Source organism: Leptospira chreensis (genome assembly GCF_016919165.1).
Lineage (GTDB): Bacteria > Spirochaetota > Leptospiria > Leptospirales > Leptospiraceae > Leptospira_A > Leptospira_A chreensis.
In genome coordinates this window covers 1-57671 of sequence record NZ_JAFFPS010000070.1, presented here as the reverse complement: position 1 = coordinate 57671, position 57671 = coordinate 1, and the positions used below count along the sequence as shown (strand labels likewise).

General features: G+C 37.7%; 33 protein-coding genes and 1 pseudogene (1 of these 34 running past the window's edge). 22 read left to right on the top strand and 12 right to left on the bottom strand.

Annotated features, from left to right (window positions below; all coding sequences use genetic code 11):
- On the bottom strand, positions 1-394 hold the 5' portion of the coding sequence (locus JWG41_RS18255) for a hypothetical protein (protein WP_205271245.1). The gene continues 248 nt to the left of window position 1, outside the view; the window shows 394 of its 642 coding nt (coding positions 1-394); the start codon lies at positions 392-394; the stop codon falls past the left edge of the window.
- Between the two features lie 77 nt (positions 395-471).
- Between JWG41_RS18255 and JWG41_RS18250 the strand changes: the two genes are divergently transcribed.
- Genes JWG41_RS18250 through JWG41_RS18220 form a run of 7 tightly spaced genes read left to right on the top strand, consistent with a single transcriptional unit; the run spans position 472 to position 11597 of the window.
- Complete coding sequence (locus JWG41_RS18250; protein ID WP_205271244.1) at positions 472-1044, top strand: tetratricopeptide repeat protein; 573 nt, start codon at positions 472-474, stop codon at positions 1042-1044.
- Entirely contained in the window at positions 1037-1672 is a 636-nt protein-coding gene (locus JWG41_RS18245; RefSeq protein WP_205271243.1) for a hypothetical protein, read from the top strand. Before JWG41_RS18250 ends, JWG41_RS18245 begins: the two co-directional genes overlap by 8 nt.
- Before the next feature lie 4 nt (positions 1673-1676).
- A complete protein-coding gene (locus JWG41_RS18240; RefSeq protein ID WP_205271242.1) occupies positions 1677-2282 on the top strand; it encodes a tetratricopeptide repeat protein in 606 nt (201 codons plus the stop codon).
- Positions 2283-2286: 4 nt separating this feature from the next.
- A complete protein-coding gene (locus tag JWG41_RS18235; RefSeq protein ID WP_205271241.1) occupies positions 2287-3858 on the top strand; it encodes an Ig-like domain-containing domain in 1572 nt (523 codons plus the stop codon).
- Positions 3858-5408: an Ig-like domain-containing domain gene (locus JWG41_RS18230; RefSeq protein ID WP_205271240.1), complete on the top strand. Its 1551-nt coding sequence runs from the start codon at positions 3858-3860 to the stop codon at positions 5406-5408. The genes JWG41_RS18235 and JWG41_RS18230 overlap by 1 nt, the downstream gene beginning before the upstream one ends.
- Position 5409: 1 nt before the next feature.
- Positions 5410-8547 (top strand): efflux RND transporter permease subunit, encoded by a 3138-nt coding sequence (locus JWG41_RS18225; RefSeq protein ID WP_205271239.1) that lies wholly within the window; start codon positions 5410-5412, stop codon positions 8545-8547.
- A gap of 2 nt (positions 8548-8549) precedes the next feature.
- The gene (locus tag JWG41_RS18220; protein WP_205271238.1) at positions 8550-11597 is read left to right on the top strand and encodes an efflux RND transporter permease subunit; all 3048 of its coding nucleotides are present in this window, start codon (positions 8550-8552) and stop codon (positions 11595-11597) included.
- A 305-nt stretch (positions 11598-11902) separates the two neighbouring features.
- Here the strand turns inward: JWG41_RS18220 and JWG41_RS18215 are convergent, their stop codons facing one another.
- From JWG41_RS18215 to JWG41_RS18165, 10 genes are all read right to left on the bottom strand, one after another.
- Entirely contained in the window at positions 11903-12529 is a 627-nt protein-coding gene (locus JWG41_RS18215; protein ID WP_232374100.1) for a hypothetical protein, read from the bottom strand.
- Positions 12526-14745: a hypothetical protein gene (locus tag JWG41_RS18210; protein WP_205271237.1), complete on the bottom strand. Its 2220-nt coding sequence runs from the start codon at positions 14743-14745 to the stop codon at positions 12526-12528. The genes JWG41_RS18215 and JWG41_RS18210 overlap by 4 nt, the downstream gene beginning before the upstream one ends.
- 518 nt (positions 14746-15263) lie before the next feature.
- Positions 15264-15656 carry a tetratricopeptide repeat protein gene (locus JWG41_RS18205; RefSeq protein WP_205271236.1) on the bottom strand — a complete coding sequence of 131 codons (393 nt, stop codon included), beginning with the start codon at positions 15654-15656 and terminating at the stop codon, positions 15264-15266.
- A 375-nt stretch (positions 15657-16031) separates the two neighbouring features.
- Positions 16032-16490 (bottom strand): hypothetical protein, encoded by a 459-nt coding sequence (locus tag JWG41_RS18195; protein WP_205271234.1) that lies wholly within the window; start codon positions 16488-16490, stop codon positions 16032-16034.
- 181 nt (positions 16491-16671) lie between these two features.
- On the bottom strand, positions 16672-17016 hold the full coding sequence (locus JWG41_RS18190; protein ID WP_205271233.1) for a hypothetical protein: 345 nt from the start codon (positions 17014-17016) through the stop codon (positions 16672-16674).
- Position 17017: 1 nt separating this feature from the next.
- Entirely contained in the window at positions 17018-27868 is a 10851-nt protein-coding gene (locus JWG41_RS18185) for a hypothetical protein (protein ID WP_205271232.1), read from the bottom strand.
- Between the two features lie 11 nt (positions 27869-27879).
- Positions 27880-28434, bottom strand: coding sequence for a hypothetical protein (locus tag JWG41_RS18180; RefSeq protein ID WP_205271231.1), 555 nt, complete (start codon positions 28432-28434; stop codon positions 27880-27882).
- Between the two features lie 68 nt (positions 28435-28502).
- Positions 28503-29237 carry a hypothetical protein gene (locus tag JWG41_RS18175; RefSeq protein ID WP_205271230.1) on the bottom strand — a complete coding sequence of 245 codons (735 nt, stop codon included), beginning with the start codon at positions 29235-29237 and terminating at the stop codon, positions 28503-28505.
- 138 nt (positions 29238-29375) lie between these two features.
- Positions 29376-30233, bottom strand: a complete 858-nt coding sequence (locus tag JWG41_RS18170) for a ParB N-terminal domain-containing protein (RefSeq protein ID WP_205271229.1) — start codon at positions 30231-30233, stop codon at positions 29376-29378.
- Positions 30230-30964 (bottom strand): ParA family protein, encoded by a 735-nt coding sequence (locus JWG41_RS18165; RefSeq protein ID WP_205271228.1) that lies wholly within the window; start codon positions 30962-30964, stop codon positions 30230-30232. Before JWG41_RS18165 ends, JWG41_RS18170 begins: the two co-directional genes overlap by 4 nt.
- Before the next feature lie 325 nt (positions 30965-31289).
- Here JWG41_RS18165 and JWG41_RS18160 point away from each other — a divergent pair, with 325 nt between their 5' ends.
- From JWG41_RS18160 to JWG41_RS18135, 6 genes are all read left to right on the top strand, one after another.
- Positions 31290-32489 carry a hypothetical protein gene (locus tag JWG41_RS18160; protein ID WP_205271227.1) on the top strand — a complete coding sequence of 400 codons (1200 nt, stop codon included), beginning with the start codon at positions 31290-31292 and terminating at the stop codon, positions 32487-32489.
- Positions 32486-33067, top strand: coding sequence for a hypothetical protein (locus tag JWG41_RS18155; protein ID WP_205271226.1), 582 nt, complete (start codon positions 32486-32488; stop codon positions 33065-33067). Before JWG41_RS18160 ends, JWG41_RS18155 begins: the two co-directional genes overlap by 4 nt.
- 209 nt (positions 33068-33276) lie before the next feature.
- The gene (locus tag JWG41_RS18150; RefSeq protein ID WP_205271225.1) at positions 33277-33771 is read left to right on the top strand and encodes a hypothetical protein; all 495 of its coding nucleotides are present in this window, start codon (positions 33277-33279) and stop codon (positions 33769-33771) included.
- A gap of 209 nt (positions 33772-33980) precedes the next feature.
- A complete protein-coding gene (locus JWG41_RS18145; RefSeq protein ID WP_205271224.1) occupies positions 33981-34178 on the top strand; it encodes a hypothetical protein in 198 nt (65 codons plus the stop codon).
- Positions 34179-34828: 650 nt separating this feature from the next.
- Positions 34829-35383: a helix-turn-helix domain-containing protein gene (locus JWG41_RS18140; protein ID WP_205271223.1), complete on the top strand. Its 555-nt coding sequence runs from the start codon at positions 34829-34831 to the stop codon at positions 35381-35383.
- A 155-nt stretch (positions 35384-35538) separates the two neighbouring features.
- Positions 35539-36318, top strand: coding sequence for an ArdC-like ssDNA-binding domain-containing protein (locus JWG41_RS18135; RefSeq protein ID WP_232374099.1), 780 nt, complete (start codon positions 35539-35541; stop codon positions 36316-36318).
- 99 nt (positions 36319-36417) lie between these two features.
- Here the strand turns inward: JWG41_RS18135 and JWG41_RS18130 are convergent, their stop codons facing one another.
- Positions 36418-37254, bottom strand: a complete 837-nt coding sequence (locus JWG41_RS18130) for a hypothetical protein (RefSeq protein ID WP_205271222.1) — start codon at positions 37252-37254, stop codon at positions 36418-36420.
- A gap of 405 nt (positions 37255-37659) precedes the next feature.
- On the opposite strand from JWG41_RS18130, the gene JWG41_RS18125 reads away from it, so the two are divergent.
- The 9 genes and pseudogenes from JWG41_RS18125 (at position 37660) to JWG41_RS18090 (ending at position 57340) form a co-directional block, all read left to right on the top strand.
- A complete protein-coding gene (locus JWG41_RS18125; protein WP_205271221.1) occupies positions 37660-38073 on the top strand; it encodes a hypothetical protein in 414 nt (137 codons plus the stop codon).
- A 20-nt stretch (positions 38074-38093) separates the two neighbouring features.
- Positions 38094-41090, top strand: a complete 2997-nt coding sequence (locus JWG41_RS18120; RefSeq protein WP_205271220.1) for a helicase-related protein — start codon at positions 38094-38096, stop codon at positions 41088-41090.
- Positions 41090-45856: a hypothetical protein gene (locus JWG41_RS18115; protein ID WP_205271219.1), complete on the top strand. Its 4767-nt coding sequence runs from the start codon at positions 41090-41092 to the stop codon at positions 45854-45856. The genes JWG41_RS18120 and JWG41_RS18115 overlap by 1 nt, the downstream gene beginning before the upstream one ends.
- A gap of 2 nt (positions 45857-45858) precedes the next feature.
- Complete coding sequence (locus tag JWG41_RS18110) at positions 45859-46824, top strand: DnaJ domain-containing protein (RefSeq protein ID WP_205271218.1); 966 nt, start codon at positions 45859-45861, stop codon at positions 46822-46824.
- A gap of 292 nt (positions 46825-47116) precedes the next feature.
- On the top strand, positions 47117-47287 hold the full coding sequence (locus tag JWG41_RS18105) for a hypothetical protein (protein WP_205271217.1): 171 nt from the start codon (positions 47117-47119) through the stop codon (positions 47285-47287).
- Between the two features lie 22 nt (positions 47288-47309).
- Positions 47310-48941 carry a DUF262 domain-containing protein gene (locus JWG41_RS18100; protein ID WP_205271216.1) on the top strand — a complete coding sequence of 544 codons (1632 nt, stop codon included), beginning with the start codon at positions 47310-47312 and terminating at the stop codon, positions 48939-48941.
- A pseudogene (locus JWG41_RS21305) lies at positions 48942-49745 on the top strand (DEAD/DEAH box helicase); the annotation flags it as partial.
- 1074 nt (positions 49746-50819) lie between these two features.
- The gene (locus JWG41_RS18095; protein ID WP_232374098.1) at positions 50820-55274 is read left to right on the top strand and encodes a DUF1998 domain-containing protein; all 4455 of its coding nucleotides are present in this window, start codon (positions 50820-50822) and stop codon (positions 55272-55274) included.
- The gene (locus tag JWG41_RS18090) at positions 55271-57340 is read left to right on the top strand and encodes a UvrD-helicase domain-containing protein (RefSeq protein WP_205271214.1); all 2070 of its coding nucleotides are present in this window, start codon (positions 55271-55273) and stop codon (positions 57338-57340) included. The genes JWG41_RS18095 and JWG41_RS18090 overlap by 4 nt, the downstream gene beginning before the upstream one ends.
- The last annotated feature ends 331 nt before the right edge of the window (positions 57341-57671 follow it).

Below are 57671 nucleotides of genomic sequence, written 5' to 3'. Positions count from 1 at the left end.
CTTTATCTGCTAAAATGTATTTCCTGATAGGAGACAAAGTAACTGGAGTTGAATTTGGTTCAAAATTTGCTGCTGAGCTATCGCTATTCAGAAAAGTAGCAACTCTGATTACATCTAACCCGTCCTCTTTTAGTGAGAAATGTAAGTTATCGGTTACGTTTGTGGCAGAAATGTTTAATGAGACTAAATTCTTCGATGTTAAATCTATTAGTGCAATTTTTCCTTTAGGGAGCTTTTCCTTCAGGTCAACCGCCGACTGTATGTCTGTTCTTAATAATTGTTTAATAAATTTACCGGTACTACAGTTGAAGGTGTGGAACAATATTACAAAAAACAGGATTAATTGATTCGGTCGCATCTCTTTCGTTAACCTTTCTGCAGAATCACCTATCAATTGCAAGTTCTAATTTTTTTGGTATGCAAAATTAACATGGGTTGGAGAAATGATGATTGCAATGTTAGGAATTCTCGATGTTAAAGTTTAAAAAATCGTTTAGATATTTCATTTTGTTCACTTTCCTTCAGCTTTGTTTTTGTGGAGTTCTAAATACACAGGGGAATATGGATTCGGACCAATATAAAGCTCAAGAAGAGAACGTTAAAGGATTAAAAGCCTTATCAGAAGGTAAATGGGAAGATGCAGAAAAAAATTTCAGAGCATCTTCTGATTTAAATCCAAGCTCGCCAGAATACGCAGGTAATGTGGGCATTGCGATGATTAATCAAGGCAAAGGAAAAGATTCTGTCGCATATTTTATCAAATCAATTGAAATAGATCCAGATTATGCAAAAGGATATTATAATTTAGGCGTTTGCTATCAGAATTTAGCAGATTACAAACAATCAGTCAAAAACTATGAAAAGGCACTATTTTTAGTGCCAACCATGGTCGAAGCTAGGTTTAACCTCGGTATGGTCTATGGGTTCTTGGGGGAAAAATCTAAGGCAAAATCGAATTATGAAGAATTTATTAGGCTTGCGCCAAAAGTAACATTTCAAAGGCAAATTACAGATGCAAAAAATAAAATCAAGGAACTTGAATAGTTCCTTACTACTAACATTCGTTTTCTGTTTAGCCTTTATATTCAATTGTAACAGCGATATTGAAAAACTTATTGAAGAGGATATGGAGAAACGAGAAGGTTCGCCTGAAATCGTTACTATTGATGGTAAATTCCTTTCAGCAAAAGCATTCCGAGAGGCATTAATTGCAGATAGGAAGACATTTGAACATAAATTTAACCCTGCTACACCAGAGGAAGTGGAACAATATCTATCAAATTACATTGAAGAATCAATTTTACTTCAAAGAGCTCTTGCTGATGTAGATTTTAATTCTAATGAGGCCAAGGATTATATGGCTAGATCAGTAAGAAAGGCTGCTATATCCTATTGGTTAGATAAAAAATCTGGTGCCCTGAATCTAGTTGAAAACTCTGATAAAATTCAGGTAGATAATGATATTTTAGAAAAGTTCAAACAAAGTAAATCTAATGCTTCAAAATTAAAGTCCGTAACAATGGATGAGCTTCAGCGAGAAGCCAAAATCATCAAACTGAATAAGCTAATGGAAGCTGCAACTATAAAAAAGAGATTAATTGCAGGTAAAGCAAAACGAGATGCAAAGGTTCAAATTGTTCCTAAAGAGGTATATTCTTCTGTTACAAGATAAAAAAATGAAATATTCTAATATTCAAATTTTGTTCGTTTATTTTTTGCTTATGACTAGTGTTTTATTTTGTAAATCAGAAGAAAGTGCAAATGAACATTTCCAAATCGGCAAAAAAGAATTTTTGGATAAAAATTTAGAAAAGGCAAAGTTAGAATTTCAAACCTCAGTGGATGAAAACCCTGACTTGATTTCTGCTTATATCATGCTAGGAAAAACTTTGTATTATATGGGAGATTTTAACGGATCTCTAGAGATTTTGAAAAAAGCTAAAGGAAAATTTCCTGAAAATCCTTCTATTGATTTTTGGATTTCAAAAAATTACTTAGTTGTTGAAAGCGATTTAACAAAAGCAAAAGAACATTTGTTGAATATTTTAGAATTGGACAATTTACATTTCGAAGCGTATTATCATTTAGCAAAAATTAGCGAAAGAGAAGGCAATATTAAGGAAGCCTTATTATATTACAATAAGGCAAAAATGATAAAAAAATCATTTGATAAGATACACAAAGATCTAGGGAATCTCTACCTAAAAGCAGGTATGATTGAAAGGGCAAACGAAGAGCTGGCCAAAGTAGAAAACTCAGTTACTAAAACAGCAAAAAAGTGATGTTATGAAATCCTTATCCTTCTTACTAATCTTAACCTTTTGTATTTCATGTAATGAACAATTGAAAGATTTAGCAGATAAGGCCTACTTATTGGGATTGAGTGATCCATCGGATTTTGAACGGCCAAATGTCTTAACTATTTCTCCATTTACAGGATCAAAAGAAGTACCGTTAGATTCGACTATTTCTCTATTATTTTCTAGACCAATGAATAGAAATGCAACCGAACTTGCTATTTCCATTTCCTCGAACGGAGGGAACGTAACCTCAGCATTTAACTGGCGATCAGATTATCTTTTAGATTTGAATTTTAAGCTTGGGTTAACTATAGGGAAAAGATATGAGATTAAAATCAATCGCTCCATAGCGAAAGACTTAAAGAATAACACTTTAACCAAAGATTATGTGTCTGATTTTTATACGATTGGATTTGTAGATCCGCCGGAAGTCATTAATGCAGAACCTGTCATAAGTAATTCACTGATTGAAAATTGGCCACTCAATCAAGATATTATATTATACTTTTCGCAATCGATGGATGAAGCTGAAACATCCGCTGCGACAACTATTTCAGGTGGCCCCGCAGTATTTGTTAAAGAGTGGTCAGGAAATTCAACAATATTAAGACTTAGACTTCAATCACCGCTGCAAACATCAACAAGCTATACGGTTAGAGTATCAAGTTCGGCTAAAAGTAGGTTAGGTGTTCCAATTAAGAAGGAATTTTCTAATTCATTTTACACTGGTACTATTGCAACTGCCTTAACTTTTCAAGTTACCCCTTTCCCATTAAGTCCTGCATGGCCTGTAGTGAGTCCGTCTCCGGTTTTGAGTGAATTTATTGATGTATCAAAGTTTGATAGTTTTCGTTTTACATTCAACAGACCTATGAAACAGGAGACCGTGGAACGTGCTATTTCATTTTCTCCCTCTATTTCGGGAAAGTATAGATGGTCTACAGGACAAATTCTAGAATTTACTCCAAATTCTCCTCTCAATCAAGATTCTAGATATAGATTGAATTTTTCGTCAACAGCACAAGATTCCAATGCTATTCCGTTAGGAAATAGTTATATCATCGATTTTATCACTAACAATTCCAATGATAGCCTTCCCATTACAATCAATAGTGTCACTGGTTATAGTGTATCTGCTACTTGTGTACCAACAATAGATTCAAATCCAAACGCTGTCTCCTTTCCATTTGACCAAAATAAGATTTATTCTGTTTCAATTACCTCCACAGATTGTTCGCTCATGGATTACATGTTCGAAATTTCTTTTAACACTGCTGGAGGTTGTGCACTTAAAACAAATGGGGACGGTGATATATTCAACCAAGTATCGTTTAGCTATTTTTCAGGTGGCCCAGGTGGAGGCTCACCTTTAGTTTACTACAAAGACTATGCTCCGCCTGCTTTTTGTTCTACGCCTGGTGTATATAAAATCGGAATTAAATCAATTTTTCCAAACGTTCAATACAAAAAAACCATTCTTGGTGGATCCGCTGGCCTAAGAGATATTAATGAAAACTATCTCCAAACGAGTGAATCTTTTTTATTCCAGAGACTTTAATGAAACAATTAGCCATTTTATTTTGCTCTTTAATGATCTCTTGTAGTCAGTTACTCGAAAATGGGAAAGGACCGTTCTCAGTTTTTCCAGCGTTGGATCTTCTTCCTAACTCTCAAGCGCCGGTGGTTTTATCCGCAGCACCGTTAAACGAACAAAATGCCGTCTCTCCTTATAGTGAAATTTCAATCTTATTCTCGAAAGATATGAACAAGACGGTTACAGAAGGAAGTTTTACATTACGGAATGGATCTATCAGTGTAGATGGATTGTTTTCCTGGATCGATAAAATGATGGTATTTAAGCCTAAGGCTATTCTGAGCCAGGCTGGGCAATATAGGTATACTTTATTAGGATCGAAAGCTGAAAGTTCAGAAGGTGTTAACTTAATTAGGGACTATTCTTCAAATTTTTATGTGAATGAAGATTCGCAACAACCAGAACTTGTTTCAACCATTCCATCAAATGGTGCGGTGGGAATTCAAACAAATACAACTATCCAATTAACTTTTTCAAAAGCAATGAAGCTTTCGTCTATATTGACTAATATAAGCAGTTCTCCTCAAATCAGTTTCGATTTTCCAGCAGCAACTTTAAGTGGTGACGGTACAACCGTGACACTAATTCTACTTACTCCGTTAGCATTTGGTACAAACTATACACTTACTATACCTGCCTCCATTCAAGATTCCTCAGGTAATACTTTGATCAAAAGTTATCAATTGAATTTTACTGTTGGAAATGATTTCGTAAAACCAAACTTTACTGAAATTTCATCTACAACCGTTACCAATTTTGTAGCTACCGAATATATAACGGTCGCTGGATTTGAAAAAGACGATTCATTTTTTATACAATTCGACGAACCAATTTTGCCTTCTTCAATCAATGATGCAATTTCCTTTACTCCTTCTGTGACTTATACAATTCAAGATGTTTCAGCAAATAGTACTCGGTTTAGAATTACTCCATCCTCGGTATTAGATATAGATACAGTATATCAAATGAAAGTTTCTGATCAAATTCGAGATATTCAGAATAATACCTTAACAAAGGCTTATGTTTATAATATTAAAATCAATGGACCACGAAGTCGTCCTCTTTGGGTAAGAGGCATTTATTTAGATCAACCGAACACTATACAACTAAACACTAGCATTATTTCAAGTATTAACAGTGATGGTGGTGTTGGTCCAAATTACAATTTAGAAACAGGCACCAATGGGTTTTACATTTATTTTTGTAGAGGTGAAACCTTAGCAACATGTGATATAACATCATCACCTAGAGACCTAAGTCTACAACTTTCAAGCATAGATTTTGATGTCAGGTATGATTTTGGCCCAAATATTGGCTCCCCCTATTTAAATTTACCAGTAGATGTATCCCCTTTACCAACTGACAGATTCTTGATGCGCACAAGACTATTCAGTTTTGCTCCAAATCCTTCAACATATATATTCACTGTCAAAGGTGGAAAACAAGGTGTTATAGATCAGTATGGTAATTATATGAAACAAGACTTTAACTTTCGATTTAGATTAAATCCGTAAGATGGTACAGTATTTTATAACCAGACGAGTTACTACTGGCGTTGGGTTTTTGCTGATTCTCTTGTTTGGAACGATAGCGACCCTCAAACTAAAAATAGACCTCCTTCCTAATATTTCGTTTCCAACATTAACTATAGTTACACTTTATCCCAATGCATCGCCTGGTGAGATCGAAACGCTAATATCTAAACCCATTGAAGAAATTGTCGCATCGGTTCCGGGCACTGATCGAATCTCTTCTGATTCAGTTGAAGGTGCATCTATTGTTTATATCCGATTCCGATGGGGAACAAACATGGATCAGGCAATGATTCAAACTCGAGAAAAAGTAGATTTAGTAAAAGGGAATTTACCGCAAGATACCAAAAAATCTATAGTTCTCCGTTTTGATCCAAATGAATCCCCAATTTTAAGACTTGCAGCAATTCCAAAAGGGAAATCGTTGAAAGATATTCGTTTTTTTTTACAAAAGACTATCTTCCCTTATCTTGAACGATCTGAAGGTGTTGCTGCTGTTTCACTTTCTGGCGGGCTTCAAAGACAAATTCAAGTAGTAGTAGATAGAGATCGCTTACAAGCATACGGCATAGGTATTGATACTGTTATCGATCAAATATCAGCTGCAAACCTCAATTTTCCTGCAGGAAATATCAGACAAAATGATAAAGAGATTTTAATTCGTACAGACGGTGCGTTTAAATCATTAGATCAAATAAATGATACACTCATTGGATTAACGGAACAAGGCGTACCAATTTATCTAAAATCGATCGCAGAAATAAAAGATGGTACCAAAGAGAGGACAAGTATCACCAAACTGAATTCGTCTGAAAGTATATCTATTTCAATCAAAAAAGAATCTGGTAAAAATACCGTTTCCATTGTTTCGAACCTAGTTAGTTTAATTGAAGAATTGAACGAAAAGTTTAATAATGAAGTTCATTTTGAAATAGTTGAAGATCAATCTATTTTCATTAAAGAAGCCGTTACTTCAGTAATTCTGTCAGGGCTTTTTGCAGCTGTCATTTGTTATTTTATCTTATACTTGTTTTATCAGAACTGGAGAGAACCAATCATTGTAGTTTCTGCAATTCCATTGTCTTCTTTATTAACACTCATATTCATGTATTTTCTAAATATCACAGTAAATACAATGTCTATGGGTGGGCTCGCATTAGGAGTCGGAATGGTAGTAGACTCATCAGCTGTTGTACTAGAATCAATAAGAACCAAAATGAAAGAAATGCACAATTTTATTGATGCAGGAATTTCGGGGGTTCATGAAGTCTATGGTTCTTTAATTGCTTCTACTGTCACAAGTTGCGTCGTTTTTTTACCTGTATTATTCGTCGATGGAATTGCTGGAGCAATATTTAGTGATTTTGCATTAACAATCACATTATCACTTGTTTCCTCTTTCATCGTTTCAACCACATTGATTCCAACTTTAACCCAATTGGATTTTTTCAATGTTATCCCAAATAAAAAATCCGATAAGAGCAAGTTCTTACTACTCGTCGAACGCTTTGAAAATCTAATACTTTTTTTCCTAAATCTATTTTATAAGAGAAAATCTTTTTCTTATCTGTTACTTATAGGATTTACACTGCTGACTTTTTTTTTATTCCTCCTTTTACCAAAGGAAATGATGCCGGAGCTTGATCAGGGAAGTTTTACTATTAAAATAAAAGCACCAGAGGGCACTACTCTGCTTCAGACAGAAGCAATTTGTAATAAATTGGACCAACTCATTCAAGAAACCAATGATACTAAAAATATTCTACAGCAAATAGGATATGAAGATAAAGACCTTGTGGTAAATCCAAAATCAGATTTCGGATTAAATAGAGCAGAAATTTTTGTTCAACTCAAAGATGGTGTTAGCTTTGAGGATCATCAAGAAAAAATCCAAAATAGATTAACTCAGATTAGTAAATCTTCTAACTCTGAAATTTCTTTGATTCCAACAAAAACAATATTAGCCTCTTTATTATCTTCAGATGGATTTGATTTTAACTTAGAAATATCAGGTCAAAATTGGATTAAAATTAGAGAAGTGACTTCAAAAATTGAGGAGACGCTAAAAAAAAATCCAATTATAAATAGTTATAAATCTTCTTTGGGCCAAAAAACAAAAGAAGTTCGAGTCATTCTGGATAGAAACAAAATGGCATTTTTCGGTCTAACCGTTGAAAAAATTGCAACAAATATGAAATCTTTCGTGAAAGGAGATTTTGCTTCTAAATTTAGAGAGAATGATTATGAATTTGAAATCTTAGTCAGGTCAAGACTTGAAGATCGTTATGACAAAGATTCGATTTTAGAAATACCAATTGAAACACCCTCTGGGAAAATGATTAAGTTTTCTTCATTTGCTCACTTAGAAGATGCTGAAATTGATAGAAAAATATTCAGAAAGGATGGTTCCCGGACGGCTACTTTGTCGTTATCTACTTCCGATAGCGATAAAGAAGGATTAGAAGGTCAGATAAAAAATACAATCAGCGAATATGAACAAAATAGGGACGTATCTGTTTTGGAAGGAGATTCGCATCGAGAAATGCAAAAGTCTTTCTTTGCTTTATCATACGCAGCAATTTTTGCAATTATTTTAGTTTATATGACTATGGCATCGCAATTTGAAAATCTGGTTCAACCTTTTATCATCCTTTCATCAATCATAATAACAATCTTTGGTTCTTTTTTGTTTTTATTTCTCTTTGGTCAGAGTCTGAATATCATTTCTTCAATGGGAATCGTTTTGCTCGCAGGCTTGGTTGTTAACAATGGGATTATACTTGTTGATACTTATCGGTTGACTAATAGTGCAAATTCATTAACAGGAATTGAACTACTAAAATCTGGAATCAAAAAACGACTTTTTACAATTTTGAATACAACAGCAACGACAATGTTAGGTATGATTCCAGCAATTATTACTTTTGGGAACCCTTCCCCTCAAGCTCCATTGGCTGTGGCCGTAATTGGCGGATTATTCTTTTCCACGATTTTTTCACTGGTTGTCATCCCAATTCTCTATGATTCCAGTATACGAAAAAATCTACCAAAAGTTTCTTCATTAATTCCTTTTGAAGTCAACCAAGTTAAAAAAAAGAAAAAAATATCCAAAGATAAATAATCGTGGATTTATTAAAAACACTATTCCAAAGACCGATCACAGTCTACATGTTTGCAACCTCAATGATACTACTAGGTATCGTGAGTGTATATCGTTTGCCGATATCGTTAATGCCTTCGGTTGAAAATCCTGCCATCACAATCATAACAAGATATCCGGGAATATCTCCTTCAAAGATTGAAGAGATATTAACTAAACCAATTGAAGAACAAATTTCAAGCGTTGGAAACATTCAGTCTATTTATTCGTCCTCGGAAGAAGGTGAAAGTAGAATCAATGTTACCTTTGGAACTTCCGAAAACGTTGCAAAAAAATCATTGGATGTTAGGGCAAGAATTGATTTAATCCGAGGAAGTTTTCCTCGCGAAGTTGAAGAGCCAACAATCACTCGATTCGATCCAACAGATCGCCCAATCTTTATTGTAAAACTTGAGTCGTCCAAACTTTCGTTAAAAGAATTGAGAACCTTTGCAGAAAACAAACTGAAGAAAAAATTCGAACGTGTGGATGGGATTAGTGAAATCAATATTGGAGGGGGATTTGAAAGAGAAATCTCTGTAAAAGTTGATAAAGAAAAACTGGGATTCCATAAACTTAGAATTTCAGAAATTATGGACTCTTTGGATAAGGCTAATATCAATTTGCCAGTGGGTCAAATCAGAGAAAGTGATCGATTAGTGAATGTAAAACTTGTCGGTAGATATACTTCCATTGGCGATATCCCGGAAACCGTTATTAAAGTTCCAAGCCAAGACAAAATACTTAGGCTAAAAGACTTAGCCATCGTCAATGATGGTTTTAGGGACAGAGAGAATATTTCTAGAGAAAATGGTAAAGAGATAGTCGCTATCTTTATTCAAAAAGCTGGTGATGCCAATTCCCTAGAAGTTTGTATGGAACTGAGAAAATTAGTTTCTCAAGTCCAATCTCCTGGAATTCAAATCAATATAAACTATGATCAATCGATTGCCATACAAGATGCTATAGATCGTGTGATGCAGACAGCAATTTACGGAGGCTTAATCGCCATTGCTGTTTTATTTCTCTTTATTAGAAGCATTTATGCTGTTTGCCTTATCTCCTTATCAATACCCATTTCAATCATTATCACCTTTGCCATCATGAAATTCTATAAAGTAGGAATTGATGTGATGAGTTTATCTGGTTTGGCACTTGGTGTTGGAATGATAGTCGATTCATCCATTATCATAGTGGAAAGTTCTTTCCTCAAATTTCAAAAAAATGGGTTTACTAAGGATATCCATTTTGAGTCCGCATATAGTGTCTCATCCGAATTATTTGCATCAGTATTAACCAATATTGCTGTTTTTTTGCCTTTTTTATTTGCCTCAAAGGAAACCAATCAACTCTACGGAGGTTTAGCAATTACAGTATCGGGGACTTTGGTAATCTCACTACTTGTTTCGATTGTTTTAGTTCCTGTTTTAGCAAGTACTGTTTTTCTTAAAAACAAAGATCAATTTAAAGATCAGGAAATTTGGAGAGTAAATGCAAAAATAAAATTTCCCTCACCGAACTGGCAGATCATATCTTTCTTCAAGAAACTTAGTTTTACGTTTATACAAGAGAATTATAGGAATTCATTGCTCTACATTCTTGAAAATCCAAAGAAACTTTATATATCTTATGCGGTTTTACTTTTTTTCGGAGTCTTTTCTATCATTTTTCTTAAGCAAGAGTATATGGATCCTTCTGATACTGGAGAGATACGTGCGAGTGTTGAATTAGAAACAGGAATCCATTTGGATGCAACTAACAAGAAGATTCTAGAACTTGAGAAACTTTTTGCACAACAAGATGCCATTGCAAAGGTCACGAGTAAAGTAGAAAAATGGCATGCTGACGTGAACATTACATTAAAGCCCGAATATATTTCGGAGACAGTTAACGTGATCGAGAATTTGAAAACGGAGTCAGAAAGTATCCCTGGTATTTTTGTTTTCTTTTCAGAGGCAGGTCCGGGAGCTGATGCAAAAGAATTGGATGTTGAATTTATCGGAGATGATTCAAAGACACTGCAAGACATTGCAAAAGAAGCAGCGAAAATAGTGGGAGGTATAGACGGAATCCAACAAGTGGCTCTCCGGTTTCGGGAGGGAAAAGATGAAATTGTGTTGAATTTTGACAGGAAAAAGGCAGGTTCCAACCGATTGAGTTCTTCTGATGTTGCCAATGCAATGAAGACTTCGCTTACTGGATCCATTCCGACAAAGTTTTTAGAAGATGACCGAGAAGTAGATATTAAAGTCAGATTTGATGAAAAAGATAGGATGGACTTAGCGCAAGTTTTAAGTACTACCTTCCCTACCTCGAATAAGTCCATGGTCTTTTTGTCTTCGATTATTGAATTAGAAGAACGAAAAGGAGAAACACGAATTTATAGAAAAAATAAACGAAAGGTTGCCACCATCTCTGCCAAATTGGGAAAGCTGGATACAGGAACTGCTGTCCAAAGAATCTCTAACAAATTATCAAATTTACAATTACCATCAAATTATTACTTTGAGTTTGGTGAGTCCTATAAAAAACTTCAGAAAAACCAATTTGAAATGATCTTTTTATTTTCTCTTTCGGGGATCATTATCTATTTATTGTTAGCAACTCTCTTTGAGTCATTTTATTATCCATTACTCATTATTTTCTGTGTACCCTCTGGAATTTTTGCATCATTAGCATTTTTATTTTTTACTAGAATGACCTTAAATATATCTGTTTACATCGGACTCATCATGTTGACTGGAATTGCAGTAAACAACGCAATCATTTTGGTTGATTCCGTGATTAAAGATAGTTCTCACCAAAACTTCAAAACAAAAGTAATCAATTGTTCGCTTGATCGCTTGCGACCAATTTTAATAACTACTATGACCACAGTTTTAGGACTGCTACCAACGGCAATTAGCACTGGCTCTGGCAGCCAACTTTGGAGACCACTAGGGATTACTGTAGTCATCGGTTTGACTGTGTCTTCTTTGTTTACATTGTATTTGATTCCGACTATGTTATTGTATAAAAAGAAAACGGTTTAAGTGAAAAACTAATGCTCTACTTGGCCACGCCTCCGCGGGAAACACCTCTCATGGTTAAGAGAAGAAACTAGATGAAACTTTATTACCGTGTGGCTGGGTCCTCGGATTTGTTTGGTGACGGTTGCTTTAATCTATAAAGCTCTGATTTTTGATAAAAATCTTCTATTCTGAACAAGAAATCGATGGTTCTCCCGTTAAATTTTGAATTCAAAGTCATTCCTTCCTAAATCCAGCGTCTAACTTAAGGAAGATTTTTGTTTACTATCATAGTTTTGCGAGACTCAGATAATGATGCCGAAAATATGCTAATACACTGGAACTGGATCCCAATACCGACATTGAACCTGCTCATTTTGTCGATACTTTTTTCTATCCCTTCTCTGAGCCCAATAACAATCCCCATCGACAACGCTTTCGGGCCAGTATTCGCTTTTTTTCCAATGTTTTTTATCTTTAATATTGGAAAACTTTCCTGGTACCCAGGGACTGCTTCTATTAGTTTCTTCTTTAATTATATGATCTACAATATATTGTTGTACAATTCCATCTTTATCAAAAAATATATGAAAATTTAGATAATCTATACCCACATATCCACCATTCGGTAAAGGTGCAGTTACATAATTTACATAACCGATAATTTTTTTCATTTCAAACTTACGTCCCAGGATTTCTTTATTGATTGGGTTTCTAAATGTCATTCTTGACCAAGGTTTGGGATAGATTTCAAGCAGTTCTTGTTCTGTTGTCTTTCCAATCACAGGTAATTTGCTTGGATCAAATTGGAATTTCTCTGGCCCGTCGATTATATCGTCGGCAAAATCAGGATCATTTTTAGATAATATCCCACATGATATTAATCCTAGTATTATAAGAATCGATATTAATTTTACCAAAAAGGCATATTGTTTCATTTCTTTCTGTATTTTCATCTATTACTTCCTCCACTTAAGTAATCCCTCAAAGCAGCATCATAATTATTTATAAAGTTATGACCCCATATTCCACTTATTTTTGTCTTATACCCATTTAATTTAGCAGAAGCATTCCTTCCGATTCGATTCAGCACCCCTATATATGGTGTTCCCATTAAATAGGGAACTGGGTCTAAATGATTCTCATAAAACACTGCAGACGCCAATCCACTTGGAATATTCTGTCCGCCAATAGGGCCTCCAAATGTCACCCAATTAATACTATTAATTTCTGCTTTAGCATCTTTTGCAGCGATCAGTGCATTCCCAGAAATAACAGACCCTTGACTATGTGCCATCAATGTCCCCACTTTACCGGCCTTAATCAATTCAGTTAACACCTTTTGCGATGCTTCTGTATCTACCGATGCTAAACCTGTAACAGAATTTGCTAGATCCGCTACCAAACCATTCGATTTATTATAGACAAGATATACATCGCCTCCTGTCTCACCTTGAATCGTTTTAATATTATTTATGGCATCCATCGGATTGTTTTTTATCCCGTTTACAAACACCGTTGATGAGTCACTTACCTCGTTTATACTTACAACGGACATTTTGCCATCCTTACCTAACTTTATAATACTTGAATCATTTACCTCTTTTCCATTTATACTCAAGTATTGTATTTCTTCTGTATCGTATCCTAAGTAATCTTTTACAAAACCTACTTTGAGTTTATTGGGGCCATCAGCCACTTGGTAATCATATTTTCTTCCTACTACATGAATTCCACCAGTTTCTTTTTCTTGTATTCTGTCAGGAATCTTTTCCATATTACTTGGATTTAGATCTAATAAATTATTTTTTCCGCCAGATTTCGTCGGAACTACACCAAAAATGTCGCCTAATAAAGTACCTACTCCTCGACCAAAGACATACCCAAGACCACTTCCAACCCCTGCTCCTTGGTTTTTGTTTCCTTCCCTTTGCTTTGCCTCTGATTCCAATGCATCAAATTCAGCAGCGTTTAATGGGAGCCCTTTTGCTTTTTTCCCCTTGGCTCTCTCCAAATCGCTCTTGTCTTTGTGTAATAAATCAAACTCCGCTTGATCTACTTCTTGATCAGATGAAAATCCTTTGCCCTTCAATTTATTGCGGAATCTCTCGCTGTTAAATCTTAACTCTAAACTACTCTGGAATCCTCCTCCAGTACTCCATCCCACTTCACCTTCATAGCCCATGAGTCCACCTGACGCAGTTGGATCATTACTACCTTCTTCTATATTGACTAGAAACCCATTCCCTAACAGACTATCTGTTGTCAGTCCAGTATAGAGTGTTCCTCCGTTACCCACTGCCGAGTTATAACCAAACCCTGCACTCCGCCCTACTTGACCATCTGCTGTTTCTCGGTAACCCACGTTGGCAGCTAATCCTCGTCTGTCGCCTCCATCTGCCATGTGGAAACTTGCTCCCACTCCCCAGGCGCCGCTCTCATGCACGTTCATGTTAAGGCTTACATTATCACTTAGCTTGATCCCAGCGTTAAAACCAAAGCCTCCTTTTTCGGAAAATCCAATGCCTGCACTTAGTGGTGTGCCAGATAACTGGCCTCCTACATTAAAGCCAAAGCCTTGTTCCTTTGTATAACTACCTCCAATTGACAACCCTGGAGGACCAAGGAGTGATGCTGCGGCACTTCCCGCTGCTAATATTCCACCGGCTACGCCTCCCGCTTGGTATCCCTGATGACCTTTATAGGCTACATAACCTCCAACCACTGCTGCTGATGCTATAAATACAGCCGATCCAGCTCCTACACTCATCATAGGAGCAAGCGCTACCGCTGCTGCTCCGCCCGTTACTATCGATGCTGCCACTGCAGCTATCACTGTCACTACGGCTTCTATCTTACCTTCCCTATCTGCTTTCTTCTTTGCCTTTCTCTGTTGTTCTTTCCCAACTACCTGATCTAAGAAATCCAAGGTGTCCTTCTGCGTTAATATTTCCCAGAACTCATCATGGTTGTGTTTCCCAAATTCTCCCTCGGATACTTCACCTACTAAGAAGTGATCCTTGATGTTGAAAGATACCGGAGGGTCTTCGGGATCTCCACTGCTCGCCTGGCTCTGCGCGGCCATCACCATACGGTAGTTACTGAACTGGCTCGCTTGTTCATACGTTACCTTACGACTCGGATCATAGATCGTCTTGAATTCCTTCTCCATGGACGTTCGCTATTCCCCATTCCTGCCAGCAAAACTTCCTATTTAGACTGGCGAGCTTTGGCCATCCCTGGCCACGCCTCCGTGGGGAACACCTCTCTTGGTTAAGAAAAGAAACTAGATGAAACTTTATTACTGTGAGGCTAGACGCCTCGAATCTGTTTAGTGGAGATTGCTTAATAGATTAAACGATCCCGCTCTCCTTCGACGGGACGCTCGGTCGATCGGTGCCGCGGGAATTGGTTTGTGGATGAAGTTTAAAAAATGTTGATGTGTTGGAGAAAGATTAATAGTCCAAATTAAGTTATAGGATTATGTAATACGGATATTGTATCTCTTCCCTAAAAAAAGGATCCTCATGTTCTCGTTATCGATAAATCACTGGCTATTAATATATATCTTTTTGTTCTGAACAAAAAGTCAGTGATTTCCTTCTTATTTTTTCTCCAGAGTCATCCTTTAAATACAACCAGCATCCAACTTTACGAATGATGTGTTCAGAATTATAGTTTTGATGAGACTCAGACTAATAGTTTTTTATATTGAGAGATATTAGCCCCTTCGAAAGCTCTGCCTTCTGACTTTTCATTTGCAATTGCAAAATATTTTTTTGCATTTTCTACATCACCTTTAGCAAATGATACTATGCCTAATAAAAATTCCCCCTCTCCCATCCTATTACGTATATCGTTATATTTCAAACTCACGTTTGCCCATTCCCAAGCCTTTACGTAATCCTTTTTTGCTAACGAAATTCGAGCTCCATATTCAACCAAAAGATAAGAATTAGGAACAGTTTCTTTGGGATCCGGTAAAGAATCCCAAATCTCAGAAATTTCACTAATACACTTATCGAATTCTCCTCTTTTGTATAACTCTCCAAGCTCGATTATTTTCTTCATTATATCTATCATAAAATTTTCCTTTTATTTTCGTGGAGCTAAATAACGTTCTCTTAATTTCCCGCCTGAAGATCGATTTATTTTATAATAATCAATTACATAATTATCAGAATCTAACATCCATTTTCTTACTTCGGGTGATCGACTACCATAAGCCCTACCTGTCGAATTCCACCAAGTAACAGCATCTGAAAGATGGGCAATATTGTAGCGCCTCCATTCACCGGACAGTTCCGTAAATAAGCAGTGGTCACTCATCCTCTAATTAGAAAATGATTTTTCCACAAAGTCATCCTTATCTTTGCCAGCGTCTCGCTTAACGAATGCTATATTCTCTATTATAGTTTTAGCGAGGCTCGAAGGAAATTCAACATTAATAAATTAATATTACTTGCCGGATTTTATATGATTAAGCCATTGATCAAAAATATCGCTTGCTCTCAATGTTTTATGGTTCGAAAAATGCAAACCATAGTCTAATTTTATATCCGACTTTTTGAGTTTTGTAAAATACGAAATCTTTATCTGGGTAGGAACCTCTCTGTTGTCAGCTAAAAATAATTTAGGTACCCTTTCCAAAAGATTCAAATTCTCTCTGAGTAATGCCGATATACGATTCGAAGATTTGTCAACTTTTTTCTTTAAAGCACTATTTACTTCGTGTAACTCCACAACCTTTCCATTGATTTTAAAAAAGGATTGGGCGTAAGATACCTTTTGCTCAGAAGCTCCAAAAAAATATATGGCATCTATTTCTTTATCATTATAATCTACGAATTCGAAGGCTATCTCGAGAATCTTCTGGCACAAGTCTTGAAAATCTTTGTCGAAGTTTTTTGTTGGCACTACATTACCTCTTTAATTATTAAACACTTGCTTTCCAACTTTCCCATTTCCAAGTTGGTATTCAACCATTCCCTTCTGATTTTTGCCCACAAAGTCTTTCCTTCCTGTAATCAGCGTCTAACTTAAAGAACATTTTGTTCACTAACTTAGTTTTGGCGAAACTCAGACTTAAACAAGTTTATTAGAAATACTCCTGCTCTCTAAATAAATCCAAATTATATCCAACGGGCCAATCTTTTCCTCCGAGAGCTACTCCTTCGAGCTCTAACTCCTCCTCTGACAACACCATACACATAAAAGACCCGCCTTCAGGAAAGGATGGATGATCAAAAGCGAATTGCCACATCAAAACATTAGGCATCTTCGATAATTTTTCAGTTAGATGAATTAAGGACGTAAAACCTACTCCGGTATCAATTCTATCAATTACCTGCGCACTGTTTATTTTATTTCGAACTTCAAAACAAAATTCATTTTCGCCTGCGAATATCAAGTTTAGTGCTCGCAACTCTTCTTTCGAAATCATGTTAAAACTCCCTTTTAGAAATTGAGGATATTCTAAAAATTCCGTCTATGTATTTTCCTGTTACTGCGACAGGAATACCTCCAACTTTTACTGACACCCAAGTGCCGGATTTGTATGCTTTTTCATCTATTAGCTGTACAGATTTTTGTAATTCCCTTAGTGCATCTGTTTCAGAACCATACTTTTTTAAAAGTTCATTTGGAGTGTCTCCTCCTCTTCTAAAAAGATGATGTAAATCTTGATCATTGTATAATGAAAGTGCTCTATCAATCTGTTTATCATCTACTTTCTTTCCAACTGTCCCAAACTTGGCAGCGAGCCACTTACCGAATTTAGTATCCGCTACAGCCTTCCCAACCGGAGAATTAGCGATCTCTGCGATCATTTTTTTCGCATACGGTGATTCCTCAACTGCCTTCATCATCTTCTTCCCGGCAGAAGCTGAGCCTAAAGGAACTGCAAACATCACGGCTGATACTGTGGCATCAAAGTAGTTTCCGCGGTATAGATCCTTTACAACACTAAAGCCATCCATGATATCCCCAACTACGGGAATCAAACCTACTCCTACTGACGCTGCTGTTTTTTCATATACTTCAACCAAATTCGCCGCTGTCTCTGCTCCTGGATTTTTCTCAAATGCCTCTAATGCTGCATTGAGTTTTGCATACTTTGTTGTTTCGTCCCCGATGGCCTCGCGTAGTTTTGAAATCACCTCTTGTTTGGCTTTCGTTAATAAATCTGTCTTCTCTTTACCATCTAACTCAATTTTAACTGTCTCTTTGGGTTTTTTCTCATCCTTCTTGGCTACCTGGATTCCTGAACCACTGAGTATGTCTGCGCCTTTCTTTGTATTCGCTTCCCTGTGTTTCGCCTCTGATTCCGCCTTCTGCTCAGCTTCCGTCAAGGGTAAGTTTTGCTCTTTCTTTAACTTCGCCCTCTCTAAATCGCTCTTGTCTTTGTGAAGAAGATCAAACTCTTTCAAATCCACTTCTTGATCCGAAGAAAACCCTTTCCCTTTGGTGGCATTGCGGAACCTCTGATTATTAAATCTTATCTCTAAACTACTCTGGAATCCACCTCCGGTGCTCCATCCCACTTCGCCTTCGTAACCCATCAGTGCACCAGCATTAGAAGCATTCTTATGTTCTTCCTCTATATTGACTCTAAACCCGTTCCCAAGAAGACTATCTGTAGTTAGTCCTGCATAGAGCGTTCCTATCTTCCCTACTCCCATATTATAACCAAATCCGGCACTTCGTCCTACCTGACCATCTGCTGTTTCTCTATAACCCACATTGGCAGCTAATCCTCGTCTGTCGCCTCCGGATGCATTATGTAAACTTAATCCAACACCCCATGCACCACTTTCATGGAGGTTCATGTTTAAACTTACGTGATTGCCTAAGCTGACTCCCGCGTTGAACCCGAAACCTCCTTTTTGGGAAAACCCAATACCAGCATTGAGAGGGGTTCCTTCAAATTGTGCTCCTACGTTAAATCCAAACCCTTGTTCTTTAGAATAGCTTCCACCAATGGACATCCCAGCTGGGCCAAGCATTGACGCGGCGGCACTTCCCACTGCTAATACTCCACCTGCTACTCCTCCCGCTTGGTATCCCTGATATCCTTTATAACCCACATAACCTGCTACTACAACTGAAGCTCCAAAGACAACTGCTCCAGAGCCTGCAAGCGCAGGTCCAATTGCTGCGGCTGCAAATCCTCCCGTTAGTATTGATGCTGCTACGATAGCAACAACTGTCACTACTGCTTCTATCTTACCTTCTCTATCCGCTTTCTTCTTTGCTTTTCTTTGTTGTTCTTTTCCAAGTAACTGATCTAAGAAATCTAAAGTTTCTTTCTGGGACATGATTTCCCAGAATTCCTTATGGTGGTGTTTGCCAAATTCTCCTTCGACAACCTCTCCTACTAAGAAATAATCTTTTACGTTTAGCGAAACAGGAGGATCTTCCGGATCCCCGCTATTTGCTTGGTTATATGCTGCCATTACCATTTTGTATTGGCTGAAATTACTGGGTTGTTCATAAGTCACCTTACGACTTGGATCGTAGATGGTTTTGAATGCATTCTCCATACCCATGATGGCAACTTCCGCCATTGCCTCTAGGTCATTTGCAGAAGGTCCTTGTTCGCTGGTTAAAGCTTCAAGGTCCGTCATATCCCAAGACTTTCCTTTCGAATCTTTCACCTTGGGAACGGAGATTCCGCCAAATTTAAAAGGGATAAAGTTTCTAACTATTATTGGTATTCCAGTGGCAGCGCTGATCTTTCCATACAGATCACCATTTCTTAAGAACCCAGAGGATCCCATCTCAGAGTCCATCCGAGATTGTAATTCTTTATTAGCTGTATTGATAATTTTTTCATAGTTTTGATCCATCATCTGCAAGCTGGTTAATGCTTGGATTTTTCCAAGGGCCGTTAATCGTTTTTTCAGCTCCTCTTGTAATGCCTCAAACTCAGACATCACTTCCGATAAATCAAAGTTCTGCTGGGAGATTCGTGTTAAGAACATATCTGTGTTTACATTCTTTACACTCTCAAGCCAGCGATCATCCAAGGGATTTGGCATACTCTTCGCATATTGCGATAAAATATCGTTGGCATTTAAGTTCATGGACACACCTGTCGGTAGATCCTTTTGCATAGAACTGATCTTACCTTGGATACGAGCATATAAGTCGGCCAATTGGTTTTCTGAGGAAGCTTGTTTAGAAACCGCAACAAACTCACTCACCCAGGCATCCTTAGCAGCTAACGTATCTTTGATGGCTTCGATATACTTATCTGCACCTGCTTTCGCATCCGCATCAAACTTGGTTCGCCACGCTTCCCAATCATTGCGGAACTGCGTATCTATTTTATCAAAACGAGCTAGGCCCGTTTCCCTGATATAGGTTAAATTTTCTAACCAATCTAGTTTTCGATTACTGAAGTTCTTCTCTATCTCGCGCCAATCGGCGAGTTGCAAAGTTCTTTGTTGGTCGATGCCAAGCATCGCAATCTCATCCACTACAGATGGACCTTTAGAGAGTGACTTCCCACCTGAGGATTGGTCAGAACCCATATAATCACGGAGGATCGTTTGGTACATTCCGTATTCAACGCCCACTCCCTTTACTGTTTGCAGTAGGTTATAGAGAAATGCTTCTCTATCATCTAATACATCACGTCTTTCCGCTTTGTTACCTTTATCGTTTGTAACGCCTTCAGCTTTTGCATAGTATGCATCTCTAACGACGGTATATTGTGTTTCTGCCAGAGTAGACAATGAAGATAGGAACTCATTTCCAGATATTGTATAGTCAAGCACATGGCTATTTCCAGGCCCTCTTCGATACATTCCAAATGAATCTGTAAGTTCTTGCGTTTGGATCACAGCACTACCGTCAGCACCCACAAGTTCAGTGAATTTAAGCGATTGGCCATTCACATTCCATGTTAGATTATCCACGTCCCCTGTTGTATTTCCGATAGAGCTTAAGTCTTGGGCAGTCAGACCCCATTTCGCTTCAGAAAGAACGGAGGTTAGTTGTGAACTAGAGGTTATTTCAGTAAGTCGCCTTAATCGAGAAGTGGTTTGTTTTAGCTGACTTGTTTGGTTGGCAATGCCATTAATCGGGTCTTGCGTTTGGTATCTTGTCGATAAAAATGAATTCAAGAAATCATCCACTCCCGTTTTTAAAGGAATGGCACATAAAGCAGAAGATGGTCCGTCGAAACCACACTTAATTAATATCTGCAGTATAGATCTCATATTAAACATATCAGCATATTGTAAAATCGCATCATCAATGGTCGGTCTATCCATAATGAATTGTCGATCATTTACAGTTTTCATATCCTTTTGAATCGGAATGGAACCATTCATCACCGAAATTAATAAATTCATATTACTGATAATTGGTTCAGGTCTGTTTGTCTGAATTATGCTAACGAGCGAACGGATTCCGGCAGGTGGGTTCAATGCTTCTGGATGTACACCCCACTTTTCATGACCCATTCCTGGTTCCGCACCAAGTAAACCTGCTGCAATTAAAGTATAATGATTGATTTTTCCTTCCATCATCATATTTGCATAATAATTGATTTCTTTCTGTTGCTGTTCTTGTGATATAAAGGTCTGAGATGTAGTGTCAGAAAAACTGTTTAAGGTCGAGCCCCTACTTCCCGCTCCAAGCCCCAATAGACCTGCCATTTGTGCAAACATAGTATCTCTCTGGCTCTTCAGATCTGCCTTTAGCTGGTTTATCTCTGCTTGCATCAGTTGTTCCGCCTTCGAGAACCTCATAGAACGAAGAGCCCATTCCTCTACCTTAGCTTTCTCCGCAAGTGTTGCAGCCTCAATCTCAGCTAACTTTACCTGCTCATCCACTCTCTTCTGTGCATCATTCTTCTTCTTCAATGCATCTTGGTATTCTTTATCTCTTGCTTCAAATCTCTTCTGTGCTAGTTCCAGTGGACTCTTGATCGATGTATCATAGACTATATTACCATTCGCGTCTACTGTCTGCGTTGGGTGTTTAGAAAACTCGAGTAACGCCAAATAATCTGCCAATGCCTCTGCATTCGCTAATGTCTTCTCCTTCTCAAGCAACTCCAAATAACTTTCAGATACTTCTTGTTGTTTATCAGCATACTCTTCTTCTATTAGATTCGTTTCTGCCTCGGCGGTGTCGAAGGCATTCTTCGCACTGTTATACGCATCTTCTGCTGCCTTGAATAAATTAGCAAATGTGAGTAAGTCCTGTGCTAAGTCTGCACTAAGTCCAAAGATCGTCATAATCTTCTTCGCTGCATTCTGGATCGCAGATTTCATGGACTCCCATAATCCATAAGCTCCACTTAATATCCCATCCGCATCGTCATTGGAAAATCCAGGACTTGTCGCATTCACATACTGGTTGATTTTAGTTAATACTTGGTTCCCAAGATCCGCTTCAAAGGTAAACGTCCCGTCTCCCGCTCTCGTATAATCACCGTCGGTAGAATAATACTCGTTCACTTCAGCTATCGTTTTCTCAATAGATAAAGAAAGCCGAGAAGGATCATCCGCATTACCAGTCGGTGTCAAAAAAGCATTACTCGACAAGGTCTCCATCATTCCAAGCATGGAGCCCAGTTTAGAGTTCACGGCAAGATTCAGTTCCTTAATCTTGTCTTCGATCATATCCTCAGGATCCACTCCACCTATCCCCTCTTTGGGAATCGATAAGTAAGAAATATAAGAATCTGCGGAAACATTCCCCTTTTTATAATCAGATAAAAACTTCGCTTTCCTCGAGTCTACATCTGCTTGTCTGAACTTATCCTCAAGTAACGTCTGTTCCTTTCCTAAGGCTTCAAGTAAACTTACATGTAAGTCCCCCATCCCAATCCCAAGCCATACTCCTTCCACAGATACTTCTTCTCCATATCCGAAGCTTACCCCGTTAAATGTTGTCGAAGTCGTTGGTAAAATGTTATATCCATTAATGGTGAGAAGAAACATCTTCTTTTCTTCTTCACTGATGGGGCCAAGTACAGCACTTGCACTCTCCAAAAACTCGGTAGGGTTTTCACCATAATAAGTATCCAATAGATAACTTAGCCGAGCTGTCCCCATAAGTTTGACCGCTAGATCACTGGAATATCCCTGTTCCATAAGCCAGTCCGTTAAGGAAGCCATGTCAGGAACTTCAACGGATAACTCAACCGCAGGACGATAAAAATAATCCAAAGTTGCAGCTAACTCGCGTAACTCCTCTGGCAAATACAAACTAGGATTTCTTTTACCTGGTTTAGAAAGATACTCGTTGATTTTAGTCTGGTTGTATGCTCCATTATCTGGCCCAAGCATTAACAGAAATTGGCTTTTTAATGCAGCGATTTCTGTTGGATCCGTGGTTCCCCCCAAATATGATTCGAAGGAAAATAATAATGCATATTCACGCATCTCTACCGGAATTTTTGTTTGGTCTACAAAGTAACCATTGGATGTTGCATTCTGAACTGCTTCAAATGTATCATATAGAATTTGTAATCTTAAGGCAGGCTTTAGGTCTTCGTCTTCCGCTACTAAATAAGCACTCAAATCAGAAATAGTTTCCGTATTCCAAATGTTGATTTTTCTGTCATAAGGAATTAGGTATTCCTCCAACTCATCCAACTCTTGGCTCGTCAAAGTCCGGCCAAAAAACAAGGCAGATACTTCTGTATTCTTTCCACCATCTTGGCCCATGAAATACTTTCCAGCTTGGATCCCTGTTAGAAAACTCTCCAAAGTTTCATTGGCATCATCCGGTTTACCGTTATTCGTAGATACTGCTCTTCCCGTCAAATAAGCCTGTACTATCTCCCTCTTATAAAATCCCCAAATATAATCTTTGATAGATTCAATTTTCGATTTTATCTCTGAACTAAAATTGATCTTTGCATCGACCGCTTCTAACTTAGTAACAAGTTCCTCAATCTTAGTCCTTTGGAAATATAAAGAATCTCCAGGTGTATTTGCAATCAGTGACTGGAGTTCACCAAATAGTTTACCCGCATCTTCAAGATCTTTACGATGTGCCTGTGCATCTGTGACCATCGCATCAGCTTCTGCTTGAGTAAGATCAAAATTATCTAATACAAATTCCCAATCAGCAATCCTATCTGTATAAAATCCGATCTCTTGTGTTATCTGTGCAATCGCCGGATTGACTGCTTCCCCTTTGCGACTTTTTTCGATTAGGAAATCGCGAAGAGCATTCAGAACTGCAATGTTATCTTCTGAACTCTTTCCACTAGAAGAATAATCCGATGTAGTACCAAGACTTCCCAAAATCCCCTTATCACTAAGATAAGTTTTGAACTCAGAAAGAATTCCTGTTTGCTGATCTTCCTGATCTGCAAACTTTGAATCGCTTAATACAGATAGTATCTGGCCTGACAAAATACCTTCAGAAAAATACCTGAAGCCATTAACAACATCATACTTCCTTGCGATTTCCCCTTCAACAAACCCACCAAAAAACATCCCACTTCCATAAACTATGGAGTCAGAAAGAATCTGTCTTTCAAGAGCACTCCCCTCTTTTTTGATCCTCGCAATCTCACTTTCCGAATAGGTTCCACCATCTTCATAGAATTCTAATAACTCATCCGACGATTCAAGCACCTTCGTCCAAAACTCAGGTTTCTCTTTCAAGAGCATTACACCTTGCTCAGCAAGATATGTCTGCACCATAGATAGAATAAAAATATCATCCCTCTTTTCTTTTGCGCCGTTCCAACCCCTTCTTAGGTTATCTAACTCATTACTAATAGATAAATATATGTCCCTGAGTTTATCGACGGACTTGTCTTCTCCTGCTGCATTCGCCTCATCAATCTTAGCTTTTAACAAGCGAAGTGCACGGTCATTGAGTTCAGCTCCCTCAACCTTTAATGCAAGTTCCTCGGATTTCTCTTTCGCTGCAAGATCCTCTACCTTCCCCTCCGGATCCAAAAGAAAGTCCAATTCCCATTTACCAACCTTTACACGGTTCTCCATACTTTGGATCACTCCGCTTAAAAAATTGGTGCTCTCTAGCAATGCTCCGCTTTGTTTTCCATTTGCTGTTTGCCAGTTTTGGAATTTATTACCATACTCAGTTGTAAATGTCACAACTTCAGCAAATGAAGACGATGTTGTTTTCAACATATCATTGAGCGAAGTTTTAATACTTGAGAAATTGCGACTGAACTCAGTAACCGCGGCTAACGCTGCTGTTCTATTTGTGCCTGTTAAACTGGAATTAATAATCACTGGTGCTGAACCAAGCAAATCTTCCATATGGCTATTGAGTTCAGACTTCACCCATGAAATCTCACCAATAAAGGATTCATAAGATGCTATACTACGCATCAACTCACGGAATTTAATGTCAGCTTCAAGAACCTTGTTATTGCGATCAACATCTGTCATCACCAGAGTCCCATTAAAAAAGGAACTGTTTGCTGCTACATAAGCGGCCCAATCTGCCTTCGCTTCCTCTACCTTCTCCTTCTCTGATTGCCAATCCGCAGATAGTTCCTCAGAATACTCAACGAGTGATTTAATCGTATCTCCATCATACTCTTCTTGCAATGCTGCTGGGATGCTATTTTTCCAGTTTAACACAAACGTGTTATAGGAATCTAGTTTTGCCTTATCTTGAGAGATATCACTCGCGGGAAAATTGGTAAGTTTGTTCTCTGTCTTGGTTAGTGTTTCTCTCCATCCTTGGAATGCCTCAGGAACACCTAATGATGTACTATTTAATAATTCTTTAAGTCTTAATACTTCAGCTCTAAATGCTGCTTCTTGTTCCTGACCAACTATATTTGCAACGACAAAGGTAGACCCCAAAGTATCCAGTATCTGGCTCAAACTCTGACCACTTTCAAACAATGTCTTTAATTTCGACAATGTCTCCTTATCAGTTTCAAAACTAACAATGCGTTTGCTTAACTCTGTATAAAACTGGCGTGCACGATCCGCATTCCCCTTCTCATAATACTGACGATAAACTTCAATCTCACGGTTCCGAATTAGCTCCCTTGCATTATTAATCTGCTCGTTCGCCTTCTCTATATCATACCTAAGTCCCCTTGCATACGATGCGGGATCCGACTCATCTACCTCTGAAGAAATAACCCCAAGCTCATTTCCCAATAAATCTCGATTCAATACATAAATTTGTAACTTAGAAGCCTCTTCATATTTCTTACGAGCTTCCTCCATGGTTGTTCGAGCTAGCTCTAGTGTCTGCCAATACGAATTCAATCCATTACGAGCAGCTTCCAATCGATCCAATATCGATTGGCCTCCTGTAGGTGTTGTTGCCCCTGGAACCGAACTAAAATAACCAGCACTTCCTTGGTTCCCATTCAACGACTGCAACAAATTAGAATACAAAGCCTGTTGCGCTAAAAATTCCTGCTTTGCTGTTGCATACTCAGAATTAATTTCTGCTGCCGTTTTAGTTACATTATTCTGCGCATATTGCAATACTTGATTGGCTCGCTCTCTACGTTTAAGTGCTGCTTCCAATTCTGCTTTCGCAATTGCTAAGTCTAGTTCTGCGGTAGTTAATACTCTCTCAGGAGAATTCGGATTCAAAAATCCATTAGGTCCACGCATGTCATCATGCATCTTTGCTTCTGCTGTGGCCACCACAGCTCTAAACTTGGTTAATAACTCTGTCCAACCATTCCTTTGTGTTATATAAATAGATCTGGATGAATGATTCGATGGTAAATCAGCTAACAACTCATCTAAGTTAGCAATACTATCAATGATAGTTTGGATCGATGAAGCAGAACTCAATGCAACTCCCTCAAGTCCTCTCGCATAAGAATTCCAACTGTCAACTCGACTATTCACATAACGATCAAGTTCGACTAATGCCTGCTCCTTATTGGTTTTTAGTCTTGATTCCGATTCATTCCAAGCCTTAATTCCTTCTGCCAAATCCTTCTGGAAATTCGCTAACCAATTGTCTCGCTCTTTCAGAAGATCAGCATAGGCTTTCGACCATTCCGCTTCACCAAACTGCCTGCTTTCCGCAACATTGCGATCATACTGGAGTTTCTTTACTATGAGGTCCTCAATTGCCGCTTCCCACTGCTTCTGACCCGCATCCAGTGCTGCAAGAATCTTCTTCTCCCTATCTCCATCAGAAAAACTAAAATCTAACGGTATGTCCTCTCGCTCTTTTATGATATCTTCTTTTAATTCTCCCGTCTCTTCATCAATCTTACCCTTAGTCTTTTCGATTAACAAACGAATGATTTCTGCAGGATCTGTTTCCGTCGATAGCTGGTTGTCTATATCCGATTCTTGATTTAACCGTCCTACCGTATTCTGCCGTGCATTCTGAACATAACTCCCCTCTTTCCAATCATAATAAGAAAGAAATTGTTTTTCTATCCATGCTAGCTCACGCTCAAAGGATACTTTCTCATCACCAGTAAGTGACACACCTGCTTGGATCGCTGTCGCCTTTAACGTCGATAACTCACTCTCCCAATCTGCTCTAATCCCAAGCAACTTCGGTTTTATCGTTGTGTCCCACTTATTAACTTTCTCTTCTACTGTTCCTTGTATGGATTTAAGCTCTGCTTCTGCCTCTAAAATTGCCTGCTGGATTGCTGTCGTATTTATCTTTGTATATAATATATTAAGTGCTTGTGTAGAAATCCTTGCTTGCCAACTACCCTTTCTCTCATCTATCTCTCGGTTTAACTCTGTCTCCCACTCACCTCTTACTAGTGTTCGCTCTGCAGAAAGCTCCGCTCGCAAATCAACTTCTGCCTTACCATTCTCTTTTGCTTTTTCTTCTTTTACTAATCGTTCAATCTCTAATTGTGTGCTCGATTCCCACTCCGATATCAGCAGGTTCTTCCCTGAATTAACGGTATTCTCCCAATCCTCTCGACTTGTCTTACTATTACCAGCTTGGTAATAGTTCTCAAGCCTTCCCTTTGGGTCTTTGAACTCCTTGCGGCCAAAGGCTTGCGCATACAAGTCCGTCAAGCCACTAAGTGGTGAGATCGTTATCTCTAATAAAAATATGATTAATACTTTGAATGCAGTAACCTTATGCCACGTCCGAAGTCTACCCTTAACAGATAAGTCACTCGCATACAACCCATTCTCTATTGTAGAATCTGTTTTTGTATCTAGGCTAAATGGTCTACGGAATTTCCTACTCGTTTGTTTTATCAACCAAGTCAGGCTTGCTATTTGGCGAACTCCATACGGCTTGCGTTTTACTGGATTCGTTTCTTCAGGGAGTGTTGGATTTATTTCTTTTTCACTTATCTTTTTCAAACTGAACATCTGCTTCTCCGTCAAGCTACCGGGGGCGGTAAATTAATATATTTCTCTATAATTGCTAAAATTTCTGAGGTTTGTGTTCTGTTGTGAACTAAGATCAGATGACCTACGACTAACTTATGTTTATAGCTAGTTGCCGGTCCTGCATAAGAAGGAATTTGTCTTTCTAACTTCTCAATCGAAGTTAACATAAGTAAGTTACCCACTACAAAGTGGCCTTCTTCCTTTTTATCTTTTCCTTCGCTGGGTTGGATTGTTTTGGATGCGGTCACAACAGACAATACGTGCTTCCTGTTCGCATCAAACGCCAGAAATTCGTATTCTTTATTTATTATGTCGCTAAAAGAATAAGACAGAAACTTGTCCGTCTTTTCTACTAATTCACTTATAGAACATGACGAAAATTTGCAAATATTCTCTTCTTTATCGCTAGGAGCATATACCTGATCTTCCGTTGTCTCCCAATTCGCATGCGATACAAATGTAGCATTTCTCTTTTCTGTTGACCCAAAATATCCATCCGTCCACAATAATAATTGTAGCACAACTAACGACAGATTGGTTAACAATTTACGCATCCTAACTGATATAATTCGCACTTAGCTTACATACAACAAATTTTTCTCGACTAAATTATTTAATTATTCCCCATTTTTTCAACAATGAACTTAGAAACGAAGCTAGCGGTACCCTGGCTCGGTTTTATATATAGCCTATCTCTGCGTTTTCTATATGGAATCTGCATTCTGGATAAAAAGTTGATTAAGTCTTCTTTTGCGACAACCCCAGTCTTCATAATTTGAAATAGGCGAAACAATTGCCCAGAAATATCCCAAATAAATTCTTCCGACATAACTCCATTTGGAATATATAAAGGATAAAAAAAAGACACCAGAATATTCTTATTATATTCTAATACCTCTTTTCTTAATTTAATAATAATTGAATCTAATATTTCAAAAACCACCCTTCTAGAACTCAATTTATTGCCATGAAGAAGAATTATTGGCTTGCCCAGTGAAAACGAAGGGCCCTTGGAGAGCGAAACCGAATTTGACAATAAATCTATCTCCAAAATAGGTATTTTTAAAATTTCAATTTCAAAAATACCTATAAATAAACTTTCCGATTTTCTATCTTCAATATAAAAAAACTGAGGATCACGATACGTGTCCATATATGCATTTTGAGGAAAAGCAGAGTTTAGTCTGGATTGCAAATTCTCGATATTTTTTTCCGATACAACTACACCATTAATCGGAGAAGCCAAGTATTCGGTTAAATGGTCTACCTTATCTTTTAATGTGATATGCAAAGGAGAATCTACGCGAAACTTTACCCTACTATCTCTATTGAATAGAAAAATTTCCATTTTAAATTCAATATAAAATCCATATTTATTTGGAAAGCCAAAAATCTTTCACATGATAAAATGATCAGATAGCTAATAAATATATTACAAGGGATGAATTTTATAATAAATCAATGTGACATAATTCTAAATAAACATTCACCCAAAAAGCGTTTGAATCGCATGGAATAATTTCGCTTGCTCGGATTTAGTTAACTTTGAATCCAAAAAAGGCAGACGAGCCAGAAATCGAGTCTTGATATCCATCTTTTGCTTTGAATTTATAGAAACTTTCCTTTTATTTGCCAAGTTTTTTAAAGCCTGTTTGAACTCCGATGGACCTGGGCTATTTTGTTTCGAACTTTGTACCAATCGTAAGGCTTCTCTGTAAACGGCCTTGTAACGTTTGAGTTGAGGGACAGAGATTCCATGTGTTTTGGAAATCTCGGCAAGTGTTTTGTTGTCTTTTGATAATACATCTCCACCACGATTGTCTTTTTGAAAGGTGTCAGGAAAAAGATTCACTAGGATGTAGATGACTTGTGCCGGGTCTTTGATTTGCCTTCTGTCAAAGTTGTCGGACAACATCAATACTTCTAGTTCGCGAAGTGTGATTTTTCCTTCGATGTAACGGACAGGTGCTTCCAAGATACCAAGTTCTTTGAGAGCTTTTTTTCTTCGGTGGCCAGTGATAAGAGTGTTTGGCTTGAGGGAAAATCCAACGGCATTTGCTCTTGGTCCAAATACGATGAGAGGATCGTGGATTCCACCTTTTTTGATTCGATCCACAAATCGTGACCAAGCCAATTCATCTTCCTTTTTGGATTTATCCCAATAGTCAAAGAACTTGATGTTGTCGGGATGATCAAGAAGATCCGATACATTGGCATTCCGAACTGGGCTTAGTTCCCAGTTTTTGTTTGCTTGGTTTTGGAGTGAAAAGGTTTCCTTGTTGGAAACTAAAATGTTTTGTCCTAGGGACTCGAACATAGCTGACTTTTTTGTTTTAGCACTCATAATGAAATTACCTCGAAAGCAAGAGCAGCAAATTCTAGTTCTGATTTCGATCCACTTTTTAAGGCAATCCCTTTCATAATTGCGGATTGAACAGCCGCAGACCTAGTGATGTTTGCTTTAGTGAATTTAAATTTCCCTTCTTTTAAAATATCGACAACATCATCCTTGGTTTTATCGGAAACCATAGATGGAACCGCTATGTGTTTTGGAGGTTTAAGTCCAGAACGACCAACTAGTTCCACCTGTTTCTTTGCTTTCAAAAGTCCGGACAAACTCCAACGATCATAAGTAAGTGGAGACAAAACAATATCGGCAGCATAAAGACCTATTTTGAATTCATACACCGGAGACGGTGGAGTGTCGATGATGACATAGTCAAATGATAATGCTGAAATTTCCTTTTTGGAACGAAGCAGTAGACCCGGGTCGTGTTGTGTTTCGGAACCTAAGTCTTGTAAATCAGGGGAACAAGGGATCACCGTGATCCCTTGGGATTGGAACATACATTCCTTTAATTGTTTGCGATCGGAAAATGCTTGGTAGGCATTTTTTTTATCAATTTCTTCGACAGAAAGATCTCGCAGAAAATAATCGGTAAGTGAATAAGATTGAGGATCCAAATCGATCACTAATACTTTTTTCTTTAACTGGCTGATGGCTAATGCCAAAAAAATAGAAATCGTGCTTTTTGAGACGCCACCTTTTAAACTTGCCGAAGTTATAATTTTCATCAAATACCAACCTAGAACCAATTCAGAATTAATTCAAATTTTAATTCTTTTTGGGATCAAAAAAGACCAAGGGATCACGGTGATACTTTGGCAATACAACACTCGGCCCAAGAAACAACATTTCACCTTTCCTATTATAAATATTTCCAAGAAAATGAATCGACCGAAGGAAGCATCTACTAAGAAAATACCAAAAAGCGAACGGTTTTTGAAGCTTAATTTCTTATTCATAAATCTGTCTATCTTGGCAATCAGGAGTATTAAACAAATTCAGATGAAAAATATTTCACTTATCCTTATTCTCCTCTTTTTTGCCATGGAAATCATGTCCCAAGAAACAGATTTTTTCAAACTAAATGTCAAAAAGGAAGAAATGTTAGCTCTGGGAATTGTATATACTTCCGACCTGGATGCTGAAAGGGGATTCACAAAACACAATCTGGATCCACTCAGAATTGCAAAAGAACATGTGCTTCCATTCAAAGATACCATTATAGAAATTCTAAAAAACAAAGATTTCAAATCAATTGCAAGAAAGACTAATATTGTTAAAACGGAACTAAAAACTAAACTTAACTTAGAAGATTCTGATCCAGATTTTGAATTTTTATTAGAAAAATGGGAAACCTTTTACAAAAAGAACGGAGCGGATCCCTATTGCTCATATGATAAGTTTTTAAACATACATTTTGATGGTATGGATATACTGCCATACGAATCCGAGAAACCTACTTCCATACGCATTGATGATAACGATAACTTTACTCCCATTGATGTCACATATTTGATCCGCATAAATCCAAAATCAAAAACTCCTCATTCTTTCTTATTAAACGTTAAATTTTTCAATAGGCCAATGCGGCCACTTTACTACTTAACTCGTTATATCGATCATTGCCCTGCTCATAATTTAAAATCGGGGGAGGAAAGTTGGTATTCCGAGATACTTACAAATATTTATGAAATTGAGCCAGGTATTCATTATGAGAACCCAAACCCATTTATTAGATATAAGTTTTTAATCAATCGAATCAATCCTCGTAAAATAGCAGAAACATATGTTACAAATCATGCAAAGGAATTAAAAAATTCTTTCGAACGGGAGGATTTGTTTGTATTTGTGAGACGATTGGGTTATAAATTTTTAAAATTCTCTGCAAATCAAATGAATGAAGAATACAATGACTGGGAAGATGTTAGAGATCACAAACAATTGTATGAAAATATTCATAATAGAATCTTAAATGACTCCTTTTGTGGATTTAAGGATCTTTATAAACACAAGATAATTCAAATTAAAATCCAGCCCGACAATGTGAAACTACGGGAACAAAACCCAAGAGAGGAAATTGATAGATTTGACTTTGATTATCTAGTTACATTTATCCTCGAAAGCAAAGAAGGAAAGGGCCAAAAGTCGTTTCCCTTTCGAATCCATTACGGCATTACAGAAAATCGATTGTCATCCTATTCAATAGAAGATATTTTATCCTCCGATTGTCTTAGGAGCACAGTGGTCCAATGAAACTAATCTATTTACTCGTTCTATTAGGAATCTTTTTAAATTCTTGCTCTGAAAAAGAAATCTCTCTGGAGATCAATCCAGAAGAAGAAAAAAAACAACGAATCGTCATCGATAAAAAGCTTGGAGAAGCGACGTATTTTAAAGAATTTCTATCTACAATCAAAAACAAAGACTGTATCACTCTACTTAACTATTTTGATGATACTGTCAACTTTAGTTTTGGGGAAAGGCAGAATGGAACATTTCAACGTAGCACTTCATTCTTAGAAGTAAAATACTTGTTCTCAGCTTGCGATTTGTTTTTTGATTCTACTGAAATGCGAAGAAGGTTATCATTTTTGGGCGGAAATAGTTTATCAAATCTTCATTTTTCTTCTCCGTTAGACATGCTAGAAAAGTCCCTCGAAATCAGATTCTTAGCCACTGAGGGTGAAAACAAGGAAAGTGAAGTCGATCTGGCATTAATAGGAGGACTAATACAACGACCCGAAACACATTCACGAAAAGTAGATTTCAAATTTCGGTGCCCAGATGGATTTCTAAGAAAATGTTATATGTATACTTTTACTTTCTATTGAGTGCAATTTGATATAATGAAATTATCACTAATGACAGGGAAAAACGAATGCATGTAATAAAATTTTTGTTAGCAACTAACCTATTCTTGATATTGTGTAAACAAATACCGATTAATCCAAGTTTCCCTTTGGAAAAACTTGAAACAAAATGCAAACCTATCGGGCTCAACGAATACGGTAGTGAAAATTTTTATTATGGGAAAAAATGTTTGGAGAAAAAGGAAGATTTTTCTTGTATAAAAGCTATCCAAGAAATCAAAGAAAAGGGGATTGAATCCTATTTTTTCGGAAAGACTTGGGATATTGGAGATTATGGAATGAAGTTTCATTTAAATCGAAAGGGAGAAATCAAAATTGTAGAGCATGGTCCTGATGGAACGATTAATATTTGGAAACAAAAAGCTAAAATTTATCGTAAAGATGGTATTTATTTATTTGAGGACCCTATTGATAAATCAGGAACCAAAACAGAACAATTCGTTATCAAACGAATTGACTGCGAAATCAACGATTCGAATTTCGATAGCAAAGGTAGCTTTATTCATTTTACATTCACAAATAATGAAATGAAAGTTTTACGCCACTCAGCACTTGACGACTCACCTGTGTATGGGGACTCAAAATCGTTTGTTTTGGCAGAAACCACAAAACCACTTCCAAATCCTGAACCTTGGCACAAAATCTCATTTATTCTATCGGAATGATAGTTTACCAATGAAACACTTGTCTTTTCTTATAATATTCATTTTTCTATTTCCACTTACAGCGTTTTCAGACAAACGAAAAGGAAACGGGCCAATTGATTTTTCTAAGGAACAACCGGTCCATCCTTATTACGAAACTTTCGGTGGGAACATAAATTTAAACTGCAAAGAGAAACAACAGTGTATGTCGAATTGTACGAGTTCGGCTTATGTCTATACAAATCGAGGGAAATCTTTGGATTCAGCACGGCAAGGTTGTATTGCTGATTGCAATCGAATTGTTTGTTTGCCAGAAAATAAAAAGTAACAGACTTCGAAATTTGGGAATTGATTTAGAAACCCTACATTTTAGATACTCAAGCCAAGGTGATGCGCCAGCGATTGCAGCGGAAATCCTTTCCTTTTAAAAATACAATTATAGTTTTAATAATGATTTGGAAAGATTGAAGCGGAAAGCGCGGTCACGCCCAAAATCCACTTCAATCACACTAACCCATGTGAGGCGCCCATATTTGTAAGGAAATATCCTCTCACCTAACGAACTAGGCTTAACGACGTATCTAGTAAAAAAAATGCTTGTACTGTTTTGGTACTTCGGTTAAGATAGTTCGTAAGTAATCCTTAATCGGGTTAAGTCAAACGCCCTGGAAGGTGTGGTAGCCAACCAGGGCAAATTTCTCCTCCAAGACCAGTTTCAATTTAAACCACCTCCGAACCTTCGTTTGGGTCAGGGTGAAAATTCCAGATTTATGTCTCTTTTACTTATTGACAGTTTATCGACATCGGTACATTTAGGGATCGTTCGGTTAACACTGCCGGACACGGCTCTACCACAAAGCCGTTATGACTTAACTCGGAATTCCTTAAAAAAGTTCCGAAAGGACGTTCGAAAGAACTTCCAAACTTTCTAAATTTTACTTTGACCGAAGGTTTGTCTCATTTTAAAAACCGAAGTCCAGTAGAGTAGGGGAGTAATGCGTTCGATGAATGCATAGGCATAAAAACGACCAGATGCTCGTAGCCGGAGTCAGTGTTCATTTGGAAGAAGGAACCTAAAATGAAAACCAACCGAACAGGAATTTGGATACCCAGGGAGATTGAATGCCTTGTGGATTTGAGTGTTTCTGAAAAGTATCTACTTTCGGAAATTCGATCTTTAACATTGGCAAAAGGGTGTTTTGCATCGAACACATATTTTGCGAAACTGCTTGGGAAAAAACCAGATACCATCTCCCGGATGATTTCCAAATTGAAAAAACGAAACTATATCTCACAACTTTCTTTCGATGGAAGGAGACGCGAAATGTCCTACTGCCTAGGAATTGGATCCGAACCAGTAGTGGAAACAAAACCAAGTGCTCCCTTACAAAAATCCAAGGCAGATTCGGAAGTTTCAGCAGTTCCTTTTGTACTTAGTACAACAAAGGTACATAACATAAGTACAAAGAATCCTTTGGAAGTATGGAGAGAGTTTTTGCATTGGACAAACCAATTGGCACCTTCCACTCGCATTCGGATCCAGTCGGCCGGTGGACCTGAGAGCTTGGCCAAACAGGACCGGGTCTTTTGGGAAAACTTTACGGTGCGACTACCGCCTATGTTTGGGAGTTAGCTATTAAATTTTGATCTCTTTCTGGTTCAATATAGGTGCTAGTTTTTCCAACAAATTCTAGTTCTAAGTATCATATCGGGACTCGGCCCACCGTTACTTCGAAAATTTTTTTCGAGGATTGTGACACTCTTGGGGACTTGGTTACACCTATTGTTATGAAAGAGAAGGATGCAAAAACTATTATTAGGAAGATTACAAACGATGTGATGGCGGCCATTGAGTCGGGTAGTCTTGGGCAGTGGGTCAAACCTTGGCAGAGTTTTGGATTTCCGAAGAACGTTAAAACGAAACAACAATATGGTTTACTGAATACCTTTTGGTTAACAGACAGTTTGTTGCGGTTTGGGTTTACCTATCCTGCTTGGGCAACGGAAAAACAATGGAATAGCCTTGGTTATTCCTTGAGAGAAGGGGAATTTGCAAAGACAGAGGTTTTGTATCCTTGTCATGTAAAGTTTCCCGTTTATGCCCAGAAGAAACATGTAGTGGAGGGAATCGAGGAAGAACAAGAGGAGGCACCACTCTACTACAAATCGTATTTGGTTCACAAGACGTTTTCAGTCTTAAACATTGCACAAATCAATATTCCCGAAAATGAATATGATTTGTTTGTAACAAAGACGATCCAAAATGGATCCGAGGGAATCAATCAGTTTGTGCAATCGATCGATCACAATATGGAAGAATCCGGTGTGGAGCAAGCGTCTTACTTGATCCCTTTAGATACGATTCGTATGCCCAAGAAAACGTATTTTCGAAGTGAAACCGAATACTGGGCCACTTACTTACATGAGTTAGGCCATTGGACTGGTGCTTATCACAGATTGAACCGAGGTTTCTCTAGTGGTAGTCGCAATTATGCTCAGCCATCTTTGCAGGTGAATTTGGATTTAGTGGAGAATTGCAACATCGAGAATATATTGGGTCTTGGTTGAGTATCTTGGAAAACAATCCACGAGCGATTCTCAAAGCGGGATATCTTGCAATGGAAGCAGTGGATTATTTGAAGAAAGAAGCGAAGAAGGGGGTGGGGGTCACTTAAGTGCCCACCTCATTTCATTTCCCCAGATAGCAAAATTTCTTGCAACTTCATTATTCCAGCCCATTCCAAACCTGCTTGTTAAAAATGGTAAATTATAAACTGAAGTTTTTTTATCTCCGCAAGAGAGTTCAGAAGAAAAATAACCTTTTAGTTTTGCGGCATACTCATTTTTTTTAAATATATGAGGATCGCTAGTTTCACCAAAGGGAGATTCGATTCCTATTGCGGTGCTATAATATTTTCTAGATTCCTTTCCTAAGCCAAGACAAATGATCACATCTGGATTGTATTTTTTTATTAGATCCTGAAATAAACGAAATCGAAAATTTATACACTTATTTTTATAGACTTCTTTGGTCAATTTGAACGAAAATACTTCACCAAATTCATCAATCGAAGTATTAAATCTTTTGCGTGGGAGTGGGAAAAGATTCAGTTTAAAAATTGGTGAATTTTTGCCATAAAGTGTATTCTTTATAAAATTTACGTCAACAACCTCATCCTTTTGCTGAGTAAGCCCAATCGCAAAATTTGCTAATAAATTATCGAATGGATTTTTTAATAGTATATGGTCTTCCTTCGAATATTCTATCGAAAAACAATCTTGATCTCTGTATGGAATCAAGATTTCTTCATCATTTAATTTTATACTTTCATACTTATACTTCCATTTTTGAAATAATTCTATATTGCCATACCATTCTAAGCCAATTACCCAAATTTTTGCATCGATATTGCCACCATCGCAACCTGCTAATGTTTTAAAAAAATTTTTAGTAGGGCTTTCGGGAAGGAATTTTTCATATTGAGAGGTTGGAGTATTTGTCATGTTTGAAAGTAGTTAAACTAAGTAGCGTAAGTGGTAAAGAAAAAACTCCATTCATTTTAGTCGTTTCGCATTCGGGTGGTTCCGAAATATACAAACACTAAGCAGTTTAATTAACTTTCGAGATTCATTCGGAAAAAGTTATTCCGAATGAATTCATGTTCTATAGTAGATTGAGAATAAGGAGTGAATAATTTAAATTTCCCAATTGGAAAAAATGTAATAAAATCGGCCATTTTTTAGGAAAATTGAATTTTCTTTAGATAACTGTCTGTTTGGTGGCAATTTGCTTTACAAGTTTTAGTTTGGTGGCTACATTTGGCGAATTCCCTAGTATTCATGTTTGATATTGGGATGATGTGATAGATTTTGATATTATGATTTTCGTTAGCGATTGGTGATTTATAAATGCTCCCTCAAATTCCTTTGATTCCAAAAGTTCTAATATCCGATTTTTTATCCCACAATCATCTGCCTTTAGGCCTACCAGATCTAAAACAGTATGAAATTCGAAGTTTATTAGAACTAGCCGGAAAGCATGTGAAGAAGGCTGAAGAGTATGCTGAAAAAGGTGTCACGGATATTGCGACAGCGAAACTGATTTATAACAGACTCGTTGAAATTGATGAATTTTTTTCCAAGCAAGCAGTGGTGTCTGAGACAGGTCTTTACCAATTCAAATTAGTTATCATTTACTTTATCCAGGAAGAAGATGATGAAAGCGACTTCACATCTGTTGTAGGTTTTGATGATGATGCAGAAATTTTAAATTTATTTATCAAATCCTTGAATAGTTCTATAAAACCCATTATTTTGTCTTAAGTATTAGGTATTATCTCTCTATGGTTCAGAAAAAATCCAAAAAAATAAATCCAATTCTAGCCGCACCCCAACGAATTCGTTGTCGTGATTCGGAATGGATAGTGAAACGAGCGGAAATTTATGATCCGATCCACCAATTCCAAAAGGTTCAGTGCATTGGAATTGATGCATTGGTAAAAAACCAAGAAAGGATTTTTATTGAGCCGATTGATGAATTCGAAGTGGTCGACCCTAAATCTATCACGGTTGCCTTAGATGAATCAGCTGGATTTCAAAGGTCTTTATTTTATTTGGAAGCAAGGCTACGTAGCCTTCCTGTTACAGGTGAGACATCTAATTGGTCTCAGTTAGGTGTTTATCGGCCTTATGAATTTCAAAAGTATTCTGCAAAACTAGCAGTATCAAAATCTAGAGCCAGGCTTTTGATCGCAGATGGTGTTGGACTTGGTAAAACCATCCAAGTGGGTATGATCCTAACAGACCTTGCGAGAAGGGGTCTTGCCGAACGAATTTTAGTATTAACCAAAAAATCGATGTTAACTCAATTTCAAGCTGAGTTATGGAATAAGTTTAACTTGCCTTTGGTGCGAATGGATTCTGAAGCCATTTCAAAAGTTCGAATTAAAATTCCTGCTAACAAAAATCCGTTTGATGTGTATCACCGAGTGATCATGTCCTTGGATACACTCAAACAACAAGGGAAGTATGAAAAATTCCTTTTAGATACGAAATGGGATGTAGTTGTAATTGATGAAGCGCATAACGTGGCTGGAGCCAGTAAAGTGGCGTCAAATTTGAGTTATCGTTTGGCTCGGAATTTAGCAAGTCGCACAACTCATTTGTTACTGACAACGGCTACACCACATAATGGAAAACGAGAGACCTTTGCAAGACTACTGAGTCTCGTCGATCCCGCATCCATCTCTGATCCTGAAATGAAGGACTATACGGCAGAAGAGATTAGTGATCATTTTTTAATGCGATTCAAAGAGGATGTGCGATCCCAAATCGGCGACCAAATGAAAGATCGTGTTGTCATCCCTTTATCTGAAAGTTCGCTGAATGCAAATCCAAATGAAATCGAAATTTTGGATATCATTTCCAATTTAAGAACTTCTACAAAGATCAAAAAAGAAAAACGAGAATCGTTACGACTTCTGCAGTATGGTTATTATAAATTATTTTTATCTAGTCCTGAAGCGGTTCTATCGACGGTAAAAAAAAGAAAGAATCGAATCGAACTGGGTAAAGAAATAGCTGAGATTTCGAATGAGATGGAATCCTTGCAGTTGTTAGAAGGAAAACTCTCGGATCTTTCTCTTGCATCTTCTACAAGGTATTCGATTTTAAAAAAGCACCTCACTAATTTAGCATGGGACGGTAAGGAGAAGTCGCCGAAGGTTCTGATTTTTACAGAGTATTTGGAAACGCAAAAAGCTCTCGTTGCTGCACTCGCGAAGGATTTTCAGTTAGAAGTTGCCTCAAAACCGGAAGAATACCACCAGTCACAGATATTGACGATAGATGGATCCCACTCGGATACGAGTTTGTCTTTGGCAATCGAAGCATTTGCCACAACGAACAACCAGGTTCGATTGCTTGTGGCGACAGATGTTGCGAGTGAAGGGATCAATTTACACCATGCTTGCCACTTAATCATCCACTATGATTTGCCTTGGTCTGTTATCACTTTGATTCAAAGGAATGGTAGAATTGATCGGATTGGACAAACGAAAACTCCAGAGATACGGTATTTGCAAGTGACATCTGGTAATTCTAGTTTTGCCAATGATGAAGCGGTGTTCCAAAGGTTAGTCACAAAGGTCGAAGAAATCAACCACCTACGAAAAGAAGGGGAAAGTATCTTAAATCTCTTTGATTCCAAAAAAGAGGAAGAATACATCGCCGATAAGATTTTGGAAGGAGTTTCTCCTGATGAAATACTCGCAACTCCCGTTAAAGCAGAGGATTCTTTGGATGATGAAATGCAAAGGATTTTGGATGAGGCCATTGCTTTACAGCAAAACAAATTAGACTCAGAATCTTCCAATGAAAAACAAACGCCAACCGCTTTATCACAAGTAGGTGAAGTATCCAATTTTCTCTATAATGATCGTGACTTTTTCATAAAGGGTTATGAGTTCTTAAGCAAAAAAGCTAGTGTTAGTTATCCTTCTTTGGAAATCCAAAATAATTATATTGGGTTCACTCCACCAAAGGAAGTGAAAGAGAGATTGGGTGCTCCCGATTCTGGTTCCAGTATGATTTATGGAGCCACATCCTTGCCCAAGGAAGTTTGGCAAACGGTCGGTCATCAATTTAGATTAACAGATGATGCTACGTTTATGGAAAATGCAATCCTTGCTGCTCAAAACGAATCAGGGCATTGGACTCGCGCCAGTTTTTTGAATAAAACTCACCCTATTTTGAAATGGCTCGTAGATCGGCTGTTACTCGAATTTCCGAAAGGCCAAGTACCGATGATTGTGAGTCCAGACATTCCAAAAGATGTTCTATTGTATTTTTTTATTGGTCATGTGAGTTCACGAGCAGGGAATCCAATTGTTGCAGAGCCTCATGTTGTGATGGCAAAACCTGGCCAAAAACAATTGGAAGTTTTATCTTTCCAGGATGCGATTGCCATGACAAATCTGAGGAACATTGCCAATACAAAGGTTCCACCAAACCAAAAACCTGCGGAGATCTTTTTAGCAAAAGCAGTCGATACCAGTTTGGAGTACTTACAAAAATTGGCATCAAAGAGGAAGGAACACCTTTTGAGCCAATACAGAAAGGAAGTGAGAAGGTTGGATGCTTGGCGTGTCAAACGCGAAGCCTATATCGAAAAGATGAGTAAAAATATCCTTTCTGGACAAGCGGCCTTCGAAAAATGGCAAAACAAAAAGAAATGGGCCATTGAACTCTGTGAGGCAGCAAAATTGAGTGCGGAAGAACGGCTCCAACAAACAGCAGATCCCATCACAGAACCTATCCTCATTATGGAGGGTTCTAAATAATGGCATTTTCATCAGCAATCCAAAACATCGGCGAATACTATAGCCCTTATTACTTAGATGCGGCTTTTGACGAGGATAGCAAAAAATACCTCGTAGGAATAGAAGGACAAGCGTCCGTCGTTAAGGCTCTCGCTGGAATCGGTGAAAAATACTTCCAAGCAAAAGAAGAGCTATTTTACAAACGAGGTAGTCGAGAAGCCCAGATTCAGTTCCAAAACGCCATCAAACAAGCACTTGGTTATTCGGATGTCGTTCCAACTGTTTATAAATTTGCAGATAGCAAAAAGGCCTATTTGTTATCGGGCTTACTCGAGAGGAAGGGGGAATCGTGGCTTGCGGTCTTGGAACCCAACCAGTTTTATCTTTTTTCCCATGCAGAAGAAGGTAAAGATCCTTTAGAAGATTTTCAAACTTCCAAAACTCTTCCGGAGGAAGAAGCCAGAGAAGGGTATATCCGACATGAATCCAAATCCCTTTCTAAACTTGTGGGGGAAATTTTTGCAGAAGAGGGATCGCCACGGTTTGTTCTAGTTCTTGGTGGTGGAGTTCTGTATCTCTTCGACAAACATGTGTATGCGGAAGGAAGGTATTTGCTCTTTGATTTGGAAGAGGCTTACGGAAGAAAAGAAGAATCCACATTCCGGCAAATGGCAACCTTACTTTCAAGAGAAAGACTTGCTAGTGAAGACAATTTCATCCATGACAATTTAGAAGACAATAGCCATAAATACGCCTTTGGCGTGACCGAAAAACTCCAGTTTGCTGTCAGGGAAGCCATTGTGCTTCTCGCAAACGAATGGGTAGAGGCAAGAAAGACAGCAAAACTTTCCTATACCAAAGTAGATGGAGAAGATGTTACCGCCGAACGATTGAAACATGAGGCCTTGGTGTATATCTATCGCATACTATTTTGTTTGTATGCGGAAGCAAAAGGAAAGGACTCTGGACTCCTTCCCATTTCGAATGATGTGTATAGGCTTGGTTATAGTTTTGAATCACTCCGAGATTTAGAACTGATTCCACTGGAAACAGGAAGTGAAGCAGCCAATGGCACGTATTTTCACGAACATCTTTTAAAACTCTTTGCGATCATCCAACATGGATTCCCCACAGATATAGAAATAGACGCATTGGAGTTCAAAAAAGTTCCCTTCCAAGTTCCGGCACTCACATCACAACTCTTTGATGAAAGGGAAACCAAACTACTCGACCAAGTTAAGTTACGAAACAAAGTTTTGCAGGATGTGGTTGTTCGCCTTTCTTTGAGTGAGGATGCTAAAGGAAGGAGTCGGGGAAGGATCAATTATGCGGACCTTGGGATCAACCAATTGGGAGCTGTGTATGAAGGAATTCTCAGTTACTCTGCAAAATTTGCCGAAACAGATCTAATCCAAGTGGGCGTTCCCGATGGAACAAAAGCACCTAACTTTGAGTCAAGTTCCACACAAACTTGGTTTGTTCCCAAAACGAGAGAAGGGGAATTTCCAAGAGCGGCCATAGAGATGACGAGCGCAGGCTCCCGCATGTATGCCAAGGGAAGTTTTATCTTATACCTTTCCCATGTAGACCGAGAGAGGACAGCATCGTATTACACACCTGAGGTGCTCACACGTTGCCTTGTGGAAGAAGCTTTGGAAGAACTGGTGCTTGCTAGACCCAATGCCTCTGCGGACGAAGTGTTGTCTTGGAAAATTTGCGAACCAGCGATGGGATCGGGTGCGTTCTTAAACGAAGCCTGTGAGCAGTTGTCTGCTCTGTATCTTAAGAAAAAACAAGAAGAGCTTGGCGTAAGGATTTCTCCCGAAGACTACCAATTGGAACTCCGCCGTGTCAAATACCATATCGCCACTCGCAATGTATATGGAGTGGATCTGAATCCAATGGCAGTCGAACTCGGAAGTCTTTCGCTTTGGCTTGGGACCGAACACCGCAGGCCCAAATTTGTTTCGGAAGAAAACCAAGAAGTAGAATCGGATACTTCTGCTGTTCCTTGGTTTGGTTTGCGACTGCGAGCAGGAAATAGTTTAATCGGCGCTAGGCGTGCTGTGTGGAAGGTCTCTGACTTAAGAGATGGTTCCTATTTAAAAGAGGGGTCCTTCCCTCGCACACTCCTTCCTGGTGAAACAAGAAATCAAGATGAAGTTTACCATTTTCTCGTCTTTGATCCTGAAATGGTGCCCGTCCGTAAAGACAAACTCTTCAAAGAATTTTATCCCAAAGAAACAAAAGCTTCGGAAGACTGGGCAAAACAGAACTCAACAGGCAAATGGGAAAAAGAAGAATCTGATCTAGCGATTCAAATTTCGGATCTCATCGAAAAACATTGGCATACGTATACCGAAGAACGAAACAGAGCCTTGAAAGATACAGAAAGTACCGCTACCGTTTGGCCGATCTCTGTCACTGAAGATAGCTCCCACCTCCCAGGCCCTGGTCTCAAAAAACAAGAAGAGACCAAAGAAAAGTTAGAATCCAGTTCGGGTTCCTTCCAACGCCTCAAAGTGCTGATGGATGTTTGGTGTGCATTGTACTTTTGGCCTGTGATGGACTTAGAAAAAGCAGACCAACTTCCCAGTAGGCGGGCTTTTTTGTATGTCGCAAAACTACTTTTAGGTGATTCACTTCCCAAAGACAAAACAGAACAAAAGTTTTATAACTTAGAATTTGGCATCCATTTGGATATGGTGGCGGAGGTTGCGGCCGAATCCACTCCTTCGGTAAGATCTTTGTCCCTCCTTGTACCTTGGGTGGGCGTTGGAGTGGGTGTTGCCGAGGCCCAAAGGTTTCACCATTGGGAATTGGTGTTCCCCGAAGTGCTTGGACCAAAGCCCACTCATGCTGGTTTTGCATTGATGTTAGGAAACCCACCTTGGCTCACGAGTGATTGGCAAGATTTTGCGGCACTCAATGAGATTGATCCTCTACTCGCCGTGAGTGGTTCTAAAAGTGCTGTCTACAATGCAAAAAGGCCATCCTTACTCAATGCAGAAAATGCTAGAGAGTATTACTTTCATGAGTTCTTACCTTCCGAAGGTTCTGCTACATTTTTAAATTCCGAGCGCAATTATTCGGAACTCAAAGGGCTAAGAACCAACCTTTATAAAAACTTTATTGTGAAATCATGGACTCTTCTTGCAAGGAATGGAATCTGTGGGTTGCTTCATCCGACAGGAGTATTTGATGATCCAAATGGTGGAAAACTTCGAGAAGAATATTTCCATAGGCTTAAAAGACATTATCAATTTGTAAATGAGAACTCATTGTTTCAAGATGTCCATCATCTATTGTCTTACGCATTAAATGTATTTATTGGAAGTAGACAGCCAATTCGTTTTTTAAGTTCCTTCAATCTTTATCATCCGAAAACTCTTTTTGAATCGAAAAAGGTTGGATATATCATAGATGAAATTCCTGGAATGAAAACAGCTTCTGGGAATTGGGAACTTCGCGGACATCCGGATCGTTTTTTGGAAATAACTGAAACTGAGCTTTCAGTCTTTGCTGATTTGTTTAAAGCTGAAGAAGTAAAAACAACGAAACTTCCCAGATTGCATACCAAAGCACTCTTAAATATTTTAACTGTGATTAGTAAAGCCAAACATACCCTCTCTGATTTAAGCGACGTTTCATTTTCGACTGATATGTATAATGAAACAAACGCACAAAAGGATGGTGTTCTTCAACGTGAAGAAATACCTTCTTTTCAGTCACTTTCTCCAAGGGAAGTGGTTATCACTGGTCCAATGATCTATGTAGGAAATCCACTTTATGGTTCTGCATATACTGCCTGTACGCACAACAATGCATATAATGATATTGATCTTTCCATTACACCTGATTCGCTTCTTTCGCGTAGTCCATATAGATTATTAAAAAACGATCCTTTTTTTGTGAATCTTAGTGGGGAGAGAGTAAATGCCAAAGAATATTTTCGCGTTGCTTGGAGAGATATGGCAGCATCTTCGAATGAACGTACCTTAATGTCGGCAATAATTCCTAAATATTTCTCACACATTTATACCATTCAAACTTTTGCAGCTAAGACAAGCAATGAAACTGTATTTGTTGGAGCCATTCTCACCTCAATCATCGCGGATTATTTGTTTAGATTTACTGGTGCAGGACATGCGAGAATTGGGAATATTTCATTTATACCTCTGATTCAAAACATGATTATTCAATCCCTCCTAATCTACCGAACTCTTCGTTTGAACTGTTTGACAAAGTATTATGCAGAACTCTGGGAAGAATGTGCAATTGGGATCGCCAAAGACTCGTTTGTGGTTCCGAAAGAATCCTATATCGCGGATCGGTTGCATGTCACTGAGTTTGAATCTCCTTGGAAGGATCTAAAAAATCATTGGGACTGGAATAGCCCACTCCGCACGGACTATGCGAGGCGTTGGGCCCTATTGGAAATAGATGTCTTGGTGGCTATGGGTATGGGCCTTAGCTTAGAACAATTGCAACTCATCTACCGTTTGCAATTTGGAGTGAGCCAACAATACGAACGAGTGGACCAATATGATAGCAAGGGAAGGAGGCTACCCAATACCACACGCAAAGACCCAGGCGGAAAGGAACTACGAGAGGCCATCAAAGCTAGAACGGCCGATGGAAGTGAAGTAACAACACCAATAACGATCAAGTATCCCATCGATGGTGGCACACACATGGAAGAAAAGACCTTCTATCCTCCGTTTGTTGGCGTGGATCGAATGGAAGAGTATCGCATCATATGGCAAGGAATGAAGGATAGGGTGTAGGGATGGCGTATGATAGGCATCTAACACCGTTGTTTACGTCCTGTTCGGATGAAGAATTGGATGATATTGTGAATGTGCTCTTAAAAAAATCACTGAACAAATTAAAGAAGGACAATGACTTCCAATTGATTGGTCGGTTTTATCCTTCCAAATACACGGGGAGATTGATCAAGGAAATCCAGAGAGTCGGTGGAAACTCGATCGCAAATGTAATGCGTGGCGGAGGTGTAGAGTATTCACAAATTGTCCAAGATGTTGCAAGGAAAGTGGGAATTAAAAAGGAATTGATCCCACAAGGTACAGAAGCCGCAGAACGAATGGTTCTGTCGCACCTATTAGAGAAAGCTTATGAAAAGATGTCCGATGAGCAAAAAGAAAGTTTCACAGAAGAATTTAAAAAAGAGGATTTTTCTAAATATACAGATGTCCCGTCTGGAGCTTTATCAGTAGCATTTCTACATACTGCCATCAACTCTTCGGGATTTTTAGCATATAAACTAACACTGATCATTGCAAATGCAGTAGCAAGACAAGTATTAGGCCATGGATTGCGCCTAGGAACGAATGCATTCCTCATGCGAGGTCTATCATTCTTCGCAGGTCCCATAGGTCTTGCCATTACTGCAGTTTGGGGCGGAATCGATTTGTCTGGGCCTGCATATCGTGTTACGATTCCGATTGTGGTTTTTATCGCTGGACTTCGGATGAAAAAAAATTTAGAAGCACAAGAACCTGGGATTACGAATCCAAAACAATCGGATTCTAAAGAAGATCCTTACAATATCCTTGGAGTCAATCGATCAGCTAGCAATGACCAAATCAAAAGGTTTTACCATACAAAAATGAAGAAATACCATCCTGATAATCATTCGGTCGCTGATAAAATTGAAAGAAAGAAGCACACTGACAAAACAGCAGAAATTAACTCCGCATATGAAACAATCAAAATGGAGAGAGGTATCAAATGAATTTGCAAGCACTCAAAGAAGTCCTTATCAAACTCATTAAATTTCTTCACATGATCTGGATGAATTTACCTCCAGAAACGAAGAAAAAAATCTTAATTAAGGTAGAGGATATGTGGCGACCTATTATTGAAAAATTCTATGACTCGAAGGTAAATAAGTAATGGGTGCGCTTAGGAAGTTCATTGAAGAATGGAAGTCAAAGGTAAATCAAAATTTATTAACAGAAAGTGAACAGAGAAACGCAATCGCAGAAATCCGATCGGAGATCTTGCAAGTCCCTAATTTGGATGATTTGGAAAAAGAAAAATTTGCATCAGAAATGGTGAATTTTGCAACAAGTTCAGAGTTCGTAGACTTAATCGACAATAAGTTGGCTCCTCCTTTACCGGGTGAGACAAAAGAATTATTCGTTGAGCGTGCGTTAGGCATAGTTAGAAAAATTATGCTCGAAAAAATGGATTAAACAAAGGTTAGGAACAAATTAAATGAAAGCATTAGAAGCATCACCAAAAACACTTAAATCTATATTCGCAACCAATTATTATATACCTGACTTTCAAAGACCGTATTCCTGGGATACCGAAGAGTGTGATCAGCTATGGACTGACCTCATGGAATATTATGAAAACTTAGAAGATAATAATGCTGAGGATAAGTATTTTATGGGAACAATTGTTGTCTTTGAGAAAGATAATTCGGATACAGATAACTATGTAATTGATGGGCAACAAAGGTTAACAACGCTTCAGCTATTAATTAAAGCTCTCTATGAAAAGTCTGCTACTTCGCACGCATTGAAGAGTTGTATGCAAAAGAAGCATCCAACAACGGAGAATTTTCTAGATGAACTACGCTTGGTTTCCGAGGTTCTCTCAGATGATTTCCAATCGATGGAGAAAATTATTTTAAACAAAGGGGTGAATCTTCCATCGAAACGATTCCAAACTAATTTTCAATATTTCAAAGATAAATTGGAAGAATTTTGGATCAATGCTAACTCTAATCCGGGAAAAATGGAGCGATTGATATCATTGGTTCTAAACAATCTAGTATTACTGCCTATAAAGTGTGGAAGCCAAGATGATGCACTTACATTATTCGATACAATCAATAACCGTGGCCTTCCATTGTCTGATGCCGATATCTTTAAAGCAAAACTACATAAAGCATCTGAGGATAAGAAGGATGAATTTGTAAAATCTTGGAGCCAGCTCAAATCACATGATTGGTTATTCCGTGTTTATATGCACATTCTCCGTGCTAAATTAGGTATCAAAGAAAAAGAAGTGGCTATGCGAACATTCTTTCTCAAAAAACCAGAAATCCTGCAGGATTGGACTAACGTTATGTTTACTCTTAAGAAATGTTTTGACGTAGAAGAAAATAATTCGGTTCCAACTGAAATGATGGTCAATTGGGAAATTTTAAGGTCCTATCCGAATTATTATTGGATGTTTCCACTTTATGTATTTCTAAATCAAAATGCTGAATATGATTCAAATACTGAAACCTTAATTTTGGACTCTGCAAAACTCAATGAATTTACTAAACTCCTGAATGCAATTACGAAATATGTTACTGTGAGAGGACTTGTTTATAATTCTGTTAATAAAATTAAAGATCATATATATAGCTTGTGTGTAATGATTCAAAATAATGGTGATTTTGTATCCTATTTAAAAGCAGGTTATCAAGATGATCTTAAAGAGTTTGAATCAAGACTCATAAATGGTGAATTCGGAAGATATAACCGACTGCTCATTTTGTTAGGTGCCAGTTTAAATCCAAATCAGAACCAGAAAGATTTTTACGATTTTTTGAATCGCAAGATTCATGTTGAACATATTTTGCCCAGAAAATGGAATCATTATGATAATTGGGATGAAGATTCCTATGATAAATTATTGAACTCGATTGGAAACTTAGCACCTTTTGAAGAGAACTTAAATATTTCAGCTCAAAACGAATTTTTCGGTCGTAAGAGAGATAAATACGCAAAATCAAAAGTGCAAGATCTTCGCGATTTATCAAGAGGCCAAAATGCATGGTATCCTCATCATGTAATTGCTCGTAAAGAAGAACTAGAAAAAAGAATTTTATCCTTCGTGAATCAATAGATGTTACCTGAAATACTCGCGCAAAACATCAAAGAACAAGTATTATACTATTTAAGATCAACATTTGATTTTAAAGAAGACTACCTTCGTAAGGCATTCGAAGAGTTCATTAATGATCCTGAATTTGGTATTACAAAGGGACCTTGGGTAGATTTTCGCCTTCCATTCCGGAAAACCACTAGTAAGAAAGATAGTTATTTTTCCTTTGGCGAAGTACCTCATCCCTACATCCATCAAGATTTGGCATGGGGTAGAATCAAAGAAGGCAAACATACCATTGTCACCACGGGAACTGGTTCAGGGAAAACAGAATGTTTCCTTTATCCTTTATTGGAATATGCATTAGAGGCAAAATTACAAGGGAAACAAGGAATCAAAGCGATCGTTCTTTATCCTATGAATGCTCTGGCAACAGACCAAGAGAAACGGTTTGCGAAAACGATTTCTCAGTTCCAAAAGTTAAAGGATGCAAAAATTACAGTAGGAACATATACGGGTCGATCTGAAAAAAGGCAAGGAAGAAAGTCCGTTACGGAGGATGGTGGAATCACAGACCACGATACCTTAAAATTACACCCGCCTGATATTTTGTTAACCAATTATAAAATGTTAGATTTTCTCTTAATGAGACCAACAGACAGAGGGCTTTGGGAGAAAAATAACCCAGATACTTTGAAATATCTAGTATTAGATGAGCTTCATACGTATGATGGGGCCCAAGGAACTGATGTCGCATGCCTTATCAGAAGGCTTAAGTCGAGACTCGATGTAAGTCCAAACTCACTTTGTTTTATTGGTACAAGTGCAACTTTAGATTCAGGAGATGACAAAAAGAATTCGAAAGAGTTTGCAAGTGATATGGAAGAAGCAATGGACACTCCTCGTAAGAGATTGGCCGACTTTGCTTCGACATTGTCCGGTGAATCCATAGAACCAAGTGCGATCTTGCTCGAAGATAGACTCAGCGCATCAGAGGTGTTGTCTGGAAATCAGAATCAAACTTTAAGTTTGCCAAAACCAGATTTTCTTTTACCCAACCAAGGGGAAACAAAGGAATTTTATTGCATCAGACAAACTACTCTTTGGAAAGCACCAAGTGATCCAATCGATCTAGGAAAGTGGATAGAAAATTCAGATTTATATAATGTTATTTTAACCAGGTTTGATCAGGAAAAAAAATTAGGAAAAACACCTTGGGAATGGAATGAATTCACCAAAGAAATCAGTCTGAGTTATCCAACCTTTCGTGCTTTCTCTATAGAGCTTGTTGAAAGATATTTATTTTCCTTTTTGTCTCTATTCCATTTTGCAAAGAGAAAGGTCGGAAATTTTACTGTGCCCTTCCTTCCGATGCAGGTCCAATTGTGGATTCGCGAGATGAGACGAATCGGTCGAAGTCTCGATCATAAAGAATCTAAGTTTTTATGGCTCGATGAATTGCCAAATGGAATCCATGCATTGCCAGCCTATCATTGCAGAGATTGTGGGAACTCTGGTTGGGTGGGCCTTGTGGAAGCAGGAACAGAAGAAGAAATTGGAGCTCAGTTTGGTACACCTGGGGCTCGACTTGCTCCTCCACAAAATGCCAAGGATATCTATCGAAAATTCTTTGAAGGTGGAGACAAATACCGAAGCCCTTATATTATTTTATTTCGAGACATCAAGATCGAAGACGTAGAATTTAAGGACCAACTCCTAAACATCGGTGAATTTGATCCCAATAACTTTGTATTTTTAAAGAAAAGAAAGTCGCACAAGTTGAGTCTCTCAAAGGATTCCTTCCCAGTCCTTTGGGATCAATATGTTGTCCCTCAGGATGAGACTGGAATCCTCCAAGGTAAACAGGTATGCCCAGATTGTGTTTCCTACCATGGACCTATGTTCATTGGAACACAAAGTGCAACATTAGCATCCGTTGGTATTGATGAACTCTTTGGGAATCCCTTAAATGAAAATCCAAAATTATTAGCATTCACTGACTCCGTGCAAGATGCATCACACCGAGCGGGATTTTTTTCCTCAAGATCTTTTCTCTTCACCTTACGAACATTAATTACTAAGTCACTTACGGATAAGAACGGCAAAGTTTCCTTTGAGGCACTTACCAAGTTATTATTAGAAACTGCCGAATCAATGAACCCAACGCTTGGCAAAAAGAATGCCTTTGCAACTCTCTTGCCACCTGATTGGGAAGATATGGTGGAATGGCAAAAATATAAAGTAAGCAAAGAGAAAGAACTTCCTTCTACTTTATTCAATAGTATTGTTAAACAACTCAATTGGTCCATTTTACAAGAATATGCGAGTAGTTATTTCCAAGGTAGATCGTTGGATTGGTCTGGCTCCTCTACATTGTTTTGGGTTGAAGATTTTGTAGATAAAACCGTCGAACGAATCCACCTCCGATTAGAACAAATTTCACCTCTCTTTCGAAAGATTGAAAAAGCAGATGTGAGATTATGGATTTATGGAATTTTAAATAAATGTAAATCGATTGGAGCAGTCGATCACCCTTTCATGCGTGAATACTCGAAGAGTGCATTTTGGACAAAAAAAGGACATCGCATTCCTCAATTTTTATCACGAGTGCAGACCAAACAGAAAGAATCTCTTCCTATCTTCTCAGAGTTTCAATATAAAAATTGGTTTGATCAATGGATGTTCAAAGCCCTCAATTTATCGCAAATTGAAGGCATTGGCGAAAATGAAAAATCACAACTCAAGTTTCTCTTTGTTGATCAATCGCTCGAAACAAAGTTACTCATCAAACTAGAAGGTCAAAGTAACCAAGAATATTATTTAGTTACAACAGAACACACATACATTACAACGGATGTTACATTATTAAAGTGTTCTAAAACAAAGAAGAATTTACTCGTTCCAAGCCATTTAAAAGAATTATGGATAAATCATCCTTCTCTAGAGTTCCATGCAAAAGAAGGATTCTATATTGAATCACATTTAAGTGATCGTCAAAAGTACTATAACGATCGATACCGATCCAATTTGGTCAGAAGGGTAGTTGCCGAAGAACATACAGGTTTACTCGCTACGAAAGATCGAGAAGAAATAGAAGATGGGTTTATTAAGGGCAAACTGGCAGATGAACCAAATATATTAGCTTGTACCAGCACTTTGGAGATGGGTATAGATATTGGTGATCTGAGTGCGACTCTACTATGTTCTGTCCCTCCAACGACAGCAAATTATTTACAAAGAGTAGGAAGGGCTGGAAGATCAACAGGTTCTGCATTGATTCTAGCGATAGTAAACCAAAGACCTCATGATTTATTCTTCTATGCTCGGCCCATGGCATTACTCAAGGGAAAAATCAATGCACCTGGATGTTGGTTAGATGCACCTTCCGTACTTTCAAGACAATTTATTGGATTCTGTATGGACCAAGCAACCAAAACCAAACAATGGGATGAAATTCCAGGAATAGTAAAGAGGTGGTTAGAGGAGTGGAATGATCCAGAAAGCCAATTTGGACGTTTCATGTTGTGGTTATCAAAAGATCATAGTCAATTGTTCCAACAATTTAGTGTACTCTTTACGAATATTTCAGATGAAACGAGGCTCAAATTAAAACAAGATTGTAGTTTAGAAAAAATACAAAATTTGTTCCATGAAATTCAATCGGATATCCTTTCAAGGAATCAATTATTAGTTAAAAACATTGAATCGATAAACAACTCACTCAAAAGAACAGATCTTACTGAAGAACAAAAAAATGAATTAAATCGAGAATTAAAACACCTTCAAGGTAGAAAGGCTGAAATGCTAAGAATGACAACCTTAGAACTTTGGACAAATGAAGGCGTACTTCCGAATTATGCATTCCCAGAACGTGGAGTATTATTTGAAGGAACGATTTATAATCAAAAAAAGGGATCGGATGATTCGCCAGAAGTTACCACAAAAACTTATACATTGTTCAGACCTGCTTCAGCGGCAATCAAGGAATTGGCGCCTTGGAATCAATTTTATATAGGAAAGAAACAATTCGAAATACAAAGACTTCAAATCCGAAAAGGAGATCACGATCTTTTTGAAGAAAAATCTATTTGCGGGAATTGTGGTTATTTATTAGACCAGTTATCGGAATCAAAGCATATTCCCGACAAATGCCCGCAATGCGGTTATTTATCTAATCAAAGCAATTCTTTCGCTGAATTATCTCAAAAGAGAAAATTCCTTCCGTTTCATAAGTCAGGAGCAATCTCTGTGATTGATTCAACTAAGGGATTTTCCGGGGACCAAGATGAAGAAAGGCAAAGGGGTTTTTATCATACAACAGAATTGTTTGATTCTACCAAAAATTCCGCTTCCCCAACGATCGGGAATATTGCCACTGGCTTTGGAATCGAATTTTTAGAAAAACTAAAAGTAAGAGAAGTAAATGGTGGATACTTACATGAGTTAGTCACTGAAAATAATGGTGTGCAATTCCATCAAACGAAAGTGATGCCCGAAGGATTCAAAATTTGTACGGATTGCGGTTCAGTGTTACCACAATCTGTAAAAGAAGCAAAGTTACTTAGTTACCATACTTCATTTTGTAGGCACAAACAAAAAGTTGAAAATGCTGCAAGGAAGTCGATCACCAAATCCTTGGAATATGGTTTTGAAAATGCATACCTTTACAGAGAATTAGAATCCGAAGCGATTCGATTAATTTTACCGAAGGTCACTTTAGAAAGATTACCGACCCTAGAAGCATGTATTCGGTTTGGACTAAGGCTTAAGTTTAAAGGGACACCAGCGCATATTCTGATTTCACTCCAAGCAATTCCTGATCCAGATAGAATCTTTACTCGATATTATCTCGTATTAATGGATGCAGTTCCTGGAGGCACAGGATTTCTAAAAGCGCTTTTCAACGAAAAAGGTGAAGATGGAAAATTAGCTGAAGGAATCATAGATGTCTTCAGACAAGCTGAGATTGGATTAAGAGATTGTGAGTGTGGAAAAGAAGAAATCTTTGGAATCGGTTCCGATGGATGTTATCGTTGTATACGGTCTTACCAACAACAATATGAGTCAGATAAGATTTCCAGAAATCGTGGCTTAGAACTTCTACGTGCAATTTTAGATTCAGCCGAAAAAAGAGAAATCATCAGGTCATTAGATGTACTAGACATGGATGAAATCTATGAAAGCCAACTAGAGCAAACATTTGTTGCTAATTTAAAAAATATAGTAAAAGAAGAGAGCGGTAGTTGGAAAGAAATTTCAAGTATCGGATCTGAAATTGCCCAATTTTCAATACCAGGAAATGAAAATATTACCTGGTTACTCTCAGCGCAAAAAACCTTACGTTTAAAAGATGGAATTAGTGCCGAACAACGGCCGGACTTTATCATTGAGGCAAAAGGTGCAGCTTTTAAAAATTTGAAAAAAATTGCAATCTACATCGATGGATTCAATTACCATCGTGGGAAGATAAATTCGATCTCACAAGATATTGCAAAAAGACAAGATTTACTTTTATCGAATGATTACATTCAGATCACGTTCCCATCTGAAATGAGCATTAGAAAAGATTTTTTACATTTGCCATATGTAAATGAAGAACTTACAAAAATTGTTTTTGCATATTTGGATAGTAGGTATAAACAAAATCAAAACTTGAAACTATCCATAAGTTCTCCATTTGGATTGCTAAAGTGCCTACTTCAATATCCGACCGAAAATTACGTTTCGAAAATTGCAAATGAGCTCCAGAAACTAATCATAGCCTATTATCAAAGAAATGCCTTAGATCCAGTTATAAAATCTCACAACGGTTATTTTAATTGGTTATTCACTTTAAAAGGAGATATCTCGCATACACTTTTGATTGATGATCGAATTTCTTTGAAATCAGGTCATAGTTTGTCAATTGATGAAGAACGGGAAATTAAAACCGCATGGCAGCACTTTTGGTGGTATGCGGACCTTTTGCAATTCGTTCCAAATGTGATGTGGAAATGCCTTGGAGATCTAAATGATGAACCTACAGTATTTTTAAACAATGATCCTACGCCAAATACTGAGTGGCTCGAAATTTTAAACTATACAATTGAGTCGTTAAAAGTCTTAGGAAGGATTCTCCAAAAAGAAAAATTAAATCCGCCAATCTTAAATTTTGAATTAACAAATGAGAACGAAGAATTAGCCGCTGAATGGGCATGGCCTGAAAAGAAAGTTGCCTTGTTATGTGGTGAGATGAGCGACTATTCTGCTGTTTGGGCAAAAGAGGGTTGGAACGTTGTGGTCATAAAAGACTTAAATAATTTTTCGAATGAAAAAATATCCAAAGAATTAATAAAAAAATTGGAATCTTTATGACCAACATTTATTTACACGAAAATTTCTTATCTTCTGCGATGAACTTGCCTAAAACTCAGAAAAATAAGATTTCAAAGTTCTTAAAACAGTTTCAAGAAAATCCAAACCACCCATCCATCAACTTACATTCAGTTGGTGAGTCTATGCAAGATCATCGAGTTAAAGGTGCTCGGTTAGATGATTCTTACCGAGTGATTGTTTTACCTTCAGAGGCAGGACTTGGGTATGTTTTTCTATATGTTGATAAACATGACCTTGCGTATGATTGGGCAAAAAGTAAAAAATTTGAACTTAAAAATAAAAATGGTTATTTCCAAATATCCGACCAGTACATTGAAGATCATGAAACGGATGTAAAAACTAAACTTTTCGATGGATTCTCTGATAAAGAATTGTATGACGCAGGAATTGATGAGTCAGATATCGAAACGATTCGTAGAATTGAAAATAAGGAATCTTTGATCGTCGCGTTAAAATACTTTGATCCTATGGTTCAATCAGTATTGAGTTTGATGGCCGATGGACTAGAAGTTGATGAAGCGCTTGAAAAATCAATAAACGAATTGAAACCTAGTGATTCTGAAAGTATTGTAAAACTTGAAGTCGATGAAACTACATTAGATCAATTGGATAAAGCAAATCCAGACCGAATCATAAAATTTGAAGTTAACAATGATTGGGATCAATTTTTTTCTGGTACGTTGGAACAATGGAGAATCTTTTTACATCCAACTCAAACAAACCTTGTAAATGCTTCTTTTTCAGGACCATTCCAAATTACTGGCTCTGCAGGCACTGGGAAAACAGTAGTTTTGCTCCATAGAGCACTCCGATATTTAAAAGAAAATGAAAATAAGAAAATTCTATTTCTCACATTCACTGCTAATCTAACAGTTGAAATCAGAAGTTTATTGCAAAAATTGATAGAGTCTAGTGGGTTGAATCAATCCTTAATCAACAATGTGGAAATTACTTCTTTATATCGATTTTCAGAGACTATCAATCTTAAAACTGGTTGGAAAGGTACCATAGTTTCACGATCTGATGATCGAGTTATTAGAATTTGGAAAGATGTAACAAATGAGATCGAAAGTTCCCTTGGACTGACAAAGGATGAATTGATTGATGAGTATTATGAAATCAAAGAACAAAAAGGCATCTTTGAAATCGATTCCTATTTAACTGCTGTTCGCAAGGGTAAATCTAAATTATCTCGAGAAAATAGAAAGATTGTTTGGAACTACTTTGAAAAATTTGAATCAGAATTGCGAAAACGATCCTTGCGTACACCAGAGCAATCGATACACGAAAGTAGATTGTATGCAGAAAGAAATCCAAGTATAAGATTCACTCATGTCTTTGTGGATGAAATCCAGGATATGTCAGTAGAAGCTCTTAAACTGATCAAAAGTTTGTCAGGTTATGACCAAGAGCCGAAAAATGGTATAACTCTCGCTGGAGATTTAAACCAAAGAGTATATCGATCCACTTATCAACCAATTCAAGCAGGAATCCAAATACAAGGCAGATCTCATCGCTTAAGATATGTTTATAGAACGACCGAACAAATTAGAGTTTTCGCAGAGAAACTCATTGAGGCGGCAGATATAAATGCAAATGACTGGAATGATTCTAGAAAAGGAGATATTGCTAATCATTTAGGTTCTCCGCCTGAAATATACCCGAGCAGTAATTGGGAACTAATAACAACGGAAATAAATAGTAAACTGGCAAAGTGGGAAAGTGAGGGATATAAACAGAATGAAATTTGTATTTTATATTCCGATGGAAATACTTTATCAATTGAAAACCCAATCGAAAGATTAAGAAAATCAGGGCTCCCAATTTTTGAACTTTCTGCATTCCAAGAAGATAGACCAGACATAGCTGGATACCGACTAGGTACAATTAAAAGGACAAAAGGTCTAGAGTTTCGATGTGTGATCCTCATTGTTTCCATTGGTGAAAACATTTTGACTTCGCTAAACAACTTAGGACTACATGTTCGATGCGAACTTTACGTAGGCTCGAGCAGAGCACGTGAAAATCTGGTTGTTTTTGATTAGTCTTTATATTATTTCAGAAAGTTTGATAATAAAAAAATATATTTGATCGAATTCAGTTTCAACAGAACAACTTTTATCTTTTATTCATCGGGGTTGAGGGGGCAGATGCTATGCCTGCCAATATTCTTGGAATTTTGGATTTGTATACGAGTAAAGTCTTGAAATACCAGAGGCTATTGTATAGAATTGACTAGTAAAAGTGTAACCCATGTGAGTGATCTAATTTGTTACCTATGTGCCTTTCTATACAACCGGGTACGTACTAGTTTCATCCTTTACAAATCTCTCTCCAAACATCCTTTACACATAAGATTTTAATTCTTTGTTTCAG

What these genes read in the sequence shown, in the direction of transcription:
- JWG41_RS18185 (WP_205271232.1), bottom strand. Translation starts at nt 27,868, where the DNA reads ATGTTCAGTTTGAAAAAGATAAGTGAAAAAGAAATAAATCCAACACTC.
- JWG41_RS18125 (WP_205271221.1), top strand. Translation starts at nt 37,660, where the DNA reads ATGCTCCCTCAAATTCCTTTGATTCCAAAAGTTCTAATATCCGATTTT.
- JWG41_RS18250 (WP_205271244.1), top strand. Translation starts at nt 472, where the DNA reads ATGTTAAAGTTTAAAAAATCGTTTAGATATTTCATTTTGTTCACTTTC.
- JWG41_RS18190 (WP_205271233.1), bottom strand. Translation starts at nt 17,016, where the DNA reads ATGATTTCGAAAGAAGAGTTGCGAGCACTAAACTTGATATTCGCAGGC.
- JWG41_RS18120 (WP_205271220.1), top strand. Translation starts at nt 38,094, where the DNA reads ATGGTTCAGAAAAAATCCAAAAAAATAAATCCAATTCTAGCCGCACCC.
- JWG41_RS18210 (WP_205271237.1), bottom strand. Translation starts at nt 14,745, where the DNA reads ATGGAGAAGGAATTCAAGACGATCTATGATCCGAGTCGTAAGGTAACG.
- JWG41_RS18100 (WP_205271216.1), top strand. Translation starts at nt 47,310, where the DNA reads ATGAAAGCATTAGAAGCATCACCAAAAACACTTAAATCTATATTCGCA.
- JWG41_RS18090 (WP_205271214.1), top strand. Translation starts at nt 55,271, where the DNA reads ATGACCAACATTTATTTACACGAAAATTTCTTATCTTCTGCGATGAAC.
- JWG41_RS18110 (WP_205271218.1), top strand. Translation starts at nt 45,859, where the DNA reads ATGGCGTATGATAGGCATCTAACACCGTTGTTTACGTCCTGTTCGGAT.
- JWG41_RS18140 (WP_205271223.1), top strand. Translation starts at nt 34,829, where the DNA reads ATGAAAACCAACCGAACAGGAATTTGGATACCCAGGGAGATTGAATGC.
- JWG41_RS18230 (WP_205271240.1), top strand. Translation starts at nt 3,858, where the DNA reads ATGAAACAATTAGCCATTTTATTTTGCTCTTTAATGATCTCTTGTAGT.
- JWG41_RS18160 (WP_205271227.1), top strand. Translation starts at nt 31,290, where the DNA reads ATGTCCCAAGAAACAGATTTTTTCAAACTAAATGTCAAAAAGGAAGAA.
- JWG41_RS18130 (WP_205271222.1), bottom strand. Translation starts at nt 37,254, where the DNA reads ATGACAAATACTCCAACCTCTCAATATGAAAAATTCCTTCCCGAAAGC.
- JWG41_RS18175 (WP_205271230.1), bottom strand. Translation starts at nt 29,237, where the DNA reads ATGGAAATTTTTCTATTCAATAGAGATAGTAGGGTAAAGTTTCGCGTA.
- JWG41_RS18165 (WP_205271228.1), bottom strand. Translation starts at nt 30,964, where the DNA reads ATGAAAATTATAACTTCGGCAAGTTTAAAAGGTGGCGTCTCAAAAAGC.
- JWG41_RS18145 (WP_205271224.1), top strand. Translation starts at nt 33,981, where the DNA reads ATGTCTATACAAATCGAGGGAAATCTTTGGATTCAGCACGGCAAGGTT.
- JWG41_RS18225 (WP_205271239.1), top strand. Translation starts at nt 5,410, where the DNA reads ATGGTACAGTATTTTATAACCAGACGAGTTACTACTGGCGTTGGGTTT.
- JWG41_RS18135 (WP_232374099.1), top strand. Translation starts at nt 35,539, where the DNA reads ATGAAAGAGAAGGATGCAAAAACTATTATTAGGAAGATTACAAACGAT.
- JWG41_RS18240 (WP_205271242.1), top strand. Translation starts at nt 1,677, where the DNA reads ATGAAATATTCTAATATTCAAATTTTGTTCGTTTATTTTTTGCTTATG.
- JWG41_RS18205 (WP_205271236.1), bottom strand. Translation starts at nt 15,656, where the DNA reads ATGATAGATATAATGAAGAAAATAATCGAGCTTGGAGAGTTATACAAA.
- JWG41_RS18115 (WP_205271219.1), top strand. Translation starts at nt 41,090, where the DNA reads ATGGCATTTTCATCAGCAATCCAAAACATCGGCGAATACTATAGCCCT.
- JWG41_RS18170 (WP_205271229.1), bottom strand. Translation starts at nt 30,233, where the DNA reads ATGAGTGCTAAAACAAAAAAGTCAGCTATGTTCGAGTCCCTAGGACAA.
- JWG41_RS18235 (WP_205271241.1), top strand. Translation starts at nt 2,287, where the DNA reads ATGAAATCCTTATCCTTCTTACTAATCTTAACCTTTTGTATTTCATGT.
- JWG41_RS18215 (WP_232374100.1), bottom strand. Translation starts at nt 12,529, where the DNA reads ATGAAAATACAGAAAGAAATGAAACAATATGCCTTTTTGGTAAAATTA.
- JWG41_RS18095 (WP_232374098.1), top strand. Translation starts at nt 50,820, where the DNA reads ATGTTCATTGGAACACAAAGTGCAACATTAGCATCCGTTGGTATTGAT.
- JWG41_RS18155 (WP_205271226.1), top strand. Translation starts at nt 32,486, where the DNA reads ATGAAACTAATCTATTTACTCGTTCTATTAGGAATCTTTTTAAATTCT.